We start from the raw sequence: 57,671 nt of genomic DNA, 5'->3' as shown, positions 1-57,671 counted from the left end.
GCCAAGCTTCAAATAAGAGACAGCCCCGATCATTAGCTTGATCGGGGCTTTTTCGTTTTTGGCGTTCGGGTCAGCAAATAACAACAGACAACAAGCAGGCACGGTGGGAGTCGCCTCTAACAGGAATAAGAGTTCCGTGATCAGCATTGGATTGGCGTTGGAGCACGGGTCGTCTGGGTTATCGCTCTGGTGCGGTTCGTTCCTCACATCACCCTACGGGACTCGAACCTCGGCTTTCTTGCTCCAGTCATATTTAAGTAACTCTATTGTCATTTATCAGCTATACCATCCTCGGGTCGTAAAATTAACCCCGGAGATCTGTTATGCCTGTCAGCCGCTTCAAAAAATCACTTTTGGTTCTGTCTATTGCAGCATCAGCTACTGTCGTTCAAGCAAATTCTTTTAACCGTATTGCCAGCTTTGGTGCGATTCATAACTTACCAGAAGGAACGCAGCTGACGCAGGAAACATCTCCTGAGATTATTGCTGCGAGTGAAGATGGTAATACCTTGGTTTATTCTGATAGCCCTTTTGGCGCTTTAGGGTTTGTTGATATCACTGATGCGAAGAAGCCCGTTGCTGGAGGGGTTGTTAAGCTAGATGGCGAACCGACCTCGGTTGCGATTGGCGGTAATACGGTATTTGCGGGTGTTAATACGTCTGAAAGTTACACTAAGCCTTCAGGCTACCTGATGGCGCTTGGGCTGCAAACACGTAATGAACTAGCGCGCTGCGATCTCGGTGGGCAACCGGATTCAGTAGCCGTCTCTAAAGATGGTCGCTATGTTGCCGTGGCGATTGAGAATGAGCGTGATGAAGACCTCAACGACGGTGAGTTACCTCAGTTTCCTGCTGGCTGGGTTACTATCGTACCGGTTAAAAATGGACAGCCTCAATGTGATCAGTTAATGAAAGTTGATATGACCGGGCTTGCTGAGATCGGTGCGATCGATCCAGAACCTGAGTTTGTCGATTTTAATAGTCGCAACGAGATTGTAGTGACACTACAGGAAAACAATCACCTAGCAATTATCGATGCGGCTAGTGGTAAGATTTTGAATCACTTCTCTGCCGGTAGTGTTGAGCTTGAAGGTATCGATGTAAAGAAAGATAAAAAACTGGATTTCAGTGGCAAGCAAACCCGCCTACGTGAACCTGATTCGGTTAAATGGATTGATGATAATCGTTTTGTTATTGCCAATGAGGGCGATATGAATGGTGGTGCCCGTGGGTTTACCATTTTCCATAAAGATGGACGGATGTTATTTGAGTCAGGCACATCGTTTGAACAGGAAGTTATCTTAGCGGGTCATTATCCTGAAAAGCGTTCGGGTAAAAAGGGTAGTGAGCCAGAAGGTGTTGTGGTTGGAGAGTTTGATGGGCAGACCTATATTTTTATCCTGTCTGAACGCGGTTCGGTGATTGGTGTTTATCGTGATACGGGTGGGGCGCCTGAGTTTATACAGCTGTTACCTTCAGGTATTGCTCCAGAATCGGGGTTAGTGATTCCACAGCGTAATCTTTTGGTCAGTGCGAATGAGAAAGATCTGATTGAAGATAAGGGGCCTCGTGCGCATGTCATGCTGTATCAGTTCTCAGGTGCACCAGCGGCTTATCCACAGATTATGTCAACGCGTACCTCGAATGGCACGCCGATTGGTTGGGGAGCGCTATCGGGCTTGACGGCTGATCCTACTAAACCAGGTATGTTGTATGCGGTGAATGATAGCTTCTATGCCAATCAGCCGACTATCTTTAGTATTGATGCAAACCAAACACCCGCGAAAATTACGGCGGCAATGCCGGTTTTACGTGATGGGAAAACGGCTAAGAAGCTCGATCTTGAAGGCATTACCGTCGATGGCAAAGGTGGCTTCTGGTTAGCATCTGAAGGAAATACCTCTAAAGATACGCCCCATGCGATTCATCATGTTAACAGCAAAGGTGAGATCGATCGTACCATCGATTTTCCAAAAGCTTTGCTAGCACATGAACTCAAATTTGGAGCGGAAGGTATTACGCTGATCGATGATACTCTGTGGATTGCTATCCAGCGGCCTTGGAAGGACGATCCTGCTGATCAGGTAAAACTGATAGCCTACAACCTGACAACTAGCAGCTGGGGTGCTGTACGCTACCCACTTGAGCAGGCAGCGTCTGGCTGGGTGGGATTATCAGAGATTGTTAGTCATGGTGATCAGGTTTACATCATCGAGCGTGATAATCAGTTAGGTGAGTCCGCGGTGGTGAAGCGTCTTTACCAGGTATCGAAAGATCAGCTGAAGCCTGCGGCGATTGGCTCATCCCTGCCACTGGTCAAGAAAGTGCTGGTACATGATTTCATGCCTGACCTAAAAGCACTGAACGGCTATGTGCAGGATAAAATTGAAGGCTTTACCGTTGATGCAGCGGGTAACGGCTATGCTGTTACCGATAATGATGGGGTTGATGACAGCTCTGGCGAAACATTGTTTTTCTCGACAGGCAAGATGTAATCAACCATATATAAGTATCTATTAGCTGAAAGGGCGATCAATGATCGCCCTTTTTTATTGTAAAAAATAATTACCCATATATGAAAAATGGTTTTGATTAATAAAAAAATAATAAGAGTGTAATATTTTTTAAATAAATATTTTCATTTTGTGATTTTTATTTTTTAAATTTAATACGTAATATTGTCGTAATAAAACCCTACTATTATCGCTGCCAGTTAATTCGAAACGTAATTAAATAAGGCAGCAGGCATGCGATTTAGTTCAACTGTTTTTTATATGTTTTCTTTGATTTTTTCTTCATCGCTGATGGCTGATGTTAAATTGTCAGTTGGTTCTGATATTTCTCTTATCGCTGTTAACGGCTATGAAGTGGAAAGTAAATCTTTTTTCGATAATAAAAAGACCGCCATACTGCCAAATGGTAAGAACCAAATTCTGGTTAAATATTCTACAGAAATTAAACAAGCCGGCGGTTTAGAGATTGAAAGTACTGATGCGCATGTTCTTGTTTTTACGGCGGTTGATCAGGATGTTCAGCTGTCGGCACCGACGATTAAAAAAGTATCAGAGCTTCGCCAGTTTAACCGCGGTGATACATGGATACTTAAAGATAGTGCGGGTAATTCGATAACGTATCTATCACAGGCTCTTGTAAAAGATGGTTTTCAGATCAACCGAAACTATGAACAAGAGTTAAGTAAGTTAAATCAATCAGGCGGTGCTATCGCAATTGGTAACAGTCTGAAGCTTACTGGATTTTCTTCTGAATCAGGTGAAATTAATAAGCCTTTTTCAAATGAAAAAAATAATAAGAGTGGTTCACTTAACCTTCCTGAGACCTTGCTTCGATATTGGTATCTACATGCTGATCTAGAAACACGTGAAAGATTTAAAACGTGGGTTAAGGGTAAATAGGCTGTTCTGTTAGTTTTATTTGTCTGATGAATTTATTCATTAAATAACTTTGTAGTACTTAATATTTTACCTTTTATTAATTGGAGATATAAATGAAAAAGCTGATCTTGGTTGCTGCAATTGCTGCGACATCTGCCACTGCTGTAAATGCTGCAACAATCTACGAAGGCAAAGGCCTGACTTACAAACTTAAAGGCGACCTTCAGGTTCAGCTACGCGATAACGCATCTAAAACAAAAGATGCTGAAATTGAGTTTGATGATCTGGAACTGAAAAACTCAGTCATATATGACCTGGGTGATGGCATGAAAGCCTTTGGTCAGTTGGACTTTGGCTTTAAGAATGCGGCCGAAGATAAGTCTGATTATAACGGTAGCCAGCTTGAAGAAGCCTACCTCGGTATTGATTTTGGTGGTTTTGCGGTTGCAGCAGGTAAGCAAAACTATGCGACCGATGAGTTTGGTGTAGAAGGTGCTTATGAGCATTATGAAGCAGAAGATGCTTTCGATGCGATCTCTACTGATGGCGATGATGTTATCCGTTTTGATGCATCATTTAATAATGTAACGCTGGTAGCTTCGACTGAACTTAAGGCTGAAGGCGAAGGCTCAGAAAATGGCTCTTCCTATGATCTGTTTGTTGCAACCGAGATCGGTGATGTTGAACTAGCCGCGGCGTATCAGACATATAAAAACACACCGTCTTCAGACTCTATTGATTCTTGGGGTTTAAGTGCAGCGGTCGATCTGGGTACTGTAGCATTAGCGGCCGATTACAGTACTAGTGATACCGGAACTGAAGATCTGGATATCTACAACCTCGTTGCTAAATTTGACGTAGCGGCAACCACTCGTGTTGGTGTTGGTATCACTAAGCAAGAGCTGGATGCTACCACGGATGTGACTCAGGTTTACGCAAACGTTACTTATAAGTTCCCTACACAGAAAAACGTAAGCCTGTTTGCTGAAGTTTCTGATGTTGATGAAGATGGCGAAGACCTTGATCTGGATATGTTGATGGGTATGCGTATCAAGTTCTAAACGCAACACAGCATTTGTCCTTAGTTCACCCCTTCGAGCTTTGGATCGATGATTTTGGGGCCGGTTTTCGAACCGGCCTTTTTTCGTTTTAAATGTTGAAGTCCGAAGTCCGAAGTCCGAAGTCCGAAGTCCGAAGTCCGAAGTCCGAAGTCCGAAGTCCGAAGTCCGTGGACTAGTGGCTGGAGCAATGCTCGGATAAATGAAATGATCGGCTAAGTGAAGCGTTTGAACATCGACACTTAAGCTGTGGACCTTTCTTGCAAGTAATCATGACATTCCTGCCAATTTCCTCGGTATACAATGCGGTCAGCTTTAAGGCTTAATTGATATTCATACATCGGATCGTAATACCACTCCAGCAGGGGTGTTAGCCAGTTCAGGTGCGCATCAAAGCCAGCACCAGCCTGATGTAGCTTAATCGCTTTTTGCATTGTTTGTCGTAGGACCTGCCAGCGCTCATTACCCAAGCGTTTACGAATTTTATCCAGCCCAGATAGTAGATATTCTTCGCAGAGGATATGGCCCTGTTCCTCGCCATGCACGCGGGTATAGTCGGCGACCATATTAATTACATATTCTTGTAGGAGTCGCTGCAATCGAATCTCAAAAGGGTCTTCAATGACCGCCACCGGTGATGTCAGCATTTTTTGATAGAGAGATTTGGGAAGATCAACGCTACCGATGTTCCGGCTTTCATCTTCAAACACCAAGTGTGAATAACCCGCGTGTTGGTTTTTTAGCATCTGAATCGCGGTGATATTCTCGAAGTTGATCTGGGTACTTTGGGCGTTAACGAAACTACCAAAGCTGGAACCGCGATGGTGAGCAGCACCTTCGAGATCTACCGCGTTTACGAGCGTGTTGACCATCAGCGTCTTGGCGGAACCGGTCTTCCCCCCGACGATATAGAACGGTAGTTGAGTGGTGACTTCACTGAGCACTTCTAACAGGGTATTTCGCAGGGCTTTGTAACCGCCTAACACCAGTGGATAGTTGACCCCAGCATCTTTTAGCCATTGCTGGGTGGTGCGCGAGCGCAGTCCGCCACGAAAGCAGTAGATATAACCCTCAGGATTGGCGTGACAAAAATCGAGCCAGCGGGCCATTCGAGCATCTTTTATTTCACCGCAAACCAGTTCGTGACCGAGTTTGATGGCCGCCTGTTGTCCTTTCTGTTTATAGCAGGTGCCGACTAAGGCGCGTTCATCATCGGTCATCAGTGGCAGACTGATCGAGTTTGGGAATGCTCCCTGTGTAAATTCAATCGGCGCCCGCAGGTCGATCATCGGCGTATCATTAAGAAACAACTGGCGGTAATTATCGGTATCTTGGCGCATTATCGTTATCTGATGTTATAGGGTTTGGATGTTCATCTGTTGCAGCTGTCGGTCATGCCAGCGGCTTAAGCATAGCAGTGCGGCACAGGCGCCTAGCAGGGCGAGAAACATATCGGATTGAGTGTCCCAAATATACCCCTGAGTACCGAGAAAGGCTTCGGCTGATTCATCGGTAAAGATGGCAACCCACCACTCGATTAATTCATATAGGGCACTGAAGGCGAGACAAAAACAGACCGTTAAAAAATTAAGCCAGTAACGGCCATTAATGGCCTGTGTACGCAACAATACTTCGCGGGCAATCATCGCAGGCACAAAGCCCTGCGCTAGGTGGCCTATTTTGTCATAGTTATTGCGTTGCCAGCCGAAAATATTGGATATTTGATCGAAGAGTGGCACTTCGGCATAGGTATAGTGACCACCCACCATCAAGATGATGCTGTGAATAAGAATCAACAGATAGAGCAAAGGCGTTAATGGGTGTTTTTTAAATGTTATCGCTAATACTGTGGCACCGATCAATGCGGGTGCCACTTCAAGAAACCAGGTGAACTGATCCTTTGGATGAATAGCTGACCACAGGAGCACGGTCATGAAAATGATAATCCAGAGTATTCGCATCTGCGCAGTATAAGCGATTTAAGGTACCTTAAATAGCATTGGCGTGTGTGTCGATATTTAGATCATATAAGGATGAATGGGTTAGTCGAGGGGAACAATGATCTCCGGTGGTGATAGCGTATGGCCAGTAAGTGCTTTCTCTTGCGTAGGTAAAACATCTAGGCTGGGCCATAACCCTGTTGATAGTGCTTGCTTATAACCGTTATTCAAACCGGATGTGGTCATCTGTTCTACCGTTGTTGAATAGTCATACGATAGCCGCTGCCAACGACATATCAACTGGTTATCCATTTGGCTGATTAGCATATACCAGGTCTGTGGCGTGCCGTCATTGGCGGGCATTCCGATAACACCGGCATTTAACCAGTATCCGTTATCGACTGTTTGACCAAAAGGAATACCGCTGTGTCCTGAAATGATTATTCGGCTATCCGATTGGGCTAGCTGCTGTTGCTTTTCATCTGCCGAATCTGAAGCGAAGAGAAACTGATTATTCGTTTCTAGGCCGCCATGAATCACGGTAAAACGCTGTTTGCCATAGGTGAAGTTAGTTTGGTCGGGCAGTTGGCGCATCCAGGCTTTATTGTTGTCACTTACCCGAGGTAGGGTAAAGTTATACCACTGGGCAGAGAGGAGATCACAGGAGCTCCCTTCGGTAAAACCACAGCCGCAATCCTGCGCGCCTTGACCGACCGATTCCTCACAGTTGCCAGCGATGATATGAATCCCCCAATCTCGGAGAAGATTCACCGTCTCATCGGGTTGGGCACAATAGGCGACTAGATCACCAGTACAGATAACATTACTCGGCGGAATGCCTTGTTGTTCGGCGACCTGCTGGATAGCTTGGGTGGCCTGTAGATTGCTGTAGGGCCCACCAAATATCAACAAAGGTGTGGTTTGATCCGGCTTAAAAGTATTCATATCGCGGTTTCCCGTAGAGCAGGCTGATGTTTCTGGCTTAGCATGCCTGCCCAGAATAATAGGCAGCCGGTAATCAGTACCGACATCGAAATGCCTAGCAGTTTAGTATATTTGTGGCTGTCACCGAGTAGCTGAGTATGTCCGGCGGACTCGGTAAAATAGAGTGCAGCACCCGCCAGCGAGAGGAAAAAGCAACTGAGATAACTCCACAGAGGAATATCTGTACGTCCCCCCCACAGTGAGAAGAAAATAACGGGAGCAAGATACATGGATGCCGTACCACTGACTGCTACCGCACTGAAGAGATCTTTATTGCCGGAAAAGACTAACAGCAAACCGAGTAAGACAAACACCGCCATAGTAATGCGGCCATTAACCACTGAGGGTTCTATCCAACGCATATCAACGGCGACCAGTTTAGATGCACTAGAAAGGGTGCTATCCAGTGTCGACATCGCTGAGATAACGAGGGTGATGTTAAATAACAGCATGGGCGTTTCGCCGAGAATTCGCATCAGGGCGGTATTCATCGCTTCGCCGTTAAGAGCGTTAGCGCCGGCTATGATGCCGAAGCTACCAAAGAGCATAATGCAGATAAAACTAATCCAAGCGGCATGATAAAAGCTTTTGCGGGTGGTTTCACGATCGGCGATAAACCCTCGATCCATCATCACTGGATCGTGCATTGGGTAGCTCCAGATCTGTAACAGCGCCACGAGTATCAGAATGGGGCCGGGATCATTGATGGCGAAGCTTTTAAACAGCAGAGTGGCACTGGTTAACTGGCCGGTTGCCAATACTAAAATGGTCAGTACTGCCAGTAAAAACAGAAATAGAACCATCTGAAATAGATCGGTGCGCAGCGAAGCATGAAGGCCGCCGAGCATTGAATAAAGCAGGGTGACCACGGCAAATAGGGCTACTGCGGTGGTATAGGCGGTGCCGCCTGCTACGCCGAATAAAATACCGATCACTAAAATATTGGCAAACACTTCACTGACTAAGCGAACACCGATAACAAAGTTATAACAGCGGGTACCCCAGTGGCCGAAACGGTCGGTTAGAAAGGCTTGAATGCTGTCAAAGCCGTGTTGAAAGCGCACCGAGTCAATGATCTTCGCTCCCGTGAGGAATGAGAGGTAGTAGGCGGCATAGGCTAATGTACCCCAAATGCCATAGTAAAAGCCTAAAATTGCAGCGTTGAGGAGCGAGCGCGCAAAGATCCAAGTCGTCACTTGAGAGAACGTCAGCAGTAATAGACCCGGTGGCTTCCCTTCAGGAGACAGTCCTTTAAAAAACGCGCCACTATCGTGGGCTTTGGGGCTGATAAACACTGAGAATATAGCGACGGTCGCGACCGCGATAATAAGTGTTATTTCCATGGACTATCCTGATTGAATGCAAAAACTGATTCGACATTATTACTGGCTAAACTGAAATAATGATGAAAATTGTGGGTTTATGGCGCTCTGAATAGAAAAAAGTCTGCCAATGGGCAGACTTTTAAGAGCGATTCTGACTAAGCGTATCTAGATGTTTAGATTAACGCTGATATAAATCTTCAATGAGCGTGTTAGATATATTTTTTGCCAGTAGGGACAGCAACGACAGGCACTTTAGCGCCTTTAATCACCTGACGAGTTATCTGACTGTGATGACCAAAGGTGTTTTCAGACCCCATGATGATCATGTCAGCTTTACAACTGGCAGCGGCTTTTAGGATTGAGTCGGTGTAGTTGCCTTCAACAATCATATGTTCAATGTCGAGATCAACGACTTTATCGAGCGACCCGAGCTCCTCTTCACAGAATTTTTCAATCCGTGTTTTCATCTGTTTCATAACCTGATCGATACCTTCATCATGCATTTTTTTAACGGTATCTTCTGGCAGGTAATTTTGAATCAGTGCGTGGCCCAGTTCACCGATGGGTTCAATGACGTGCAACATGATAATGCGTGCATTCAGATTCTGAGCAAGGTTGAGCGCTTGTCTGAAGACAGGGCGAGTGTGTTTGCCCAGTGATGTTGTGTACAAAATGGTTTTAATTTCAGGAAGTGCCATGCTCGATATCCTCGTTAGTTACTGATTCGCTGTGTGATGCTGAATCAGTCTGTTTTCTGGAGTTGTGTTCTGTACGCTCAGTTTTGGCTGGCTAACACGATCCAGAAGATAAATGATTGATTTGTAATCTATACCGCTATGGTGCGACAGTCCAATTTCACAGGTACGACTGGTCGAATAGCCTGCTGAGCATCCCTCGACATCTGTTTTGAGTGTGCGCAGTGCCGACTCATTCAGTTCGGGAGTGGAGAAACCTTTATCACCCGCAAAACCGCAGCAGGTAATCTGTTCTGGCATCACCACGTCAGTAACGCATTTCTCGACAATCGCTTGTAATTTATCGGTTACACCCATTCGGGTGCTACTACAGGTAATATGCAGCGCCACGGTTTCTTCGGCTGGGGTAATAACCAGTCGATCCAGTAAAAACTCATGAATAAACTCTACACTGTCATAGAGTTTAATACGTTGATCTATGTTGGCCTTTAGTCTAAGACTGCAGGGGCTAGTATCAGACAGTACCGGATATTCGCCATTATTACTCGCTTGCAACAACATATTGCTGGTTTCTGTTGCTTTATAATCAGCGGCATCGAACATCCCTTTCGATTGGAAAGGCATACCGCAGCATAGCTGATCGAGCTTATCAGGGTAGATAATCTCAAAGCCCGCTTTACGTAACAGATGTTCGGTTTTTTCGGCCAACGGCGTTTGCTCATCATCCCGTGCCGGTCCCATTGATCGGCTAGCACAGCTGGGCAGATAGACCACTTTTGGTGCATCAGGATTCGTCACCGAGGCTGTAGTATCGATCTTCGGTGCGGCTTTGGGCATTGACGGCGTCCACTGCTGCACCCGTCCCCCCGAGAGCTTGCGGGCGGTATTTGTGAGTGCGCTCATCGCCTTAGTCCCGAAAACCGCGTGTGCGAGGTCGGCACCTTTAAAGGCAATTCTGCTGACGTTCATCACGCCACCGTAATGTTCCGCCAACCACTGCGCTTGTTTTGTATAGCGCTGATTATTGCGGCTGCGAAGCAATCGAGTCAGATCACCCGTATTAATTTCCACCGGACAGGTTGTGGAGCATAACCCGCAGGCGGCACAGGTATCTATCCCCTGATAAAGGTACTCTTTACGTAGCTCTTTAAGCCGCTCGGGATCTTCTTGGCTGGCTTCCAGTCGAGCGATCTCCCGCCAGATAACAATCCGTTGCCGAGGGCTTAGAGTAAGATCCCGAGAAGGGCAGGTCGATTCACAAAAACCACACTCGATACACTTATCGACCAGTGCTTCGGCTGCGGGCAGTGGTTTTAAGTTTTCCAGATGCACTTGTGGGTTTCGGTTCAGGAGCACGCCGGGGTTAAGGATATTGTTGGGATCAAACAGTTCTTTAATCTCCCACATCAGTGTGTAGGCTTCCGACCCCCACTCTTTTTCCACATAAGGGGCCATATTCCGACCGGTGCCGTGTTCCGCCTTGAGAGAACCGTCATACTTATCGACTACCAGCGTGGCGACATCTTCCATTAAGCCTTCATAACGCTTGAGTTCGGTTGGGTCATCAAACGACTGGGTAAAGACAAAATGTAGATTGCCCTCCAGAGCATGACCGAAAATCAGTGCTTCGTTATAGCTCCATTTAGCAAAGACCTCATGCAGATCATGCACGGCTTCCGCTAACTGAGGTACAGGAAACGCCACGTCCTCAATAATCACCGTGGTGCCGGTTTTACGAATAGCGCCAACGGCTGGGAACAAACCTTTTCGGATCGCCCAGTACTGTGAATATTCAGCGGGATCGGTGGTGAATATTACCGGCTGAACGGTTTCAAGGGCTTTGATAGAGGTCTTTATCGTTTCTACCTGTTGCTGTAGATGTTCTTTACAGCCTGAGCGGGTTTCGACCAGCAGGGCCGCTGCATCATTAGGTAGGGTTTTAATAAGCTCGGGCATCCCCGGCTTGTTTTCAATCGAACGTAAGCCTGCACGGTCGATCATCTCAACCGCCGACACCGGTGTTTGTTTCAGCAGTGCTACCGCCTCGCAGGTGGTGCGGACCGTGGGGAAAAAAATCAGTGCTGAGGCCTTGTTTGGGTGTTCATCAACGGTGTTGTAGGTTATCTCGCTGATGAAGCCCAAAGTGCCTTCAGACCCGATCATGAGATGCTGCATGATATCGATAGGGTCTTGATAGTCGACAAGGGCATTAAGGGCATAGCCGGTGGTGTTTTTCAGTCGGTATTTATGTTCAATGCGTTGTCGCAGTGGCTCGTTGCTCTGAGTTTGCAGCGCCAAAGAGGCCAGTGCGTTAAGTAGGCCTTTGTGGGATTGTCGAAAATGGTGGATAGACTCGGCGTTACCGGTGTCCAGCGTGGTGCCATCGGCCAGTACCAGTTTCATCCGGTTAAGCGTGCGATAACTATTTTGAGCGGTGCCACAGCACATGCCACTGGCATTATTCGCGGCGATACCGCCAATCATGGCGCTATTAATCGAGGCGGGGTCTGGCCCTATCTTTTTGTTGAACGGGGCGAGATGTTTATTGGCATGGCCGCCAATAACACCCGGCTGAAGGGAGATCTGACTAGCATCTTCATTGATAGAGATCGCTTTCCAACCATCTCTTAGTTGAATCAATACCGAGTCAGTAATCGCTTGTCCCGATAAGCTGGTGCCGGCGGCACGAAAGGTCACGGGAATTTTATGCAGGTTGGCTAGTTTAACAATACGGGCAACATCGGCTTCCGATTCTGGCCGCACTACCAGTTGTGGAATCAGACGGTAAAAACTAGCGTCCGTGCCATAAGCCAGTGTGCGTAATGGATCCGAGATAATTTGACTGTCCGCTAGAAACGCCAACAGCTGTTGCTTGAATTGTTGATATGCCTGTTTCATCGAAATGCCTCGCCTCAGGCAGTCGCTGGTTCAGGATCTGCCCGGTTATCGTTTGGCCAAGGAATTGGCCGGGGTCAATAAAAAGCAGAAGGAGCAAGGCTCCTTCTGTGTATAGGGTTAGCCGTAGGCCATCGCGGGTAACCAGAGTACCAGTTGTGGCCAGAACACCAGAATCAGCAAACCGATCAACTGAAGCATGATAAAGGGAATAACGCCCTTATAAATATCACTCAGTTTAACGCTCGGTGGACACACGCCCTTGAGGTAAAACAGCGCGAAGCCGACCGGAGGGGTGAGGAAGGAGGTCTGTAAGGCCATCGCCACCAACATGACAAACCAAACCAACTCTGGATTATCCACCACGCCGTAGCCATCAATATCCAGTCCGAGTGCCGATATAACCGGAGCCAGTAGCGGCAGAATAATCAGGGTAATCTCGATCCAATCGAGGAAGAAGCCGAGTAGGAAGATCACCCCAAGAATAAAGAAGATGATGCCGTAAGGGCCGAAAGGTAGCCCGGTTAAGAACGACTCAATCAACTCGTCGCCGCCCAGTTCACGCAATACCAAGGCAAAACAAGTTGCGCCAATAAAGATCGCGAAAATATAGGCGGTGGTGTTGTAGGTGCCCTGCATCACCTCTTTTAGCACCTTAAAGTTGAATTTGCGGTTATAGATCGCTAACAGGGTTGCACCAAAGGCGCCAACACCAGAGGCTTCAGTCGGCGTTGCGAAACCGCCGAAGATTGAGCCTAGCACCACAAAAATCAACAAGAGGGTTGGCAGCACGGCTTTTAATACGGAGATCCAGGTGGCAAAGGTGACCGGTTTGGTATCTTTTGGAATCGGCGCTGCGTCAGGTTTGAGCTTACCCACGATAAGGATATAAAGAATATACATGCCGCCGAGCATCAACCCGGGGAAGACCGCCCCCATAAACAGGTCGCCAACCGAAAGGCCCAGTTGATCGGCCATAATCACCAGCATAATGCTGGGGGGAATGAGTATCCCTAGAGTCCCTGCACTGGCAATGGTACCCAGCGCCAATGGCATGGAATAGCCTTGCTTGGTCATGGAGGGTAATGACATTACCGCCAGCAATACCACGGACGCACCAATAATACCGGTCGAGGCTGCCAGAATAATACCGATAGCGGTCACGGTAATCGCCAATCCACCACGTACCTGCCCAAATAGCTCCTGCATTGATTTCATCAAACGTTCGGCGACGCCCGATTTATCCAGCATGATGCCCATGAAGATAAACATCGGTAGGGCAACCAGTATCCAGTTGTCCATGATCTTCCACAGCCGGTTAACGACGAGGCCGAGGGTGAGGAAATCTAGCCCAGTAATGGTGTCTAAGTAGATATCGGAGAGGTAACCAATCAAGGCAAATGCAACACCAACGCCGCCCAACACCCATGCGACCGGAATACCGGTAAACAGCAGGAGGATGAACGACAGGAACATGGCGATAACTAGGATCTCATTAATTTCCATTACGCGTTATCCCCTTTAAACAGTAAAACCGTGTCGCGGTAGAGACGAGAGAGTACCGCCAGGCCCAATAGCAACATGCTGGCCGGTATGACGCTTTTAATCAGCCAGCGATAGGGCAGGCCGGAAGGGGATTCGGAGTGTTCATTAATACGAAAAGAGTCGGCGACAAAATCGAGGCTGTGGATAAAAATAACCGAGATAAAGGGGAGTACCAACAAGAGAATGCCTAAGATTTCGATCACATGCTTGGTGCTTGAACGAAAGGATGAATAAAACAGATCGACACGAATATGGGCATTCGTTGTTTGCGCATATGAGAGGCCGAACATCACGCCTACGGCATAGAGGTGCCATTCGAGCTCTTCAAACATAATCAGTCCGCTAGAAAAGCCTTTTCGCAGCACAACCTGCGCAATGATAATAAAAACGAGTGCGACATAGGCCCAGGCGAACAGATGTCCGATCTTTTGGATACCTCGGTCAATACTGTCCGCCAGAGGCACTGGCGGCAGGCTATTAGGTTGGTTCACGATAATGTACCTTTAGCAGCGTTTATTGTATTAATGGTCAATAAGAGCAAGGTGAAAATAGTCACACATATTTAAAAAAACTCTGCAAAATAGCCGCTTAGAGCCTCTTTTTGACAGAGTTTTCTCGAGTTTAGCCTGTTGTAAAATAAGCGTTAGCTAAATGGGTTAATCCGTTTGTTATGCCATTAAGCTTAAACCGGCTGGATGATTTACAACCTGTCGAAGTAGGCTAAATGACAGAAACGAAGGGACCAGAGTCCCCCCGTTGTTCAAATTAGACTTAGTTATTTTTAGCACGTGGTAGGAAGGCGTTAGATTCCCAAAGATCATAACCTTTACGGAACGTACTCAGATCATCCCAAACCTTCTTGAAGAATGGGTCTTCAACGGTTTTCTCTGCAACCACTTCATTCCATTTATCTTCAAAGGCGGTCAGCATGGTGTCGTTCCAATAACGGATATGAACACCATGTTCTTTGGCATTGGCCATGACATCAAACTGCATCGCTTCACCTTCAGCAATCGCATTGGTAACAGAAGCTTTACAGGTGTTATCCAAAATAGCCTGCTGCGATTTGCTCATGTCGTTCCAAGTATCTTTGTTGATTAGCAGTTCAAAAATAGTAGCCTGTTGATGCCAGCCAGGGAAGTAGTTGTATTTAGCAATTTTGTACAGGCCAAGACGTTGATCGATAGCTGGCTGAGAAAACTCAGTCGCATCAATCGCGCCTTTCTCCAGAGCGCCGAAGATTTCACCACCGGGCAACTGAGAGGTTGAAACGCCCATTTTTTCCATCACCGAAGCACCCAGACCGAAGAAGCGCATATTCAGGCCTTTCAGATCTTCAGGGGTGTTGATCTCTTTCTTAAACCAACCGGAGGTTTCAGGAGAGATAATCGCACAAGGGAATACTTTAACGTTATAGCCGTTAGTATCGTACATCTCTTGATATAACTTCAGGCCATTACCGTAATACAGCCACGCCATATATTCACCGGCTTCTGGGCCGAAGGGCACCGCTGAAAATAGCGCAGCGGCTGGGATTTTACCCTGCCAATAACCAGCTGTCGCATACCCAGAGTTAACCTTACCGGAAGATACAGCACCGAGAATCTCTTTCGCGCCGACCAGTTTGCCGGGCTCGTAGATTTTCATCTTAAGCGAACCTTCACTCATGATCGGTAACTGTTCTGATACCCATTTGATCGGTGTGCCGAGTGCAGGTAGGTGGGAGCCAAAGGCGATGGGGGTTTTTAGAAGTACTCGATCAGCGGCTTGAACGGTAACGGTTGTGGCTGTCATGGCTGTGGTCATCACAGCGGCAGAGACTAGGGTCTTTGCGAATGTATTCATGCTCTTCCCTCAGGATATTTGTTGTTTTTATGAGTCGTTTTAATCAGTCGTTGCAAGGTGCAGAACAGGCCATTCGGAGCCTTTGAAAATGTCCTTGTATAATTGGTCATACCAAATTACCATGCAATGAGTCGCTACCTTAGAATTTTGACCACACTCTTGTCAATGTTTTTATCGATATTAGGGAGAGTCCGTTTTCGACAATTTTCTAAGGCGTCGGCGCGATTTTTGATTCAAATCAATAAGAAACGATAAGCTTGAAGATAGACATACGACAAATGTCGTACAGCTGGTAATAAAGGTTGTCGTAAAATGGTACCGGTGTCTCTGTAGCCCGCTTGATAGTAACGGTGTGCAGCAATAGAGCGGGCATAATGATGAATAGCCGGCATGGAATAAGATCAGTGATGGGTGGCGTGGATGGTGTATCAGCGAGTAAAGCAGCCTAAAATTTCCGATGTAATAATGGGGCAGCTTGAAGAGATGGTGTTGGAAGGGAGTCTTAAGCCGGGTCAAAAGTTACCGGCAGAGCGTGAATTGGCTAAACAGTTTGAGGTCTCTCGGCCGTCATTAAGAGAAGCCATACAGAAACTGGCAGCGAAAGGTGTGTTAGTGAGCCGCCAAGGCGGGGGCACCTATGTATCTGAAGAGTTAGGGCGAGCCTTTTCTGATCCATTATTAGAACTCTTTCAAACCCACCCCGAGGCGCAGTATGATCTATTAGAATTTCGTCATGCACTCGAAGGGGTGTCTGCTTATTACGCTGCGTTACGCAGTACCCCCGCCGATAAGGCGCATATTCGTGCGCGCTATGATGCCTTGCAGATTTTTCATGATCGTAAAGAGTTTGATAAAGAGGTTTATGCGGATGTCGATTTTCATCTAGCCATCGCCGAATCAACTCATAATATGGTGTTACTACATATGATGCGTGCTCTGTTTAGTTTGCTACGACAGCATATATGGGAAAACCTCAAAGACGTCTATCCTAAAAGCGAGATTAGAGGCAAGATACATGAGCAACATACGTTACTGCTGGATGCGATTGTTGCCGGCGAACCGGAAAAAGCGCGTAAGGCGGCACACGATCATTTAGCTTATGTGGAAGAGGCCCTTTTGGAACAGGGTAAAGAGAAGACTCGGGTCAAGCGAGCACTGCGTCGAGCGGATGTCACGACGTTGTAATTGGGCTTCTGTATAAAAACTACAATGCTTGCTGGTTGTGCTGCAGAAGTAGACTTTAAATCTGTAATTTTGTAGTATTACTACAAAATTATAATGACAATGAAAAAGTGGCAGGCTTGCTGCGGTGCAGCATGACGCCTGTTTTGGCTCTATTAAGGCATTCACAGAAGTGTTGGTTAAAGGACGGATGAGCAGGGCAAAGCGCTAAAAATCCATGAAATCACTGGGTTCAGCATAATTCGGTTGTTTTTTGCCTGCTTTTTTACTGATTACTTCTATTCTTAACAGAGTTTATTGACCTCCAGGGTGATTGAAACGCCTGGTTTAGAGTGCAAGTCAAGAATAGTGGAGAAAGGCAAAGTGCAAGAATATATCGACGATATTGATCCAATTGAAACGAGTGAATGGGTAGAAGCCCTAGAATCTGTTGCTAAGAATGAAGGCAGCGAACGTGCCCACTACATCCTGCAAAAACTGGGTGAAAAAGCGTCTGACCTAGGCGTAAACTCAAATGCATCTCTGACGACCCCCTATCGCAACACGATTGCATCAAAAGATGAAGTCCGCATGCCGGGCGATCTGTTTATGGAACGACGTATTCGTTCCTTTATCCGCTGGAATGCGATGGCGATGGTGATGCGCGCCAATGACAATGCCGATGGTTTAGGCGGTCATATCTCAAGTTTCTCCTCTTCTGCGACACTGTACGATATCGGTTTTAACTACTTTTTCCATGGCTCTGAAGGTGATCGTGAAGGCGATCTGGTTTTCTTCCAGGGTCATATCTCTCCGGGCATCTATTCTCGCGCCTACCTTGAAGGTCGTTTGACTGAAGAGCAGATGGATAGCTTCCGTCGTGAAGTCGACGGTGGTGGTCTGCCCTCTTATCCACACCCTTGGTTGATGCCTGATTTTTGGCAGTTCCCAACGGTTTCGATGGGTCTTGGCCCTCTGCAGGCGATCTATCAAGCGCACGTTATGCGCTACCTGTCATCACGTTCTATGATCGATCGTGGTGAGCGTAAAGTTTGGGCGTTCCTAGGTGATGGCGAGTGTGACGAGCCAGAATCTTTAGGCGCTATCTCGCTGGCCGGCCGTGAACACCTAGAAAACCTCGTATTCGTGGTTAACTGTAACCTGCAGCGTCTGGATGGACCTGTTCGTGGTAACGGTAAAATTGTTCAGGAACTCGAAGGTGTTTTCCGCGGCGCAGGCTGGAATGTTATCAAGTGTCTGTGGGGCCGTCATTGGGATCCACTGTTTGAAAACGACACTAAAGGTTTGCTGCAAAAACGTATGGACGAAGTCTGTGACGGTGAGCTGCAAAACTATAAAGCCAATGGTGGCGCGTACACCCGTGAGCATTTCTTTGGTAAGTATCCAGAACTGCTGGAGATGGTTAAGGATCTGTCCGACGACGATATCATGAACCTCAACCGCGGTGGTCACGACCCTTATAAAGTTTATGCGGCTTACCATGAGGCGATGAATCATAAAGGTCAGCCGACCGTTATTCTGGCGCAAACCGTTAAAGGTTATGGTACCGGTAAGTCAGGTACGGCTAAAAATGATACTCACTCACTGAAAAAAGTGGCGATGGAAGATCTAAAAGATTTCCGTAATCACCACAACATTCCGCTGACCGATGATCAGCTGAAAGAAGTGCCTTACTACCGCCCATCCCCTGATTCTGCTGAGATGAAGTACATGATGGATCGACGTAATCGCTTAGGCGGTGTCTATCCAACTCGGCGCAGTGACTTCGATGCCCTAGAAATTCCACCACTGGAAACCTTTGCGGCTCAGTTGAAAGACAGCGGCAAGCGCGAGATGTCCACCCAGATGGTACTTAACCGCGTCATGAGCACGCTGGTTAAAGATAAAAACATTGGCGATCGTGTTGTGCCAATCGTACCGGATGAAGCCCGTACCTTTGGTATGGAGGGTATGTTCCGTCAGCTAGGTATCTATACCTCGGCTGGTCAGAACTACGTACCACACGATTCCGATCAGATCATGTTCTACAAAGAATCTAAAACCGGTCAGATTCTCGAAGAGGGTATTAACGAAGCGGGTGCGATGTCTGCGTGGATGGCCTGTGCCACCTCTTACAGCAACAACAACTGCACCTTAGTACCTTTCTATATCTATTACTCAATGTTTGGTTTCCAACGGGTGATGGATTTGGCTTGGGCGGCCGGTGATATGCAGGCTCGTGGCTTCCTGATTGGTGCTACATCCGGTCGAACTACGCTTAACGGTGAAGGTTTACAGCATCAGGATGGTCATTCTCACCTGATGGCGCAGATGATTCCTAACTGTGTTTCTTACGACCCAACCTTCGGTTATGAACTGACCGTGATTGTTCAGGATGGCCTGAAACGGATGTTCCAGGACAAAGAGAACAAGTTCTACTACATCACCACCATGAACGAAAACTATGCTCACAAAGCGATGCCAGTTGGCGCTGAGGAAGGCATTGTTAAAGGGATGTATCTTCTGCAGGAAGGTAAAGATTCCGACAAGAAAGTACAGTTGATGGGTTGCGGTACCATTTTACGTGAAGTGATTGCGGCGGCGGATATTCTGCACGAAGAGTTTGGTGTTGAAGCCGATATCTGGAGCACCACCTCTATCAACGAACTGCGCCGTGATGCGCAAGGCGTTGCGCGCTGGAATATGCTGCATCCTGAAGAGGAGCTACGCACCTCTTATATACAAGACTGTCTGAAAGATCGTCAGGGACCGGTTATCGCCTCTACTGACTACATGCGTAACTATGCTGATCAGCTGCGTGAATATATCCCAGGTACATTTAAAGTGCTGGGTACAGACGGTTTCGGTCGCTCTGATACACGCGCTAAGCTACGTGATTTCTTTGAAGTTAGCCGTTACTACGTAACAGTGGCTGCCCTATCTGCTTTGGCAGAAGAGGGACAAGTTGAGCGTTCTGTGGTCGCTAAGGCAATGAAGAAGTTTGGTATTAATCCGGAAAAACCAGCTCCTTGGACTGTGTAACCCGACGCTAAACTTTTAAGAGAGGATGATAACGTGAGTACTGTAAATATTACGGTTCCTGATATTGGTGGCGCAACAGACGTCGATATTGTTGAAGTATGTGTCGCCGTGGGTGACACCGTGGTTGAAGGCGATTCTCTGATCGTGCTGGAAACTGATAAGGCCTCTATGGAGGTCCCCTCTACCCATGCGGGTACAGTGAAAGAGATTCTGGTAGAAGTTGATAGTACCTGTAACGAAGGCCAGCCGATTGTCGTGCTAGATACTGGGCTGGTGGTTGAAGAGGTTGCGCCGGTGACAGCTGCCGCTCCGGCAGTTGCTGAAGCGACTCCTGAGACAGCGGCGGCCCCTGAAGCAGCGCCAGTCGCGGCCAGTGCGGTCGAAAAAATACTAGTGCCTGATCTCAGCGGCGCAACCGATGTTGACGTGGTTGAGGTGTTGGTTAAAGCGGGTGATACCGTTGCAGAGGGCGATTCCCTTATTGCGCTGGAAACCGATAAAGCTTCCATGGAAGTGCCGGCCGATAAAGCGGGTGTTATCGTTTCGATCAATATTAAAGAGGGTGATACCGTCAACGAAGGCGATCACCTCGGTGATATTCAGGTTGCGGGTGCTGTGAGATCTGCACCTGCAGCAGCGCCAGTCGCCGATGCCCCCGTGGCGGAAGCTGCACCCGTTGCAGCAGCTCCGGCGCCGGTTGCCGGTGGTGTTGAAGATATTCTGATTCCAGATCTAAGCGGCGCAACCGATGTCGATGTGGTTGAAGTGTTGGTGAAAGATGGCGATACCGTAGCGGAAGGTGATTCGTTGCTGGTGCTGGAAACCGATAAGGCCTCGATGGAAGTACCTGCACCGAAAGCCGGTGTGGTTAAATCCATGAAGATCAAAGATGGCGATCAGGTCAACGAAGGTCAGCTGCTGATGCAACTGGAAGTGACTGGGTCTGCACCTGCGGCTCCGGTTGCCTCTGCGCCCGTTGCTGCAGCATCTGCTCCTGCAGCGGCTCCGGCAAAAGCAGCTACTGCACCAGCGGCACCTGCTGCCGGTAAAGTTGATCGCGAAGCCCTAGAACAGAAAAACAAACAAGTTCATGCTGGCCCGGCCGTACGCGCTATTGCCCGTGAGTTTGGCGTTGATCTATCTCTGGTAAGCGGTACAGGTCCGCGGACACGTATCCTTAAAGAAGATGTTCAGGCTTATGTTAAAGGTGCACTGAAGCAACTGGCTGAGAAGCCTGCGGCGGCAGTAACCGGTTCAGGTATTCCAGCGATTCCAGAAGTCGATTTCAGCCAGTTTGGTGAGATCGAGATGGTGAAAATGTCCAAGATCCACAAGCTGACCGCTGCCAACATGTCACGCTGCTGGTTGAACATTCCCCATGTCACTCAGTTTGATAAAGCCGATATCACCGACCTTGAAGCGTTCCGCGCTGAGATGAAAGAGGAAGCGGCACGTAACGGCGTTAAGCTAACACCACTGCCATTTATGCTGAAAGCGATTGCGATTGCACTCAAAGCACATCCGAAATTCAATGCTTCCTTGCATGCCGATGGTGAACACATCGTCTACAAGAAGTATGTCAATATCGGTATGGCGGTTGATACGCCAAATGGCCTGATGGTACCAGTGATCAAAGATGCGGATAAGATGAGCATCTATGAGCTGTCTCTTGCTGCGGTTGAGTTGGCGGGTAAAGCGAAAGATCGTAAGCTGAAACCGGCCGAGATGCAGGGCGCTTGTTTTACCATCTCAAGCTTGGGTGGCATTGGCGGTACTGGCTTTACGCCAGTGGTTAATGCTCCTGAAGTGGCTATTTTGGGTGTTTCCAAAGCAGATATTGAACCGCGTTGGAACGGTAAAGAGTTTGAGCCACGTAAGATGTTGCCACTGTGCCTGTCTTACGATCACCGTGCCATTAACGGCAGTGATGCGGGTCGATTCTTAACTTACCTGAACCAACTGCTAAGCGATGTACGTCGCATGGTGATGTAATTAATATCCTTTAATTGCATTAGGCTGGTGGCCTTAGCCGTATAAGCTAGGCTACCGGCAGCCCCGTTAATAGCGGGCTTGATGTGGCAATGAATAGGTTGCAGTATTAATATTGACGAAATTTCCCATGGTTATTCTTGTAACCATGACTCAAGCCTCTTTTCATTATTGAAAAGAGGCTTTTTTTGTTTAGATGACGGCTTATCGATAAAGAGAATGTAGGAGCCGCCTCCGGCAGCGATAGGTGTGGGTATTTTGCCCACTCGTAGCGTGCTGGTGAGCTTCGCGAACCGCACCGATGATGGGTGATGATTATTGAGATAAGGTTGTTTCCACTGGTGCGGTTCATCCCTCACCGCCACCCTACGGGAAACGGTGGCGTAAGGTGCTGGTGAGCTTCGCGAACCGCACTGATGATAGACGATGATTATTGATGTAAGGTTGTTTCTACTGGTGCGGTTCGTGCCTCACCGTCACCCTACGGGAAAACGGTGGCGTAAGGTGCTGGTGAGCTTCGCGAACCGCACCGATGATAGGTGATGATTATTGATGTAAGATTGTTTTCACTGGTGCGGTTCGTACCTCACCGCCACCCTACGGGAAAACGGTGGCGTAAGGTGCTGCTGAGCTTTGCGAACCGCACCGGTAATGGGTGATGATTATTGATGTATGATTGTTTTCACTGGTGCAGTTCGTGCCTCACCGCCACCCTACGGGAAAACGGTGGCGTAAGGTGCTGGTGAGCTTTGCAAACCCGCACCGAAGATGAGTGATGATTATTGAGATAAGATTGTTTCCGCTGGTGCGGTTCATCCCTCATCGCCACCCTAGGGAGAACGGTGGCGTAAGGTGCTGGTGAGCTTTGCGAACTGCACCGATGATGGGTGATGGTTATTGAGATAAGATTGTTTCCGTTGGTGCGATTCGTACCTCACCGACACCCTACGGGAAAACGGTGGCGTAAGATGCTGGTGAGCTTTGCGAACCGCACCGAAGACAGGTGATGGGTTTGATCTAAGGTTGTTTTCACTGGTGCGGTTCATCCCTCACCGCCACGGAAAAACGGTGGCTTTTAAGCGTTGTAATACTCTTTGTACCAATCAACAAACTTTTGCATACCATCTTCTATCGTGGTGCTGGGCTTGAAACCGGTTGCTTGCTGCAGGCTATCGATATCAGCATAGGTTGCCGGAACATCTCCTGGTTGCATAGGCAGGTATTCTTTGATAGCTTTTTTGCCTGCGGCTGATTCAATCGCCTCGATAAAGCGACTAAGTTCAATCGGTTCATTATTACCGATATTGTATAGTCGATAAGGTGCACTACTGCTGTCTGGGCTTGTTCTTAGATTGCTTTCATCTACTTGCGGGATAACATCCTGAATACGGATAACACCCTCAACAATATCGTCAATATAAGTGAAATCACGCAGCATCTTACCGTGGTTAAATACCTTAATCGGGCGGTCTTCCAATATGGCACTGGTAAACAGGAACGGCGCCATATCCGGACGCCCCCAAGGGCCATAAACGGTAAAGAAGCGCAGACCGGTAGTGGGAATGCCGTACAGGTGAGAATAGCTGTGCGCCATCAGTTCATTGGATTTTTTGGTGGCGGCATAGAGTGAGACAGGATGGTTAACGCCATCTTTAACGGAGAATGGCATCTTGGTATTCATACCATATACCGATGAAGAGGAAGCATAAACCAGGTGTTTAACATTATTCTGGCGACAGCCTTCCAAAATAGTCATCATGCCTGTCAGATTTGAATCAACATAGGCAAAGGGGTTTTCCAACGAATAACGCACACCGGCCTGCGCTGCTAAATGTATCACGCGGTCAAACCCACTTTCGGCGAAGAGTTGAGCCACTCCTTCCCGGTCAGCTAGGTCCAGTTTTTTAAAGGTAAATTGAGGGTATTTCTCAAGCCGTGCCAAACGAGCGTCTTTTAATGTAGGGTCATAATAATCATTCAGGTTATCCAAGCCAATTACCGTATGACCCGCCTGACACAGACGTTCAGAAACAAAATTGCCGATAAAACCGGCTGCACCGGTGACCAGATAGGTTAACTGCATTGTATTTATCCTGAATAATATTTGAAAATTTTTTGATAACCCAAGGGTGCCGATGAAGAATGAATCGCACCAATGGAAACTGCCTTGTATCAAAACCATGACCCATCATTGGTGCGGTTCGCAAAGCCCACCGGCACCCTACGGGTGGTAACGAGGCGTATCAACAAATCAAACCTTTGCAGATATATGTAGGGTGCGATGAAGAATGAATCGCACCAATGAAAACAGCCTTGTATCAAAATAATGACCCATCACCGGTGCGGTTCGCAAAGCTCACCAGCATCCAGCGGGTGGTAACAAACGTACCAGCGAACCAAACATCTACAAACTTGTAGGGTGGCGGTGAGGAACGAACCGCACCAATGGAAACAGCTTTGTATCAAAACCATGACCCATCACCGGTGCGGTTCGCAAAGCTCATCAGCACCCTACGGGTGGTAATGAACGTACCAGCGAACCAGCGCACCAATGAAAACAGCTTTGTATCAAAACCATGACCTATCACCGGTGCGGTTCGCAAAGCTCACCAGCACCTTACGGGTGGTAATGAGCCGCACCAATGAAAACAGCCTTGTATCAAAAGAATGACACATCACCGGTGCGGTTCGCAAAGCTCACAGCACCCTACGTGTGGTAATGAACTACACAATTACAACTTAATCGATAAGCCTCGGCCAATACCATAATAACTAAAACCACGATCAGCCATGCGTTGTGGATCATAAAGGTTGCGGCCATCAAAGATAACTGGTTCCGCCAACTGCTGCTTGATCATATCGAAATCCGGCGCGCGAAAGCTCTGCCATTCGGTACAAATCACCAGCATGTCTGCGCCATTAAGGGCTGCTTCTTTGGTACCCATCAGGTTCAAGTCAGCGCGAGAGCCATAGATGCGTTGTGTCTCTTCCATCGCTTCTGGATCAAATGCCTGTACTTTTGCGCCTGCAGCCCATAACAGTTCCATAAGTACACGGCTGGATGATTCACGCATATCATCGGTTTTAGGCTTAAATGATAAGCCCCAAAGCGCGACAGTTTTACCGGCAATATCGCCATTAAAATGACGATTGATCAATTCAAATAACTTAGTTTTTTGCTTGGCATTAACCGCCTCAACCGCTTTCAGGATTTGAGAGTCATAACCAATCTGCTCTGACGTTTTTACCAGCGCTTGCACATCTTTCGGGAAACATGAGCCGCCGTAACCACAACCTGGATAGATAAAGTGATAACCGATACGTTCATCCGAACCAATACCGTTACGCACATTCTCGATATCTGCACCAACCATCTCAGCAATATTGGCCATCTCGTTCATAAAGCTGATTTTTGTGGCCAGCATGCAGTTAGCTGCATATTTTGTTAGCTCTGCACTACGTACATCCATAAAGATAATACGGTCGTGGTTACGGTTAAAGGGAGCATACAGCTCGGACATTACATCTTTAACATGATCACTTTCGGTACCGATAACAATCCGGTCTGGACGCATACAGTCACTGACTGCAGCCCCCTCTTTCAAGAACTCAGGGTTGGACACCACATGAAATTCAAGTGTTGATTCTCGACCGGCTAATACAGCCGCAATGGTCGCTTCAACCTTATCTCCCGTACCTACTGGAACTGTCGATTTGTCGATAACAATCTTCGGTTCTTGCATATAGGTAGCAATTGTATTGGCGACAGCCTGTACATACTGTAGATCGGCAGAACCATCTTCATCTGGGGGAGTGCCTACGGCAATAAACTGAATCTCACCAAACTCAACTGCAGCTTTTGCATCGGTGGTAAAGAGTAAACGGCCCGCTTCATAATTAGATTGCACCAGTGGCGTGAGGCCCGGTTCATAAATTGGAATAAGACCATTTTTAAGGTTTTCTACTTTCTGTGCATCAACATCAACACAGCAAACGTCGTGGCCAACTTCCGCCAATACCGCTGCCTGTACGAGCCCTACATAACCGATACCAAACACCGTTACTTTCATTCGTTGCTTACCTTACTGAAACACTTAGATTTGTCAGAATTATATCAGCCTGAATGAGGGATTTGCGAAATTAATATGAGCGAGGTAAATCATATTTAATATTAATGATAACCCGCAGGGTGACTGTGAGGAACGAACAGCACCAATGTATTCCAGCAGTCATCGACGCCGGAGGAAGCTCTCACACATTTCAGCCGATTTTTCGTAGGGTACCGGTGAGGAACGAACCGTACCAGTACGACCCAACATCTATCGCAGCCAGAGGCAGCTCCCACATATTGTAGGGTACCGGTGAGGAACGAACCGTACCAATAAGGCCCAACATTTATCGCAGCCAGAGGCAGCTCCCACATATTGTAGGGTACCGGTGATGAACGAACCGCACCATTGTGCCTATAATGTTCAGAAATCACTACGATGTTTGGTCTTCATAAAACCTTCCCATTGAATCACGGGTAACTGATCAAGCATCAACTTAAACATGGAGGTTTGGATGGTTGAGATAAAACACCACGGTGCAATCACCGGGGTTACTGGTTCATGCCATGAGTTGGTTTTAGATAAGAGATCAAGTGTGCTGATTGATTGCGGTATGTTTCAAGGGGCTGAAAATGGTGGCTCAGAATCAGACAATCTACAATTGGATTTTCCGATCGATAGTGTCAAAGCACTGTTTATCACCCATTGTCATATCGATCATGTTGGCCGGATTCCTTCCCTGATTGCGGCAGGATTTAGTGGGCCTATTTATGCATCAAAAGCTACCACCAAGTTGCTACCGTTGGTGCTGGAAGATGCACTAAAAATTGGCGTTACTCGCAATGAGGCGCTAATTGGTAAGTTTCTGCAGCTGTTGGAAAAGCAATTGCAACCGCTGGAGTATAAGCACTGGTACGTGATCGATGCGGTGAAAGGGCTTCGCTGTCGTTATAAACCGGCGGGTCATATTCTTGGGTCCGCTTATATCGAATTTGAATACAATAACGAGATAATTGTGTTTTCTGGTGACCTTGGCGCGCCCTATGCTCCTCTCTTACCAGCACCGAAATCCCCATGGCGAGCTGATCGGTTAATTATTGAAAGCACCTATGGGGATAAAGTGCATGAAAACCGCCGTGATCGTCGCCAACAACTGGAGGCGATAATCCGGCATTGTCTAAAAGACACCGGTACCGTGTTGATTCCCGCATTTAGTATCGGCAGAACTCAAGAGCTTCTATACGAACTAGAAGATATTATCCACAAGCAGAAAGGCACCGCTTGGGAGAATATCGATGTAATAGTTGACTCACCACTGGCCGCAAAATTTACGGAGCATTACCGTGAGTTGAATGATCTCTGGGATGCCGAAGCCAAAGCACGAAAAGGGAAGGGTAGATCCCCATTGGCTTTTGAGCAACTCATCACCATTGATTCACATGCTGATCATACTAAGCTGGTAAATTATCTGAAAAATAGCGGTAAGCCTGCCATTGTTATTGCCGCCAGCGGTATGTGTGCTGGTGGTCGTATCGTGAATTACCTCAAAGCGTTATTGGGTGATACCCGCACAGATGTATTGTTTGTCGGTTACCAAGCAAAAGGAACGCCAGGAAGTGATATTCAACGTTATGGCCCAAGGGGAGGGTATGTTTATCTGGATGATGAAAAAATTGATATTAAAGCGGGAGTGCATACCCTGAGTGGTTATTCCGCCCATGCCGATCAGAAAAATTTAATCAATTTTGTTAAACGGATGCGGCATAAGCCCAAAGAGATACGTATTGTGCATGGTGATCCAGAAGCAAAGCAGGCGTTGAAAGAGAAGTTAAGTGGGGGCTGCCCAGCGGCGAAGATTATTATTCCGTAAGAGCGGCAACGGTGCGGTCATGCTTCATTTATAACCTCAGGCGTAGAGTGCCGATGAGCTTGCGAATCGCACCGTAAAGCCCACCAATCGCCTTTCCGTAAATACATTGAAGCAGATGACTTTAATTGAATGTAAGAAATAACGCCGGCACCATCGGTGCGGTTCGTTCCTCACCAGCACCTTACAATGAACGTTTTCGGCTTTTGTGATGCTTCACGAATAACAATAATGCCTCAGGCGTAGGGTGCTGATTAGCTTGCGAATCGCACCGCAGATACCACGCATTACAGCCGATTTCCGGTAGGGTGAGGAACGAACCGCACCAGTTCTCCATCAGGATTCACCGCCTATAGAAGGTCCCCCTTAAGTGTGCGGCTTATTGTGTTTGTTGTAGGAGCGGCCTCTGGCAGCGACGGTCTTAAATCAGGATGAGGGTGCTGATGAGCTTGCGAATCGCACCGTAAAGCCCACCAATTGCCTTTCCGTAAATACATCAGAAAGCGCATAAACAGATGACTTTAATTGAATGTAAGAAATAACGCTGGCATCATCAGTGCGGTTCGTTCCTCTCCAGCACCCTACAATTAACGTTTTCGGCTTTTGTGATGCTTCACGAATAACAATAATGCCTCAGGCGTAGGGTGCTGGTGAGCTTGCGAACCGCACCGCAGATACCACACATTACAGCCGATTTCCGGTAGGGTGAGGTGAGGAACGAACCGCACCAGTTCTCCATCAGAATTCACCGCCTATAGAAGGGACTCACTCAAGTGTGCGGCTTGTTGAGTTTGTTGTAGGAGCTGCCTCTGGCAGTGAAGGTCTTCAATCAGGATGAGGGTGCTGATGAGCTTGCGAATCGCACGGTAAAGTCCAGCAATCGCCTTTCCGTAAACCATTGAAAAGCGCATAAACAGATGACTTTAATTGAATGTAAGAAATAACGCCGGCATCATCGGTTCGGATCATCCCTCACCAGCACCCCAAATTAACGTTTTCGGCTTTTGTGATGTTTTACGGATAACAGAAATGCCTCTGGGGTAGAGTGCTGATGAGCTTGCGAATCGCACCGTAAAGCCCAGCAATCGCCTTTCCGTAAATACATCGGAAACCGCATAAACAGATGACTTTAATTGAATGTAAGAAATAACGCTCGGTGCGGTCATGCTTCATTGATAACCTCAGGCGTAGGGTGCTGATGAGCTTGCGAATCGCACCGTAAAGCCCACCAATTGCCTTTCCGTAAATACATCGGAAACTGTATAAGTAGATGACTTTAATTGAATGTGAGAAATAACGCCGGCATCATCGGTGCGGTTCATTCCTCACCAGCACCCCAAATTAACGTTCTCTGCTTTTATGATGCAGGGATATCTGCCCTAGCGCGAGTATCACCATAAAGGTGGCGGCGTTTGAGGGGATCTGTAGATTGAAATCAACCGTCGAATGAATGGCCAATGCAATAATCGCCATGGTTGCACTAAAAGCGATGCCGCGCATTAGCGGTTTTTTACGTTTACGTAGGGCTTTTAAGGTAGAGAGTAATACAAGTAACACTGCCAGCAGAAGGCAGGCTGTTACGACAACACCATATTCACTGGCAAACTCAAAATAATCGTTATGGGCATGATCATAAAACCGCTTTCCCACATCGTATTGGCGATATTTAGGGAAGTTTGTGTAGTAAGTGCCAGCACCGCTGCCGGTTAACAGGTTATCTTGAATTGCATCAAGGGTATAACGGTTAACCTCATCACGGGTTTCATGTTCTTCAGATGTATTTTGTAGTCGGTCAGCGACCTTCTCAACACCAAAAAAGGTCCCCATCACAAAGATATCGATAACGATAAGGCTGCTGATTAAGATCATCGTGGATCTTGTTGAGTGCTTACTCAGTATGAGTGCAATGATGCCGGTAATAGCAAGGCTGATAAAAAATGAGCTGTTACCCATGCGGGAGTGAGTCATCACTAGGCCGGCGACCATGATAATTAACATAATGCGTAATCGAGCTTTAGGGCCGAGCAGTGTTGTGATAATGAGCCGAAACCGTTCTCGCCAGCTTTGAGTTGATTGAGTTGTTAATGTAGACACCATAATACCTATACCAACGCTTAACGTTAGTACTAGGTAGCCTGCTAAATGGTTGCGGTTGATGAATGTACCTGTAGCAAGGTTCTTATAATACTCTTTTGGAATAAAGAAGCTGTATTCCGTACCCGTGAGTGTCATCATGCTGCCATAAACGGCTTGGAAAAGACCACTTAAAATGAGTGTATAAGCCAATATTTTGATGCGTTTAGTCGAGTTAGCAAGTAGGAGTGTGAGACAAAAGATCAATATAAAAGAGAAGCCTAGAAGTCCTTCTTGCAGCGTTTTATCTGCATCTATTGAGCTAATAGAGAGATCAGTAGGTGAGATGCCTTGAATCAATGCCATTAACGGAGCGGTGAAGAGTAGGCCAATAATATATACGCTTTGCTTGATACTATTATTGATAAACACTTTATTTAAACTGTATAGACTAAGCCAGATGGCCCCTAATGACAAAGCCCAGCAGCACAGTATTGAGATAGCCCAGGGCTTATTGCTACCTAGAGGTAGAGGGATCCATATTAACAGCAACAGAAAAGCGATAAACAGCCAGTTGTCATACTTAAATTTATTATCTGAAATAGTGTCGGTAAAATTCATTATTTAACAAATAAGTATGTAGGAGAACAAAAAAAGCGCAGTAATGCGCTTTTTTAAGAATGCGGATTGTTAGCTGCTAGGACTAGCACTGCCGCCGCCGCCGCCGCCAGTGGCGGTACCAAGGGTAGTGGGTAATAGAGTTCCTGCACCCGCCGTTTCTGGGCCTGCAGCTGGTCCAGCAGCGGTTGCTGGTAGTAACGCAGTAGGATCTAGCCCATTATTGAGGGCAATTGCAATCAACTGATCTTCTGTCAGGCCTTTATCTATACCTGCCTGCCCAATCAATTTAAGTGCATCAGGATCTTCAGAGAAGGAGCTGGCTGCAGCACTGACGATGGATTCAGCAGTACCAAATCCGCATCCAATGGTTTCTTCTTCAGAATCATCTGCGGGGATAGGCTTACAGTCTATTAGTAGCTGAGCCATAATATTTTCGACAGAGACTGCTTCGGCGATCGCATGCTGAATCACCTCAGTTAAAGGTAAGCCAGTTTCAAGATCTGTTTGTATGTTTGCCTGCGCAGGGTACAACGGCAACAACATCCCTGCTACAACACCAATGAGTAGTTGGCGCATTGTAACATCTCCTTGTTATACGCACATCACTTAAAGATATGCATTCATAACTAAATAAAATAAAGTCTATTGTAGCAATGCTATCTACTGTATGTAAACAATATTTGCTGAAACAGATAAAAGAAGGGTATTATTTAATTCGTCTGTATGATGGTTATGTGGTTAGTAGTATAACGAAGTTGTAACAGCAATAGAGTATAAGGTTGAAGCTTATCAACACTGTTTATGGGTAAGTTAATGATGTTTGTAGGGGCGAAGGAGTGGACCATTCTGTGACACCAGTAGTTAGCTTGTACATGAAAGGCAGCGGTTAAGAAACCGCGAATCACTTGTATTTTGAGTTGAGTCTTTATCTGATATAGTAATTTAGTGTAGCACGTTATTTTTTAAGGATGGAAACGTTAACAAAGGCAACAAATTCTCACTCTTAGAAGATCGTAAGTATGAGAGTAGGTGTATCGTATTTTAATAGATAAATTGGTAAAGAATATTGATTTCTTTCTAGGAATAATATCTATTATAGAGTTTCGCTCTGAAGTAGCTGAACATAATCATTATAAATTAGATAGGAAATGCTACCTAGCTGGACTTACCTAAATTAGTAGTTTTTGAAGTGGGGCCGAAGCCTTAGATAGGAAGAGATATAAATAGGATTCTATTTGGCTTATATTTATAATTAGTTTTTTGGAATATATGCGGATCCTTTTAAAACTTTTCTATCTTAATTATCAAAAATATATTTATCAAATGGTTGGTTTTATGAATAATGTTTTTTTAGTGGGTGCAGCAAAAGCAGGTACGACGACAGTAGAAAGTGTATTGTCATCCAATCCAGATGTATCTATATCACTAGTTAAAGAACCTAATTTTTACTGTAATGATTTACATAAACAATTTGATGAATCAGTATTTAATAATTTAAAAAATCTGAGTTCTTTAGAAGATTATTCAAATATTCATAGTCATGCCGCTATAGTTAGAAATAAAGATGTATATGAGCAGTTGTATAAAAAAAATGAAATAAGGCTAGATGCATCCACAAACTACTTATATTCAGCAGTAGCTGCTAAAAATATTTATGATGATGATCAAAATGCTAAAATAATAATTATACTTAGGGATCCTTTAAAAAGATCATACTCACACTGGTTAATGGATCGTAGAATTGGTTTTCCGGTAGGCAGTTATTATGAGGAGCTGGAAAAAGAGTATTCAAATATTACTGATGCAAAGTTTTCAAACAGCCCATTGTATATAAGTCGTTCATTGTATTACGAGCAAGTTAAAAGGTATTTCGATTTGTTTCCGCGAAAAAATATTAAAGTGATTTATTTTGAAGAGTTATTTAGCGATAAGTACGAATATATTATGAAAGATTTGCATTGGTTTTTAGGTTTAGAGTGTGATGAAGTGATCGTAGATGAAAAAAACAAAGCAATGGTTCCTCGTTTCGAAAAAATAAATAATATTATGCAAGTGAGTGGTATAAAAGTTTTTGTCAGGAGTATTCTGGGAGAGAAGGCTAAGCAGTTACTAAAAGGACTAGTCTATAAAAAAAATGATATAAAACTGGATGCTAGCTTAGTTCCAGTGGAGATATTGAATAAGTTTGAGGAAGACTATAAAAAAACAAAATTACTTGTGAATAGTGGAAGTTAAAAGTAAATCATGAATAGAACTCTTTCTCGCTTATCTGTTGTGTTAGTTATTTTTTGTCCTTTTATTGGGTTGGAGTTGTCAAGGTTATATTTTGAAATATTAAAAGGTGAATGGTGGTATTTTATAAGTTCAGAACGAAGCCTTATGTTAAGTTTCGGGATTTTATTATCAATCTTGTATTTTTTAAAGTTTGAAAATATAAAAAAAATATACTTAAATTATTATGATTTATTGATTATATTCTATGCTTGGCTGTTTTTTGTTTCGATAATAATTTCGATATTTAATGAAGGTGTAGATGTAATTTTAATAAAGCAAGTATTTATTTTTTTTGTAATGTTTTTTTCGTATAGAATTGGTCGATCTTCTAATTTATTTTTAGATAAAGAAATACTAATGTATGGTGCGTTATTTATAGTTACCATAAATGTTGCACTTTCTGTCCTTGGCGCATATCCGGGTTCCTCTTCAATTTTAATGTCTCTTTTGATTCTTTTATGTGTTATATGCTATGAGAAAAGTTTATGTTACTTTGTTTTTTTAAGCTTGTTTTTAATAATGTTTGTGATGGGTTTGGAAGATATAAACAGGACTTTTATGGCATGGTTTTTTGTTTATTTATTGGTTAATTTATATTTTTATTATAAGAAAGCTTTTTTGTTTATATTGTGCCCTTTAGTTATATTTTTAGTGATTGTTTTTGGTGCTTTATTCGATTTCTCTAAAGGGATTTCTGTAGATGATGAGTCATCAAAAACATTAGGTCGAATAAGTTCAATAGTATTTATTATTGGAGGTGGAGATCTTGAAGAGAAGGTTTCATTAAATGATAGAGAATACGAAAATAATAGTGTAAAACAAAAATTCGATGATGAAGCTGGTTTTTTAAATTATGTATTTGGTTTTGGGGCTACGGCTAGATATGATGTTGCATTATCACGAAAGGTCATATATGAAAATCATAACGTGCATGTTGGTTTTTATTCAGAGCTTTTGAAAAGAGGAGTTGTTGGCGTTTTTGTATTAATAATGATTAATCTATTTGTAATATATAGAGGGGTTTTAGATAAAGATTATTTATACAGGAAAGATCGAGTTGAATATTATTTGTTTTTTTGGTTTTATGTTTTATCTTTGATTTATTGGTTTACTTGGTCGGCAATGTTTTTTACATATATGTTGAATTGGATATATATTGGGATGAAATTGAGTAATTATTCTAAAGCATCTGGTAAACGTATATATAAATTTAAATGGAGGTGAATATGATTTTAGTTACTGGTTGTCCTAGAAGTGGAACAACACCTCTGGGTTATATGTTTGAAAAATTTATGGATTATTCTGTTTTGCATGAACCATTCAATTATCATACAGGTCTTGAACAGGTAGGTAGCTATTTTCAATATAGAGATATAGATCAAACGGTGAATGGGGAGTTAAAAAGTTTATTAATTCGAATAGCTAATAATGATGTGATAATGAAAGACGGCATCTTTCCGGGAGAGAATATTTATCGGAGGTTTGCGAAGCGTGCCTTAGGGGGTAGGACGAAAAGAAGTTATAAAAACTTTACTGGAAATAAAAGAGTAATAAAAGATCCATTTTTAGCTCTTTCGTTAAAATCTTCTTCAGAAGTTTTCGATCATATGTTCATAACAATTCGCCCACCGGTAGGTATTATTAATAGTTTTAGAAAGTATAAATGGGTTTTTCCAGAGGTTTTTCCTTATGAAGGCTTTGAGTATTTTGAAGGATATAAATCGTCAGAATTTTTAAATCAGCCTGAGTTTTATGCCTTATATATACAGTATTTGATTTATATCTCTATTGAGAAGCTAGAAACTAACAGTTTTACTGTTATCGACACCTCAAAGCTAGCAGATAAAAGTAGTATTCAACTTGCAGAATTATTTGGTTTTTTGAAATTGGAATCATATGAAAAACTTTATCAGAATTTAAAGAATATGTATGAATCAAACTCGAAAGGTCTGTTCTCTGGTATACATAATCATCAAAGAGGAAAAAATGCATTAAAAGCATCATATGATAATGTAAATATTCCAGAAAATTGTATGGCACTGTATATGGAGGTTTGTCGATTATATGAATGTCAAGCCAACTGAATATAGTTATATTATTATTACTGATCACGGTGATATCAATGGTGGGCTAGCCAAAGTTGTTGTCTCTCAAGTTGAAGAACTAGCAACTAACCAAGACAAAAGAGTCTTAATTCTTACTGGGAGTAGCAAGCTTTCGGTTAGCCTTAAAAATAATGAAAACATAGATCATGTTGTAATAGGAAAAGGTGAATATTTACTAAGACCTAATCGTATTAAAGGAGCCATTGATGGTTTGTTTGATTTTTATGTTTTGAAACAATTAAAAAGAAATTTAGGAAAAGGAGTTTCTTTAAATACCAGAATATTAGTTCATGGTTGGAGTAAATCTTTATCACCATCTATTTTTTGGGTTTTGAGAAAATATGGAAAAATAACGTATTGTTGGAATCATGACTATTTTTTGCATTGCCCAAATGGTGGCTATTTTGACTATAATAAAAAAGTCTCATGTAGAGAAAAACCATTATCTTTGAGTTGTATTAAGCGTGATTGTGATTCTCGAAGTTATTATTTCAAAGTATGGCGTGTGTTGAGATTTTTCATTCTAAAAGCAGTCCGTGGTTTCTTTAAAGAAATTGCAGTTACAGATGCTAGTGCTAATGTTATTTCAGAATATTCAAGTGATTATAAAGGAAGAGTAATTCCTAATCCAATCGATATTTATAAAAAACCGAGAATTCAAGCTGAGTTAAATGATTATGTAGTTATAGTTGGTAGACCATCTCCTGAAAAGGGAATAGATAAACTTTTTGAAACGCTTAAAGATGTTAATTATTATCGCAAAGTTTTTATTATTGGCGGTTTGGAAAGTGATTACGAAGGAGTTGATTCGGGTCATCTTTCGATTGAATATTGTGGTTGGCTAGATAAAACTGAAGTAGAAAAGGTAATGTGTAAAGCTCGTTATCTTATTTTCCCAAGTTTATGGCATGAAGCACAAGGTTTAGTCGTTACTGAAGCTATTGCTATGGGAGTACCCGTTATTTGTGCTGAGGTTAATTGTGGAGTTGAAGCAGTTGAAAAATTTAAGGCTGGCAGGCTATACGACCCTTATAATAGCTCGACCTTGGTATCAGCATTAGAGCACTTTGAACTAGATGCGAATGTAGAAATTTATAGCGAAAATGGCTATCAATCATATTGGCTTAAGCCGGAAGATATAAAAAATCATATTACACAGGTTATTAAAATATGCCGTTAAATAATTCTACAAAAATAGCATTAGTCCACGATTGGTTTGTGGATAGTGGTGGAGCCGAAAAGGTTGTAGCAGAAATTTTAAATATTTTTCCTGATGCGGATGTCTTTTCTACAGTCGATTATCTTAGTGATAAACAGCGGAAAGAAATTGTTAAAGGTAAGTCTATTTCGACCACTTTTATCCAAAAACTTCCATACTCAAAGTCTTATAAGAAGTATTTTACTCTAATGCCGGTTGCATTGGCATCATTAGACTTATCTGAATACGACTTGGTGATTTCAAGTAGCTCCTCAGTTGCGAAAGGAGTGATTACAGGGCCAGATCAACTTCATATATGTTATTGCCATTCACCCATGAGATATGCCTGGGATTTACAAGAAGAATATCTTAAGTCAATAGGTAAAAGTAAAGGTTTAGTCTCTTTTGTTTATCGAAGTTTACTGCATAGAATGCGTATTTGGGATGTGACGAGCTCTTTTAATGTGGATTTTTATATTGCGAATTCATCTTATATTAAGCGTCGTATACATAAGGTTTATAAACGAGAGGCTAAAGTAGTTTATCCTAATGTTAATGTAGATGATTTTGAAGTCCATGAAAGTAAAGATGAATATTACTTTACATGCTCTAGGCTTGTCCCTTATAAACGTATAGACCTTATTGTAGAAGCATTTAGCTTGATGCCAGATAAAGAGTTGTTTGTCGTTGGTGATGGGCCAGAGATGGAGCGGATAAAAAAGCTGGCTTCTAGTAATGTTCATTTATTGGGTTATCAAGAGTTTGATACTTTACGTGATTTAATGGCTAAGGCTAAAGCATTTGTATTTGCAGCAGAAGAAGATTTTGGAATTGTTCCTGTTGAAGCACAAGCTTGCGGTACACCAGTAATTGCCTATGGAAAAGGAGGCGCTTTAGAAACGGTTGTCGATGGTGTTACGGGCGTGTTCTTTTATGAACAAAATGTTTCATCTTTATGTGACGCAATTGAAAAATTTGAAAATAACTTAAAGCAGTTTGATCCAAAAGTTATTAGAACTAACGCTGAGCGCTTTAGCTCTAGCCGGTTTAGAGAAAAGATGAAAGAGTTTATTAGTCAGAAAATGGATGGAATGTAGGCTTTAAGTACACAATATTATTTTATAGTGTATTTTGAATTTTTTGAAATTGATACTGATAAAAAATCCGTAGTGTTTATTTAAAATTATTGTATATGTAGGTGTGATGGTCGTGAGAAATGATAACTAAAACTGTTGAAACTATAAAGTTTAAATTCGCTCATCAACGTGAGTTGATTTTTCAGACAATGATTAGCTTTATTTGTCGAGTGTTAGCTGCAGTTGCAGCTTTCTTCGCAAGTTTAGTTATCGGCAGGCAACTAGGTGCAGAAGGTGCGGGCCTATACTTTCTTGCGTTTAGTGTTGTTTCTTTTCTTTCAGCCTTTGCCCGATTAGGGCTAGAAAATACAATTGTTCGTTTTGTCGGTGCAGCATTCCCGGATAATGATTGGCTTGCTATTAAATCAATTTTTTATAAATCAGCTTTTCTTGTTTTACTATGCAGTACGCCCATTGCTTTGTGCTTGTATTATTTTTCTGACTATCTAGCTAACGAAGTATTCGATAAAAAAGAGGTATCGACAGTTCTTAAAATGATGGCACCAGGCATTGTTGGGTTGGCTCTCTTGACTATAATCTCTATGGCTTTACAGGGTGTACGTAGAGTCATACCTTCAGTTATTATTTTGACGATACTTGTTAATTTACTATTGATGGGAGGTTTACTGTTATTCCCCATTGAGAGTAGTCAGGTAACAGCATTAATTTACAGCATGAGTACATTCATTACGGTTATTGTCGGTTTATATCTATTACTTAGTAAAGTTGGTCATGGTAGCGACGCTGGTCAGGCTGGTCAGGTAGTTGGTTGGGCTGACATCTTCAAGAGCTGTATGCCATTGTGGATAGTCGTTATTATGCAGCAAACTATCCAGTGGTCTGGGCAGTTTATAGCGGGGGCCTATGTTGATGCAGAACACATAGCTCAGTTGGCAGTCGCTCAACGAACAGCGCTTCTCGTAAGCTTTATTTTAACTGCGGTGAATATTGTAGTTTCACCTAGGTTTGCTGCTATGTATAAACGTTCTGAAATGCAGGCCTTAGAAAAGTTATCAGTTACATCAACAAAGATGATGATTGGTTTTTCTTTACCTATTGTTGGCATAATGATTATTTTTCCAGAATATGTTATGTCATTGTTCGGTGATGGTTTTTCTGGTGGAGCTCACTTGTTACAAATATTAGCGGTTGGTCAGTTTGTTAATGTAATGACAGGATCAGTATCTTTTCTTTTAATGATGTCTGGCCATGAGAAGGAGTTACGCAACACTACTCTTATATCTGGACCCGTCGCGTTAGGTCTTTGCTTTTTGTTAATACCACTTTATGGTGCGACTGGCGCAGCGATCGCGACAGCAATTGCAATAGCATCTCAAAACTTGATTGCCGTCTGGTGGGTAAGGCGTAGGCTTGGATTCAATACATTGGCTATTTGGAGATAATGGGACTGTGTTATAAAAAGGTAGTTGTCAATATAGTGACTATGAATATTAATGAAGGAGTGTTATGTGGAATTTACGCTGAGGTATAGCTTTGCGATAAATCGTATGTTTATTTTTATTCTAGTATTATGTCCTAGTTATGTAGAAGCTACCAGTATTGAAAGTAAACCAGAGGTTTGTACGCACTTAAACTTACGTACAAATTTACTGGGAGAGCCTCATAGTTGTGGATTAAGTAATGATTATGAAAACACAAAATTTGAAAAACGAGTCTCCCTGCTACCCGATTGTCTTCAGTCACCACCAATGCCGACTTCATACAGAAAATCATTAACTAAGTCTGATCGTAAAAAATTTGCAAAATCACGCAAGCAATGCCAAAGGCAACTGAAATATTGGTACGCGGATTATCTTATGAAAAGTAATTATGGTTTACAAAATGCAATGGTTTTGTTTTGGCATAATCACTTTACGACGTCTTTAAAAAAAGTTAAAGAACCCCAACTTATTTACAAACAACATCTTCTTATAGAGCACTTTGCTCTTGGGAGATTTGATATTTTTTTGCAGGAAATGTTAATGGATCCTGCTATGTTAATTTATTTGGACAATACTTCTAATATTAAAAACAAGCCTAATGAAAATTTGGCCAGAGAGATGTTAGAGCTTTTTACTATGGGAGAGGGTAATTACTCAGAAAAAGATATTAAAGAGCTCGCACGAGCCCTAACAGGATTAACCGTCAATAAAGAGACTTTTGAAACTCAGGTAGTGCGTGGAAAGCATGATAACAACTCTAAAGTTCTTTTCAATCATAGTGCAAACTATGATGTTAAGTCTGCTGTTGATCAAATACTTAAACAACCTAAAACAGCGGAATATATTACTCGAAAAATTTGGTCACATTTTGTTAGTAAAACTGATGAAGCGGAAATTTCACGTCTTAGCTTAATGTTTTTTGATGATTGGGATATTGGTAAGCTTGTTGATAATATACTTGCGACTGACCAGTTTTATGCTGATAAAGGGAAAATGATTAAATCTCCACTAGAGCTAATCATCGGTACTGCCCGTATGGTGGGTAATAAAATGATTTCATCAAAAGATATCGTTTCGTATTCTATGTTAATGGGGCAAGATATCTTCAATCCTCCTAACGTAAAAGGTTGGCCTGTTGGTAATGAGTGGGTTACGGCAGATAGAATGCTAACAAGGGTTAGTTTTTCTGAACGAATAATGCGGGGTGTAAATGAAAAGAATAGTGATCTTTCGCATTATGTATGCAAGGGGGGGAAGCTAAATTTTTCTGCTGCACTACCTCCGATAAGTGATCTTGATGCATCCGATTGTTTAGGTAAACTTAAACAGTTGTTAGATGATGCTGTCTGGCAGCTAAAATAATAGGTTGAGTTTATGAAAAGACGGTCTTTACTAAAGCTTGCAGCTTTATCTCCTCTTGCTTCCTCTTTAAATTTAGTTGCAAATGTTAACAATGCTGTGCCAATTCTTGTGTTGGTTGAATTGAATGGAGGAAATGATAGTCTTAATAGCTTTATACCCACTCGACAATTAGATAGATACAAGGAATTAAGGCCAAAACTAAGAGTTTCTCCTGATAAACTAATCGCTCTTGATGATGAATTTTCGTTACATCCATCACTTAAAGCTCTTTATACTAGTTGGGAATCTAAGGATCTAGCATTAATACATGGTTTAGGTTATGAACACCCTAATCGATCTCATTTTCGTTCAATTGACATTTGGGATACCGGCTCCACTTCTAACGAAACTCTCAAAAGAGGTTGGCTTTCTGATGTTGTAAGTGGTATGGGAGCGAATAAGCTCGATTGTATTGTTTTTGGTCGTAATGCTCGCTGTGTTTCAGGAGGAAAGAGCCGTTTTCTTCAGTTGAAAAGTATATCAAAATTTCTCAATGATGCTGAAAATATATCGGCTAGTCTTTATCATAGTGATAATAATGCATTAATGAGTATTATAAATGCTCAAAATTTTGTTAGTAATGGTAACGAGTTATTACGGAATGATTTTTCTGCCGAAAATGATCTAAAAGATATTTTTCCTAAAACTCCTTTCGGAAAAAATTTAGCCGATATTTGTAAATTAATTCAACTTAACGTTGGCGTCCCTGTTTTCAAAGTCGCCTTGACTGGTTTTGATACACATAGCAATCAGGGATTGAAGCATAGTCAATTATTAAAACAGTTGGCTACTGGTTTAAATAGCTTAAAGGTTCAGCTTCAATCTTCTGGTCACTGGCCCAATGTATTGGTAATGACATATTCGGAATTTGGCAGGCGAATAGCCGAAAATGGTTCTGGAGGAACTGATCATGGAACAGCGGCTACCCATATTGTTATGGGTGGTCGAGTAAAAGGAGGCCATTACGGTAAGGTTCCTGATCTATTGGATCTTGATAATGACGATTGGAAATATACTACTGATTTTCGCCGTTTATATCAGACGATCATTACTGATTGGTGGCAAAGAGATTATCAAATTGCTGATGGAATTCAAGGGTTGGGCTTTGTTTACCCTGGTAATATTAATTAAAAAGAGACAATATTTTTCATTGATTAGCGGCCAGTTATCAAAGAGAGAGATTAGTTACTGATCGCTTTCCTTCAATGAGCGGTCGAAGCCTTTAAGGATTGGAGTTAATAGGTAATCCATTATGGTTCGTTTTTCTTTGAGAATCATAACTTCAGCTTGCATACCTGGGTATAGTTTTATATTTGTAGGCGGATCATTTAAGTGTACTCTTATAGAATATGCTGAGACGCCAGTTGTTGGATCGGAAACTCTGTCAGCAGAGACTATGGTTATATTGCCTGACAGCGGTTCTACAGATCTATAATTGTAAGCACTAAGCCTTATGCTGACTTCATCCCCAGGGTTAATAATATCAATATCTTTAGGGTCAACAAGCGCTTCAACAATATACTTACGATTTTTGGGCACTATCTGCAGTAGGGTTGAATGTGCGGAGATTACACCACCTTTGGTATAAATTGATAAGCCAACGACTGTTCCGTCTACAGGGCTAAATATTTTTGTTCTTTCTAAATCAACCTTCACTTGAAAAAGTTTTTCCTTCAGTTGAAATAGTTTATTTTCAGTTAATGTTAACTCTTGACTGATTTGACTATAAAAATCAATATCTGTATTTTTTAACTCTTGTTCAAGTTGTTTTATTGAGATTAATGCATTGTGAATATCTGACTGATTGCTTCCAATATTTGCTTCTATTTCGGCTTGATCAATCATGTATTGAAGTATTTTTTCTTTTGATGCAAGCCCTTTTTTTACTAGTGGTTTTTGCATGGAAATTTGTTCCATGATGGTTCGCAGTATTCGTTTGTTTGAGCTTAATTGATTTTTTAAAGATGTGATCTGTTCTTCATTTTGTTTTATTTTTTCTTGTATAACTGCTTTTTGACCTTCTATTTTTTCTTTTCTTTGAAAAAATATTCTATTTTGTTGTTCTAAATGTTTTTTCAAAAGATCAACTGAATCGAAACTTTCAGAGATGTCTATTTTTGTTTTTTGATCCAACTCTGATATAAGTCTAGAGTATAATGCGTAATATGATAAAAACTCATCCCTGGTTTGTTCATATTTTGATTTTTCTATTGTGTCATCAACCTGAATTAATAATTGCCCTTTGGTAACTTCATCGCCTTCTTTTATTTTTATATCTTTAACCAAACTGTTTCGATAGTAGGCAATAGTCTTTCTTTGACTCTCTATAATTAAGATCCCAGGGGCCATTGCTGCACTTTGTATTTTAAGGAAAAACAAAACAGGAATTAGTAATAAAAATGCACCAGTTACAATTAAAAAACCTTTTTTTGACCAAGTTTGGCTACTTTGTTTCATTGCTAATCTCTAGTTTGTTTTTTCCTATTTGTGCAAGTTGTTCTGGAGAAAGAATTTTTTCTATGGTTCCTTTTCCTAAAATGATAACTCTATTGCAAAGATTTATTAATGAAGGCTTTTTCGAGGAGATAATAGTTGTTTTACCAGATTCTTTTCTTTTTAGTATTATTTTTTTGAGATACATTTCACCATCAGGGCCTTGGAAGGAGTCAGCATCATCGAGAATTAAAACTTGAGGATCTAAAATAATAGCCCGAGCAATAAGTAATCGTTGATACTCTGAGCTACTTAACTGCGATTTTAAGTCATCAGTATTTGTATCATAACCATTAGGTAAGCTAATGATACTTTGATGAACTCCAATCACCTTGCAGGCTGAAACAACGCTATCATCACTTTCTTTATATCTTGAAATGTTTTGTTTAATAGTACCAGGTATAAAAGTTTGATCGGGAGAATAGTAGCCAAGATAGTTATAGAGATTGTTTCCCCACTGTTCGAGCATAGCCCCGTCAATTGTGATATTTCCTATTTCCACTTCCTGTAATCCGGCAATGGTTCTCAGTAGTGTCGACTTACCAGAGCCGGACCCACCAAGGGTGGCGATTGTTTCACCAGCATCTATGGATAAACTAAGTTTTTTGAAAAATATATTTTTGGTATGACGATGGAAAATTAAAGCATTATGAATCCGTATCTGACCGCTCATGTTAGATAATGTAGTTCTCGGAAAATCTCTATATGTGTGCTGAAGTCTTGATTGTAGCTCTTTTAATGATTTATAAAAAATTATCCAAGATCGTCCATTGAGTACCATACTTTCAAATGGCTGTAATGACCGACTAAAGATGAGTGTGCCGGCAATCATTGTGCCAATAGATATTTGATTTTCTATATATAAAAAGGCACCAACACCAATAATTGAAATTTGGCCTATTAAACGTATTGTTTTAGAAAGGGTTGATACTAATATTATAAAATCAACTTGTGACGCTCTCTCTGTTTGATACTTTTCTTCTATTCGAATTGACTCTTCGGCTAGAAAACTACTTGTATTTGTACATTTGATCGAATCTTCTAAGCCATTAAATATCATTTTTTTTGGCTGATCTTTATCGTCTTTGTTTTTGTAATGATTAATAAGTGATAAGGAGACGAAAATTATTATCATTGATAATGCTATAAGAGCATATGTAGGGTGTAACAACCAAAGGAATATTAAAAAAATAGGGCTCCAAAGTAGTTCTGCAATATGGAGTGCGCTGGGATAGATACCCTTATAGATGGTTGTTACAAGTGATTCTAGTTTACTACTGTTTTTAGTTGCAAAACTCTCACTTAACTTTTCATTACTAATCGCGTCGGATAATGTCGAGGAGATGTCATTGATTATATAGTTAGCTATTTTATGACGACAGAATTCTATTAAGCCATAAATTATTAATAATGAGAATGCAATTATGGAAAGGGATATTAATGTTTCTTCACTTTTAGAGGTGAGTACTCGATTAAAAACTTGAAACGAATAAATAGGAAATATAAGCAGTATTAAATTGCTAATAAGTGTGAAAAATAGAATATTTTTCATGCCCGTTTTAATGCAAGCAGACATGTTAATAAGGTTTTTTTTATAAGATACTGATTGCACCTAGACTCCTGACATAAAAGTCATAATAAATTAGAAAACGGCAAGGAGTATTTCTCCTTGCCGTTTGTTTTACATCGTACACTTCTTAGGCTATATCGTGAAATGAATCTTCACTTGCATCCATTATCATATCCGTAACAATTGTGACTGTGTCGCCACCAATGTTTGTAAAGGAGTAAGAGAATAGGTCAACACTATCAGTCAGTCCGAGTAGGGCTAAGTACTCGCTTTCTTGGCTGCTATCTAGGTCGGTAACTGAACTGAAATCCCAGTCAGTGTCGCTAATCAATAATTCATCAATACCGACTGCAAGGAATGTGTCTGCGAATTGACCACTGTCAGTCATATTGGCATCATCATTTGAGATCCGAGAAAGACTAATCTCAACAGATGTGTCAACTACATCGTCAAAATCACCGAGTACTGCTTCGATACCTTTATTCAGGTTAGTGCTTAAATCAATTGATACAAGGTTATCGCCGTCAGAGTCAGCTACCTGAAGAGTATCAAAGCCATCACCACCTTTGTAAGAGACATCGTCTTCATCGGCTAATAGTAGGTCATCGCCTGAACCGCCTGCCAGTTTATCTGCACCGGCACCGCCTTCAACGATGTCATTGCCAAATCCGCCTTTTAGATCGTCATCGCCTCCACCGCCGAGCAAGATGTCATCTCCATGACCGCCTTTAATTGTATCATTACCGCCGTCGCCGCTTAGAATGTCTTCACTTGCGCCGCCGTGAATGTTATCATCGCCTTCACCGCCGGTTATGATATCAGATCCTAGGCCACCAGTGATTGTGTCATTACCGTCACCGCCTCGGAGCATATCATCACCACTATCACCTATGATGGTATCATCTCCCAGTGAGCCTTCGATGTAGTCGTTACCACTGCCACCATTAAGATAGTCGTCGCTGCCGCCACCATCAATTATGTCATCGCCTTCACCGCCGTAGATGGTGTCATTGTTACCTTCACCATAGAGTGTGTCTGCTCCAGTGCCGCCTTCAATGTAATCATCACCGTTGCCGCCATGAATTAAATCATCACCAGCATCACCTGATAGCTCATCATTACCAGCTGCACCATATATTTCGTCGTTACCTTCGCCGCCTGAAACAATATCATCACCTTTTAAGGCATTAATGATGTCTCCATCTGTTGTTCCAGTAAGTGTGTCAGCTGCGTTCGTACCTGTGATTGTACTCATTTTTCCATTCCTTTAACTAATGAATATGCAATCCAGCGGCCTTCGCAAAACTGCCTTTATATAGGCAAAGACTGTTGGCTTGCAGTGTCTATTATTTGGCAGTTTTGAGTCTTAAGCATAATCTCAAGTTATAACTTATTGAAATGTATGCTTTTGTTTGACATTCGACATCAAGGTATACAGAATATCAACACTGCAAGTGCTAATATACCATTTTGGGAGGTAAAATAAACTGTTTTTTTTGTGAATAATTTTTTCGGTAAACGATAGTGTTTTTTTTATTAAGTTGTTGTTTTTTAAGATTAATGTTGGCTTTTGGCTTTTTCTGTTTATTGGTTTTATATCGTTTAGCAATTGATCATAGCAGTTTTGCAAGGAGTTTGTGCCTATTTTGGGAGGTGGGTTGAAGTTTTTTTTGTATGTGAACGTTTGTTTGAATTGTTTGGTTAAAGCGCATTGATTTCCTGTCTTTCAAGGTCTTATTCTGACTGGTTGTATAATATGGGTGACTGGAATGACTAGGTTGGGTTTTCCGTTCGTAAGTGTCCTAATAAGTTAGGCTGGTGTCGCTACTGGGTGCGGTTATCAGTGTGGCTATGAGATAGGTCTTGTGTGTTTTTAAAATTAAGAAACTGTAACAGAGGCTTTCGGTGATGGGCTTGGCCCTTTACTGTTGCGATTGCTCTGTGCCACATGTGTTGTATGATGATATATTTATAAAATATTTGCGGTTGCTTATATAAAAAGAGTAGTGTTGCTATCTTTGTGTTGCAGTGCAATATAGAGCGTTAGCTTAATCATTCTGTAGCTTTAATGAAGCAGTAACGCGCGCAGTGTAAAAAAGAGTTCACAGGGAGAGGGGTTAAAGGAAATGTCGATCATGATTCCGAGGGGAGACGTTACTCATGAATATTAAAGTGACGCCATATGGTACTGTTGCGCGTAAACGCCGGCTTTTAAATAATCATGAATCACTAGGGTTCTGGGTTCAACACTTCGTAGACTTGGTGATTGTGTGCGGCACTCTGTTTTTTTTCACTTTTATTAAAGTAGGGGCTATACCTACCAATTATCGACTTTTGGCTGTGGTCGCCCTTTTTTGTGTCTGGATTATTTACCGTCGTCGTGGCGTGTATCGCCAGTCTCTTGGCTTTTACAAAAGTGCATTCCGTTTACTATCTGCGTGGGTGCATGTGCTATTACTATTGGCGCTAGTGGGTTTTGTCACTAAAAGTGGTGATAGTTTTTCTCGTGAGGTGTTGATTGAGTGGGCTGTGGTTGGGTATGTGCTGCAGTTGATAAGCATGAATCTGCTTGGTACGCTGCACAAGCGTTATAACGAAATGTTCTCTCGTGAAATTCCAACGCTGGTTCTAGGTACTGGGGATTTGGCCAATAAGTTGGTTCAAAACCTTAATAGTAACGATTGGCTGCCTGATCGTGTTCTGGGCTTTGTTCAGTCTGATGATATATCGCTATCAGAGCATGATTCTACGAGTCTTCCGTTGCCTTTGCTGGGAAGTATTAGTGGTTTACGGCAACTTATTATTGAGAATCATATAAGACGTATCTATGTTGCGTTACCGATTGCTGAATCTAAAACCATAGAAGCTTTGCATATCAATCTATTGGATATGAATGTCGATGTTATCTGGGTGCCTGACATTTTTAGCTTGAGTTTGTTAAACCACTCCATCCGCGAGGTGGCTGGGATGCCGTTGATCTCTCTTAACGAAAGTCCGATGACTTCCAGGCGCAGCCAAATTGTAATCAAAAATATTTTAGACAAAGTGTTGGCTGCTTTAGCGCTTATTGCCTTTAGTCCTTTGATGCTTGTTATTGCTGTCTTGATTAAGCGAGAGTCCGAGGGACCGGTGTTTTTTAAACAGGAGCGGCATGGCTTTGATGGAAAAATCATAAAGGTTTGGAAATTTCGTAGTATGCGTTTGCATGACGATACTGAAGTTAAGCAGGCAACAAAAGGTGACTCTCGAGTGACTAAAGTTGGTGCGTTCATCCGTCGTACTTCTATTGATGAACTGCCTCAGTTTATTAATGTTCTGCAAGGTACTATGTCTTTGGTTGGGCCGCGCCCCCATGCTGTTGCTCATAACAACTATTATTCTGATAAGGTAAACGCTTACTTGGCTAGGCACCGTATTAAACCAGGTATTACGGGGTTGGCGCAGATTAGTGGCTTTCGGGGTGAAACTGATACGCTAGATAAAATGGAAAAGCGGGTTGAGTTTGATTTGGCTTATATCAATAATTGGTCGTTAAGCTTGGATTTAAAAATCTTGATTAAGACGCCTATTAGTCTGATTTCTAAAGATATTTATTGATCTTGTCTAGGTGTTTGGTTCCTGAGTGCTGACCGGGTTGGCTTTTTTCTTGCCCAGTAGGGCTGTGTTGTCTAGGTCTTCTGGTGGTCTTTTCGTTATTTCTAATGCGTTAGCATGGTCTGTAATAATAGCTGTATTTTGGTCAGGTTGGGTGTTCGACCATTGTCTTGTTGATGTGTATTTAATGCTGTATTTCAGCTTAAATCATAAATTTTTAAATCTATGAACTAAAAGGATGTTTTGTATGATTCCTGTCATTATGGCTGGCGGTTCCGGTACTCGGCTTTGGCCTCTTTCTCGTACACAGTATCCTAAGCAGTTTCTGCCTCTTCATAGTGACTTCTCTATGTTGCAAGAGACGGTCAGTCGCTTAGGCGATGTTAACCAGGTTAACTTGATCTGTAATGAGGAACATCGGTTTCTCGCCGCAGAGCAGATGCGCGTTATGAATCAGAGCTGTTCTATTTTTTTAGAACCTGTTGGACGTAACACCGCTCCAGCGATTGCGTTGGCGGCGTTGCAAGCGGTTAGCAAAGGGCAGGGGGATGAGTGTCTGTTAGTGTTAGCTGCGGATCATGTTATTGAAGATGAGGCCGCTTTTAGAGGGGTTGTTGCCCAAGCTGAACCCTTAGCGACAGATGGCTATCTGGTGACCTTTGGTATCGTGCCCAACCAACCAGAAACGGGTTATGGGTATATAAAAGCCGATATGTCTGGTGCGCTTGAAGATCAAGCGTCTAAAGCGTATTCCGTTGCGGCATTTGTGGAGAAACCTGACCTGGCAACGGCCGAATCTTATTTGGCTGAAGGTGGTTATTATTGGAACAGTGGTATGTTCATGTTTCGTGCCGACCGCTATCTTGAGGAGTTGGGTAAATATCGTCCAGATATCTTAGCGGCCTGTGAAAAAGCAATGCAGGCGACGATTGCGGATATGGATTTTGTTCGTGTTGATGCCGCAGCTTTTGAGGCCTGCCCAGATGAATCAGTTGATTATGCGGTGATGGAAAAGACGGATCGTGCCGTTGTTCTCCCACTTGATGCCGGATGGAGTGATGTAGGTAGCTGGGCTGCATTGTGGGAAATTAAAGATAAAGACAGTAGCGGCAATGTGCTGGATGGTGATGTGATTGCGCATAACACACGTGATTCATTTGTGATGTCATCCAATCGTTTGGTTACGACACTGGGTGTGGATAATTTGATCATTGTCGATACGCCGGATGCTTTGTTGGTGGCGGACAAAGACAAAATCCAAGATGTTAAAGCGATTGTCGCCGAGATTAAAAATGCTGACCGTAACGAGACCTTCCAGCATCGTGAAGTTTATCGCCCTTGGGGTAAGTATGATTCGATCGATCTAGGGGATCGTTATCAGGTTAAGCGCATTACCGTTAAACCGGGCGCACGGTTGTCTGTGCAGAAACATCATCACCGTGCTGAACATTGGATTGTGGTTAGTGGCACAGCCAATGTTACCAAGGGTAATGAGACCTTTTTAGTGACTGAAAACCAGTCGACCTATATTCCGTTAGGTGAGATTCATTGTTTGGAAAATCCAGGCAAAGTTGAGCTTGAGTTAATTGAAATTCAGTCTGGTTCTTATTTAGGTGAGGATGATATTGTGCGGCTGGAAGATCAGTACGGCAGGGCTTAAGAGCCGAAGTTCGAGGTTCGAACGCTGCGCTTGTCTGAGGTCCGAAAGAGCGTAATCGGCTTTACTCGGGCCAGCGAAGCGTTCGGACGAAGTTATCGGGCCCACTCGGGCTAGCGTAGCGTTCGGACAAGCGAAGTGGTCGGGTTTACTCAGACTAGCGAAGCGTTCGGGCAAGCGAAGTGATCGGGCCCTCTCGGGCTAGTTAAGCGTTCGAACAAACGAAGTGATCGGGCCCACTCGGGCTAGTGAAGCGTTTGGACAAACGAAGTGATCGGGTTTATTCGGACAAGCGAAGCGCTCGGACGAACGAAGTGATCGGGCCCACTCGGGCTAGCGAAGCGTTCGGACAAACGAAGTGATCGGCTCTTCAATATGGAGGTTGTGATGGGCTTTGAAAATTTAGATGTATGGAAACGTTCTTGTCGCTTAAGTTGTGATGTTTATAAGGCGATGGAAAATTGTCGTGATTATGGCTTTAAAGATCAGATCACGCGAAGTGGTTTATCGATTCCTAGTAATATTGCTGAAGGTTTTGAACGAGGCTCTGTTAAGGAGAAACAGCAATTTTATTACTATGCGAGAGGCTCTGCCGGTGAGCTAAAAACGCAGGTCTATATTGGTCAAAAAATAGGTTATATCTCCCCTGAAGATGGCTATCATTGGCGCGATGAGCTTAGTGATATTCAAAAAATGCTCACAGGATTGATTAGAAAAACAGGGTAAAAAGGCTGAAGTCCGAGGTCCGAGGTCCGAGGTCCGAAAGAGCGTAATCGGCTTTACTCGGACTAGCACAGCGTTCGGGCAAACGAAGTGATCGGACCTCGGACCTCTTTTTTTAAATCATCTGTTTCTGTTTTAGCAACTCAATGACTTTATCGGCTGCTTCTTCTGGCGTCATTTCTAACGTTTTCAGATTAAGGTCTGGCTGCTCTGGGGCTTCATAAGGAGAGTCGATACCGGTGAAGTTTTTCAGTTCTCCGCGGCGGGCTTTCTTATAAAGGCCTTTAACATCACGGTCTTCAGCAACTTCTAACGGAGTGTTGACGTAGATCTCTATAAACTCACCCTCTGCCAGCATATCTCTAGCCATCTGTCTTTCCGCTTGGAAAGGCGAGATAAATGAAGTCAGTACAATAAGGCCAGCATCGACCATTAGTTTAGCGACTTCGGCAATTCGGCGGATATTTTCAACTCGATCTTGATCGGTAAAGCCAAGATCATTATTTAGGCCATGACGAACATTATCACCATCCAATAGATAGGTATGGTGACCAGAAGCGAGTAGCTTCTGCTCGACGAGATCGGCGATGGTTGATTTGCCAGAACCCGATAGACCGGTCATCCAGATAACGCAGGGTTTCTGAGACTTCAGTGTTGAGCGAACCTCTTTATTCACTTCGGTGTGCTGCACGGTGATATTGGTGCTGCGACGCAGAGCAAAGTTGATCAACCCCGCACCAACGGTGTTGTTGGTCATCCGGTCGATCAGAATAAAGCTGCCGGTATCGCGGTTGGCTTTGTAGGAGTCAAAAGCGATATCCTGATCGATGCTGATGTTACATTCACCGATGCCGTTCAGCTCAAGCTTTTTAGCGGCTAAGTGTTCCATCGTATTGACGTTGACCTGATGCTTAATATCAGTGATGGAGGCGGTCACGGTTTTTGTGCCAATCTGCATCAGATAAGTTCGGCCCGGCATTAGAGGCTCTTCGTGCATCCAAATGACCGTGGTTTCGAACTGTTTACCAATGGAGGCAGGTTCTGACGCTGAGGTGATCATGTCTCCACGGGAGATATCGATCTCATCGTTCAGTGTCAGTGTGACCGATTGCCCAGCTACCGCCTGTGGTAGGTCGCCATCATAGGTTGAGATAGTGGCGATGGTACTCTCTTTGCCTGAGGGTAATGCGCGAATCCGGTCGCCAGGTTTGACCACACCACTCGCGAGTTGACCGGCGAAACCTCGGAAATCAAGGTTTGGTCGGTTAACCCATTGCACGGCCATACGAAATGGCTCTTTCTGCATTAGCTCATCGTCAACCTGTACGGTTTCCAAGTAACCCATCAATGTGGTGCCGTGATACCAGGTCATATTGTTGCTAGGTTCGGTGATGTTGTCACCGGCCAATGCTGACATAGGTATGAAGGTAATCTGCTGAATGCCGATCTGTTCAGCAAATTCGAGATAGTCTTCTCTAATCTGGTTGTAGGTTTTTTCTGAATAATCCACCAGATCCATCTTGTTGATAGCAACGACAATATGTGGGATGCCGATCAGAGATGTTAGGTAGCTGTGACGACGTGTCTGGGTCAAGATGCCGCGACGAGCATCAACCATCAGAATAGCAACATCGGCGGTGGATGCACCTGTAACCATGTTGCGGGTGTATTGCTCATGCCCCGGTGTATCGGCCACGATAAACTTACGTTTATCAGTAGAGAAGAAGCGGTAAGCGACATCGATGGTGATGCCTTGTTCACGCTCAGCGGCTAAGCCATCCACAAGTAACGCAAAGTCGATATTATCGCCTTGGGTACCGAATTTTTTCGATTCTGCCTCAACCGCTGCCAGTTGATCTTCAAATAACAGTTTTGATTCGAATAGCAGCCGGCCAATGAGGGTGCTTTTGCCATCGTCAACGCTACCGCAAGTAATAAAGCGTAGCAGGCTTTTCTGTTCGTGATCTTTCAGGTATTGAACGATATCGTCGGATATCATGTCTGATGAGTGTGCCATTAGAAGTAACCCTCCTGTTTTTTCTTCTCCATGGATGCGGCGCTATCGTGGTCGATCATACGCCCCTGACGTTCAGATGTTTTGGTCAGCAGCATCTCTTGGATGATCGCTGGCAGGGTGTCTGCTTCAGATTCTACTGCGCCGGTGAGTGGGTAGCAGCCGAGGGTTCTGAAACGCACGCTTTTCATCATCGGTACTTCGTTTGGTTGTAATGGCATACGCTCATCGTCAACCATAATCAACGTGCCATCCCGTTCGACAACAGGGCGTTCAGCCGATAGATAGAGCGGCACAATGGGGATTTGCTCTAGGTAGATATATTGCCAGATATCCAATTCTGTCCAGTTGGATAGAGGGAATACCCGAATCGATTCGCCGGGACGTTTGTTGGCGTTGTAGTTTTTCCATAGTTCGGGACGTTGGTTTTTCGGGTCCCAGCGGTGGTCAGCAGTACGGAAAGAGAAGATCCGCTCTTTAGCGCGGGATTTCTCTTCGTCACGACGTGCACCACCGAAGGCAACATCAAATTTGTATTTATTGAGAGCCTGCTTTAGGCCCTCTGTTTTCATGATGTCGGTATGCAGCGCTGATCCATGGGTGAATGGGTTGATACCCTTTTCCACACCTTCAGGGTTCATATAGGTGATCAGATCGACGCCAAGGGTCTTTATCAATTCGTCACGAAAAGTATACATTTCGCGGAATTTCCAACCGGTATCTACATGCAGTAGCGGAAATGGAGGCTTGGATGGGTGAAACGCTTTCATCGCTAAGTGAAGCATCACGGCACTGTCTTTACCGATGGAGTAAAGCATGACCGGATTGTCGGCTTTGGAAACGACTTCGCGCATTATTTGAATGCTTTCCGCTTCCAGTCTCTGTAGGTGTGTTAATGCCATCGTGTTCCTCACATATGACTGAGTAGTTTCATTTTCAGCAACTGAAGACTTAGAGCCTGACAGCGTGCTGCGCTTTTTTGATGTTGTGTAGGTTAATAGTGTGATTTGTGACTGACTGCTTAGCCACTGTTGGATATCAGTAAAGTTGTCTAGTGAAACGCTATGGAACGACAGTATGAGATCGGAGGTGATCTGGCTACTGAGGCGCTTTAGAAAACAAAGAATACTTAAACTGTCTGGCTTGGCTTCGGTTGTTAGCCAGTATAGTTTGCCTCTGAAATCTTGCGCGTAAATAAAATAGCCGCTCAATCCCGCTTGTTTTTGTTCCGCAGAAAGAGATAGCGTACCAATACCGCCCTTTAATATTTTAGGGCTTCCTACTTTGGTCTTTTTGGTTTTACTGTGAATGGTTTGTTGAGTAGCTGTATCTGCGTGGTGGTCAGTGTTCGAACCGCTAGCATCACTGTTTGGCTGAAGCTCACCGCTATTGAATTCAGGATGGTATAAGCTGAGCCAAGCTTGCGCTGAATCGACTTTATCGGTCGGCGGTGCGGATATTCCCCATGCTTTTAGGTGACGGCTGACCGTTTTGGCTGAAATCGATTGCTGCTGATGACTGAACCACGCTTGAACGGCCTGACTATCCCAAAGGTGATTATTCTCTGGTGAGTTGGTTAGCATGAATTTCAGACATTCATCGGGAGAGCCCGGTCCCGACGGTAAAGCTATCTTGCGCCGTCCTCGCTTACCGGTATTCACCGCTTCCCAGCCACCTTCTGTAAAACGTTTATAGGCAGATATAATGGTGGGATTTGAAAGGCCCGTTTTCTGTTTAATAGAGGCAAGGGTTTCTCCGCTAAGACGCAGCTGTACCGCTTCTTTTCTAAGCTTATTTAGCGCTATTGGAGAAAGTTTCTTGCCATTCATAATGAATATTCCTGAGTTAGAATTGAGATCATACAAAATTGACGGTATGCTGACAATCATTCTTTGTTAAACATAATGTGTCTTAGTCTGGTTATTGGTCCGTATGCATGACTTTAGTCAGCCAAATACGTTGAATAACCAGCAAGACACCAACTTAAAAGTCGGAATATGGATTTTTCAGCCGTATTAACACTGGTTCTTCTTGGATCGGTGCTTTTGTTATTGGTATTTAGCCGTATAGCGGCGGATATGATTTTAATGGCCGCTATGGGGACTTTGATTATCGCCAAGGTGCTGACGCCTGCTGAGGCGTTAGCGGGTTTCTCTAATCCTGGCGTGATTACCATTGCGGCTTTCTATGTGATTGCGGCAGGGCTTAAAGAGACGGGGGCTGTTCGTTGGATCGGTCAGCTGTTGCTTGGTACACCGGAAAACGAGAAGCAATCGTTGCTGCGAGTGATATTACCGTCCTCTCTTTTAAGTGCCTTCATGAACAATACCGCCGTGGTTGCGATGTTTATCCCCGCGGTGCAGGAGTGGGCGCGCCGAATCAAAATCCCGGTGTCTAAACTTTTGTTACCGCTTAGTTATGCTGCCATCTTGGGAGGCACCTGTACACTCGTTGGAACCAGCACTAACCTTGTTGTTGATGGGTTACTGCAGGCTGAAACTGGGGTAGCACTTGGCATGTTTGACCTCGCTTGGGTGGGCGTACCGGTGCTTATTATAGCTGGCGGATTGATTGTCTTGTTAGCTCCTCTGTTACTGCCGGACCGTAAAGGTGTGGTTGAACAGCTTGAAACCGCCCGAGAGTATGTTGTCGAACTGGTTGTTACCCCTGGCGGACCTATCGTTGGCAAAACAGTTGCTCAAGCGGGTTTAAGGCAGTTGACCTATGGCTATCTTGTTGATATCAAACGGGGAGGGCTCTTATTAACCGCGGTTTCCCCTGATATTGTGCTGGAAGCAGATGATGTGTTGGTTTTTATCGGTGCCCCGGAAAGTGCTCATGAGTTACGCGGGGTTAGGGGGCTTGCACCACGACATGATGATTTTGAAAAATTGGACATTGCGATTCAAGAACGTTGCCTAGTCGAGGCGGTGATCGGTCCTGAATTTTTTGGCTTAGGTCAGACAATTAGAGCGTCCCGTTTTCGTGGTCGTTACCGCGCTGCAATTTTATCGGTTTGTCGTCAAGGGCAGCGTTTGGATGGAAAAATAGGCGATGTTCGTTTACAGGTGGGTGATACCCTCTTAATGGAAGCCAGTGATGATTTTGTCAGTCAGTATCGCTCGCGCAGAGATTTTCTGTTAGTCAGTGCCTTGAATGAATCGACCCCTCCTGATTTTGCCAAAGCCCCATTCGCGATCGGCACGCTATTGATGATGGTGCTGGTCAGTGCGCTGGGTATACTCTCTATTTTGGAAGCGTCAATTTTAGCTGCGGGTGTTATGTTAGCGAGTCGATGTGTGTCGGTATCCAGAGCACGGCGGAACGTTGACCTTTCAGTATTGATTGTTATTGCTTCATCCTTTGCCCTCGGGGCGGCCATGGTAAAAACCGGCAATGCCCGTATGATTGCAGAGGGGTTGTTGTTTTATGATGGGATAACGCCTTGGCAAGCATTGATATTGATGTATTTGATAACCGTTTTGTTTACTGAGTTGATTACGAATAACGCTGCTGCGGTATTAATGTTTCCGGTGGCGATGGCATTAGCGAATCAACTTGGGGTGAGTTATATGCCGTTTGTGATTGCTGTGATGTTTGCCGCCTCTGCTAGTTTTATAACGCCATTGGGCTATCAGACAAATTTGATGGTGTATGGCCCAGGGGGTTATCGATTTACCGATTATGCTCGCTTAGGTATACCGTTGAGTGTTACTGCGGCGGTGGTGTCATTAACATTGATACCACAGGTTTGGCCGTTTTAATTCACGGCTTAGCTTCAACTGATTATTTCAAAGTTTAATAATTTTAAAGAGAGATGGACGCCATGTTTAACAATCAGGATATTATCGCTCTGGCTAAACAAGCCGGTGCTGCGATTATGGAAATCTACCAGCGGGGTTTTGAAATCTCTGAAAAAAGTGATGCGAGCCCACTGACCGAAGCTGACCTTGCTTCTCATCATTGTATCGTCGATGGTTTAAAACAGCTAACACCTGAGATTCCGGTATTGTCTGAAGAGTCCAGCGCCGATGAACATCAGGGCAGAATGTCTTGGAATACCTACTGGTTGATTGATCCGCTAGATGGCACCAAAGAGTTTATTAAAAAAAATGGTGAGTTTACCGTTAATATTGCGTTGATTGATCAGGGCAAGGCTGTTTTTGGTGTGGTTTATGCGCCTGCACTGGGTGTTACCTATTGGGGCGATGCGGAAGGTGCATTTAAAGAGGAAGAGGGGCTAGTAGAGCCTATTCATGTGTCTGAAATTCCCGGTGATGCAGATGTTTGGCGTGTTGTTGGCAGCCGCTCCCATCAATCGGATGAGTTTAAGGCGTTTGTGCAAGGCTTACCTCAAACCGAAGTCGTATCGATGGGCAGTTCACTTAAGCTTTGCCTGGTAGCAGAAGGTGCTGCGGATCTGTATCCGCGTTTGGGTTTAACCAGTGAGTGGGATACTGCTGCAGCTCATGCAGTTGTAACTGCAGCGGGTGGACAAGTGTTGCAATATCCAGAACTGACACCGCTGTTATACAATACTCGCCCTGACACCCTGCTGAATCCGTTTTTCATTGTTTGTGCGAATAAAGACGATAGCTGGGCTTGATGGTTTAAATTCACATCATTGATGCGGCTTATTCTTTATCGGAATCACTGGTGCGGTTCATTCTTCACCGCACCCTACAAGACATCGGTTTGTGTGGTTTGTTCATGCGCCCGTATTAACACTCGTAGGGTGCAGATGAGCTTTGCGAATCGCACCGGCGGTGGTTGTTTGATTGATCGGTGCGATTCCTTCTCGCCGAAATCATTGGTGCGGTTCATGCTTCACCGCACCCTACAGGATATCGGTTGATGTGGTTTGTTCATGCGCCCGTATTCACACCCTACGGGAAATTAGATTCATTGTTTGTCAGCTTGGATGTATCTATATGAACATCACAATATATTGGTCTTAAACCATCCCCAGATGCCGAGTGAGAAGTTCGGGAACAGGTCTATCCCTGCTGCGGATTTGGCGAGGTATAAGACAAGTAGCCCTAACAGCGTCGATAGGGTTAGAAAGATCAATAAAAACAGTGCCTGAACAAAGGCGGCTGTTTTCTGTTCGGCGCGGCTAAGTTCCCTTTTGTTGCGGCCCATCAGTATGACGAAGTAGTAGCGCCAGCTCCACACTTTGAGCGTACCACGCACATCTATGGGGTGTTGCCCCCATTTGCGTGCACCAAAAGCTATTTTAAGCGCAGATAATTGCTCTGGCGTAAAACTATCACGCAGATCGTGGGGGATGCGTTTGAGAAGGCCTTGTTCAAACCAGTCGTCAGTCTGGGGTTGTTTCATTGTTTATATTCCAACAATCGCTATTGAGCGTGGACTGATATAAAGACAGTGCAGCAGTCAATAGCGATTTTATTATTGACTGATTATCCCCTTAATAAGGTGAGTAACTCATCCGTTTTGGACTGCATTAGGGCTTGATCACCACGGGTTTCAACGTTAAGACGGACGACCGGTTCGGTATTGGATGAACGAAGGTTGAAGCGCCACTCGCCCATATCGAGGCTGATACCATCGGTATAATCG

General features: G+C 43.7%; 39 protein-coding genes and 1 pseudogene. 20 read left to right on the top strand and 20 right to left on the bottom strand.

From position 1 onward, the window contains the following. The first annotated feature begins 323 nt into the window (after nucleotides 1-323). The 3 genes from KO512_RS02805 to KO512_RS02795 all read left to right on the top strand — a co-directional run bounded on the left by KO512_RS02805 (nucleotide 324) and on the right by KO512_RS02795 (nucleotide 4,453). Nucleotides 324-2,495, top strand: coding sequence for an esterase-like activity of phytase family protein (locus KO512_RS02805; protein ID WP_215950824.1), 2,172 nt, complete (start codon nucleotides 324-326; stop codon nucleotides 2,493-2,495). A 252-nt stretch (nucleotides 2,496-2,747) separates the two neighbouring features. After that, nucleotides 2,748-3,413 carry a YccT family protein gene (locus KO512_RS02800; protein ID WP_215950823.1) on the top strand — a complete coding sequence of 222 codons (666 nt, stop codon included), beginning with the start codon at nucleotides 2,748-2,750 and terminating at the stop codon, nucleotides 3,411-3,413. Nucleotides 3,414-3,505: 92 nt separating this feature from the next. Beyond that, nucleotides 3,506-4,453, top strand: coding sequence for a porin (locus KO512_RS02795; protein ID WP_215950822.1), 948 nt, complete (start codon nucleotides 3,506-3,508; stop codon nucleotides 4,451-4,453). Between the two features lie 239 nt (nucleotides 4,454-4,692). On the opposite strand, the gene mnmH is transcribed toward KO512_RS02795, so the two are convergent. The 9 genes from mnmH to KO512_RS02750 form a co-directional block, all read right to left on the bottom strand. Next, nucleotides 4,693-5,790: a tRNA 2-selenouridine(34) synthase MnmH gene (gene mnmH / locus KO512_RS02790; protein ID WP_215950821.1), complete on the bottom strand. Its 1,098-nt coding sequence runs from the start codon at nucleotides 5,788-5,790 to the stop codon at nucleotides 4,693-4,695. Between the two features lie 15 nt (nucleotides 5,791-5,805). Next, nucleotides 5,806-6,384: a DUF2238 domain-containing protein gene (locus KO512_RS02785; RefSeq protein ID WP_252734771.1), complete on the bottom strand. Its 579-nt coding sequence runs from the start codon at nucleotides 6,382-6,384 to the stop codon at nucleotides 5,806-5,808. Nucleotides 6,385-6,492: 108 nt separating this feature from the next. Continuing rightward, nucleotides 6,493-7,335: a metallophosphoesterase family protein gene (locus tag KO512_RS02780; protein WP_215950819.1), complete on the bottom strand. Its 843-nt coding sequence runs from the start codon at nucleotides 7,333-7,335 to the stop codon at nucleotides 6,493-6,495. After that, nucleotides 7,332-8,717 carry a sodium:proline symporter gene (locus tag KO512_RS02775; RefSeq protein WP_215950818.1) on the bottom strand — a complete coding sequence of 462 codons (1,386 nt, stop codon included), beginning with the start codon at nucleotides 8,715-8,717 and terminating at the stop codon, nucleotides 7,332-7,334. The genes KO512_RS02780 and KO512_RS02775 overlap by 4 nt, the downstream gene beginning before the upstream one ends. Nucleotides 8,718-8,908: 191 nt before the next feature. Continuing rightward, the gene (locus tag KO512_RS02770; RefSeq protein ID WP_215950817.1) at nucleotides 8,909-9,397 is read right to left on the bottom strand and encodes a universal stress protein; all 489 of its coding nucleotides are present in this window, start codon (nucleotides 9,395-9,397) and stop codon (nucleotides 8,909-8,911) included. Between the two features lie 18 nt (nucleotides 9,398-9,415). Next, nucleotides 9,416-12,292 (bottom strand): FAD-binding and (Fe-S)-binding domain-containing protein, encoded by a 2,877-nt coding sequence (locus KO512_RS02765; RefSeq protein ID WP_215950816.1) that lies wholly within the window; start codon nucleotides 12,290-12,292, stop codon nucleotides 9,416-9,418. A gap of 117 nt (nucleotides 12,293-12,409) precedes the next feature. Then, the gene (locus tag KO512_RS02760) at nucleotides 12,410-13,795 is read right to left on the bottom strand and encodes a TRAP transporter large permease (RefSeq protein WP_215950815.1); all 1,386 of its coding nucleotides are present in this window, start codon (nucleotides 13,793-13,795) and stop codon (nucleotides 12,410-12,412) included. After that, nucleotides 13,795-14,325, bottom strand: coding sequence for a TRAP transporter small permease subunit (locus KO512_RS02755; protein ID WP_215950814.1), 531 nt, complete (start codon nucleotides 14,323-14,325; stop codon nucleotides 13,795-13,797). Before KO512_RS02755 ends, KO512_RS02760 begins: the two co-directional genes overlap by 1 nt. Nucleotides 14,326-14,605: 280 nt before the next feature. Further along, nucleotides 14,606-15,679, bottom strand: a complete 1,074-nt coding sequence (locus tag KO512_RS02750; protein ID WP_215950813.1) for a TRAP transporter substrate-binding protein — start codon at nucleotides 15,677-15,679, stop codon at nucleotides 14,606-14,608. A gap of 420 nt (nucleotides 15,680-16,099) precedes the next feature. Here KO512_RS02750 and pdhR point away from each other — a divergent pair, with 420 nt between their 5' ends. The 3 genes from pdhR to aceF all read left to right on the top strand — a co-directional run bounded on the left by pdhR (nucleotide 16,100) and on the right by aceF (nucleotide 21,874). Next, nucleotides 16,100-16,864 carry a pyruvate dehydrogenase complex transcriptional repressor PdhR gene (gene pdhR / locus KO512_RS02745; protein WP_215950812.1) on the top strand — a complete coding sequence of 255 codons (765 nt, stop codon included), beginning with the start codon at nucleotides 16,100-16,102 and terminating at the stop codon, nucleotides 16,862-16,864. Nucleotides 16,865-17,224: 360 nt separating this feature from the next. After that, complete coding sequence (gene aceE / locus KO512_RS02740; RefSeq protein WP_303493143.1) at nucleotides 17,225-19,882, top strand: pyruvate dehydrogenase (acetyl-transferring), homodimeric type; 2,658 nt, start codon at nucleotides 17,225-17,227, stop codon at nucleotides 19,880-19,882. 33 nt (nucleotides 19,883-19,915) lie between these two features. Next, nucleotides 19,916-21,874 (top strand): dihydrolipoyllysine-residue acetyltransferase, encoded by a 1,959-nt coding sequence (gene aceF, locus KO512_RS02735; protein WP_215950810.1) that lies wholly within the window; start codon nucleotides 19,916-19,918, stop codon nucleotides 21,872-21,874. Nucleotides 21,875-22,946: 1,072 nt separating this feature from the next. Here aceF and KO512_RS02730 read toward each other — a convergent pair. Both KO512_RS02730 and KO512_RS02725 read right to left on the bottom strand, forming a co-directional pair. Beyond that, nucleotides 22,947-23,954 (bottom strand): NAD-dependent epimerase, encoded by a 1,008-nt coding sequence (locus KO512_RS02730; RefSeq protein ID WP_215950809.1) that lies wholly within the window; start codon nucleotides 23,952-23,954, stop codon nucleotides 22,947-22,949. Nucleotides 23,955-24,603: 649 nt separating this feature from the next. Further along, complete coding sequence (locus tag KO512_RS02725) at nucleotides 24,604-25,941, bottom strand: UDP-glucose dehydrogenase family protein (protein ID WP_215950808.1); 1,338 nt, start codon at nucleotides 25,939-25,941, stop codon at nucleotides 24,604-24,606. A gap of 493 nt (nucleotides 25,942-26,434) precedes the next feature. Here KO512_RS02725 and KO512_RS02720 point away from each other — a divergent pair, with 493 nt between their 5' ends. Next, nucleotides 26,435-27,790, top strand: coding sequence for an MBL fold metallo-hydrolase RNA specificity domain-containing protein (locus tag KO512_RS02720; RefSeq protein WP_215950807.1), 1,356 nt, complete (start codon nucleotides 26,435-26,437; stop codon nucleotides 27,788-27,790). A gap of 1,338 nt (nucleotides 27,791-29,128) precedes the next feature. On the opposite strand, the gene KO512_RS02715 is transcribed toward KO512_RS02720, so the two are convergent. Together KO512_RS02715 and KO512_RS02710 are read right to left on the bottom strand one after the other, a co-directional pair. Then, nucleotides 29,129-30,226 carry an O-antigen ligase family protein gene (locus tag KO512_RS02715; protein ID WP_252734767.1) on the bottom strand — a complete coding sequence of 366 codons (1,098 nt, stop codon included), beginning with the start codon at nucleotides 30,224-30,226 and terminating at the stop codon, nucleotides 29,129-29,131. A gap of 324 nt (nucleotides 30,227-30,550) precedes the next feature. Beyond that, on the bottom strand, nucleotides 30,551-31,057 hold the full coding sequence (locus KO512_RS02710) for a hypothetical protein (protein ID WP_215950805.1): 507 nt from the start codon (nucleotides 31,055-31,057) through the stop codon (nucleotides 30,551-30,553). A gap of 759 nt (nucleotides 31,058-31,816) precedes the next feature. On the opposite strand from KO512_RS02710, the gene KO512_RS02705 reads away from it, so the two are divergent. From KO512_RS02705 to KO512_RS02670, 8 genes are all read left to right on the top strand, one after another. Next, complete coding sequence (locus KO512_RS02705) at nucleotides 31,817-32,716, top strand: sulfotransferase domain-containing protein (RefSeq protein WP_215950804.1); 900 nt, start codon at nucleotides 31,817-31,819, stop codon at nucleotides 32,714-32,716. A gap of 9 nt (nucleotides 32,717-32,725) precedes the next feature. Then, complete coding sequence (locus tag KO512_RS02700) at nucleotides 32,726-33,979, top strand: hypothetical protein (protein ID WP_215950803.1); 1,254 nt, start codon at nucleotides 32,726-32,728, stop codon at nucleotides 33,977-33,979. A gap of 2 nt (nucleotides 33,980-33,981) precedes the next feature. Further along, complete coding sequence (locus KO512_RS02695) at nucleotides 33,982-34,839, top strand: hypothetical protein (RefSeq protein ID WP_215950802.1); 858 nt, start codon at nucleotides 33,982-33,984, stop codon at nucleotides 34,837-34,839. Further along, nucleotides 34,820-36,040, top strand: coding sequence for a glycosyltransferase family 4 protein (locus tag KO512_RS02690; RefSeq protein WP_215950801.1), 1,221 nt, complete (start codon nucleotides 34,820-34,822; stop codon nucleotides 36,038-36,040). Before KO512_RS02695 ends, KO512_RS02690 begins: the two co-directional genes overlap by 20 nt. After that, nucleotides 36,031-37,155 carry a glycosyltransferase gene (locus tag KO512_RS02685; RefSeq protein ID WP_215950800.1) on the top strand — a complete coding sequence of 375 codons (1,125 nt, stop codon included), beginning with the start codon at nucleotides 36,031-36,033 and terminating at the stop codon, nucleotides 37,153-37,155. The genes KO512_RS02690 and KO512_RS02685 overlap by 10 nt, the downstream gene beginning before the upstream one ends. Before the next feature lie 119 nt (nucleotides 37,156-37,274). Next, nucleotides 37,275-38,597: an MATE family efflux transporter gene (locus KO512_RS02680; RefSeq protein WP_215950799.1), complete on the top strand. Its 1,323-nt coding sequence runs from the start codon at nucleotides 37,275-37,277 to the stop codon at nucleotides 38,595-38,597. A 66-nt stretch (nucleotides 38,598-38,663) separates the two neighbouring features. Next, entirely contained in the window at nucleotides 38,664-39,998 is a 1,335-nt protein-coding gene (locus tag KO512_RS02675; RefSeq protein WP_215950798.1) for a DUF1800 domain-containing protein, read from the top strand. 12 nt (nucleotides 39,999-40,010) lie between these two features. Beyond that, nucleotides 40,011-41,168 carry a DUF1501 domain-containing protein gene (locus tag KO512_RS02670; RefSeq protein ID WP_215950797.1) on the top strand — a complete coding sequence of 386 codons (1,158 nt, stop codon included), beginning with the start codon at nucleotides 40,011-40,013 and terminating at the stop codon, nucleotides 41,166-41,168. A gap of 54 nt (nucleotides 41,169-41,222) precedes the next feature. Here the strand turns inward: KO512_RS02670 and KO512_RS02665 are convergent, their stop codons facing one another. From KO512_RS02665 to KO512_RS02655, 3 genes are all read right to left on the bottom strand, one after another. Beyond that, nucleotides 41,223-42,494: an HlyD family type I secretion periplasmic adaptor subunit gene (locus KO512_RS02665; protein ID WP_215950796.1), complete on the bottom strand. Its 1,272-nt coding sequence runs from the start codon at nucleotides 42,492-42,494 to the stop codon at nucleotides 41,223-41,225. Next, nucleotides 42,481-44,142 carry an ATP-binding cassette domain-containing protein gene (locus KO512_RS20425; RefSeq protein WP_215950795.1) on the bottom strand — a complete coding sequence of 554 codons (1,662 nt, stop codon included), beginning with the start codon at nucleotides 44,140-44,142 and terminating at the stop codon, nucleotides 42,481-42,483. Before KO512_RS20425 ends, KO512_RS02665 begins: the two co-directional genes overlap by 14 nt. 85 nt (nucleotides 44,143-44,227) lie before the next feature. Then, nucleotides 44,228-45,355 (bottom strand): calcium-binding protein, encoded by a 1,128-nt coding sequence (locus tag KO512_RS02655; protein WP_215950794.1) that lies wholly within the window; start codon nucleotides 45,353-45,355, stop codon nucleotides 44,228-44,230. Between the two features lie 905 nt (nucleotides 45,356-46,260). On the opposite strand from KO512_RS02655, the gene KO512_RS02650 reads away from it, so the two are divergent. From KO512_RS02650 to KO512_RS02640, 3 genes are all read left to right on the top strand, one after another. Further along, nucleotides 46,261-47,697, top strand: coding sequence for an undecaprenyl-phosphate glucose phosphotransferase (locus tag KO512_RS02650; protein ID WP_215950793.1), 1,437 nt, complete (start codon nucleotides 46,261-46,263; stop codon nucleotides 47,695-47,697). A 244-nt stretch (nucleotides 47,698-47,941) separates the two neighbouring features. Further along, the gene (locus KO512_RS02645; RefSeq protein WP_215950792.1) at nucleotides 47,942-49,354 is read left to right on the top strand and encodes a mannose-1-phosphate guanylyltransferase/mannose-6-phosphate isomerase; all 1,413 of its coding nucleotides are present in this window, start codon (nucleotides 47,942-47,944) and stop codon (nucleotides 49,352-49,354) included. A gap of 384 nt (nucleotides 49,355-49,738) precedes the next feature. Further along, a complete protein-coding gene (locus KO512_RS02640; RefSeq protein WP_215950791.1) occupies nucleotides 49,739-50,077 on the top strand; it encodes a four helix bundle protein in 339 nt (112 codons plus the stop codon). A 112-nt stretch (nucleotides 50,078-50,189) separates the two neighbouring features. Here KO512_RS02640 and cysN read toward each other — a convergent pair whose 3' ends face one another. Together cysN and cysD are read right to left on the bottom strand one after the other, a co-directional pair. Continuing rightward, nucleotides 50,190-52,091, bottom strand: coding sequence for a sulfate adenylyltransferase subunit CysN (cysN, locus tag KO512_RS02635; RefSeq protein ID WP_215950790.1), 1,902 nt, complete (start codon nucleotides 52,089-52,091; stop codon nucleotides 50,190-50,192). Next, nucleotides 52,091-53,053, bottom strand: a complete 963-nt coding sequence (cysD, locus tag KO512_RS20110; protein ID WP_289847205.1) for a sulfate adenylyltransferase subunit CysD — start codon at nucleotides 53,051-53,053, stop codon at nucleotides 52,091-52,093. The genes cysN and cysD overlap by 1 nt, the downstream gene beginning before the upstream one ends. Nucleotides 53,054-54,085: 1,032 nt before the next feature. On the opposite strand from cysD, the gene KO512_RS02625 reads away from it, so the two are divergent. Both KO512_RS02625 and cysQ read left to right on the top strand, forming a co-directional pair. Then, complete coding sequence (locus KO512_RS02625; protein WP_215950788.1) at nucleotides 54,086-55,852, top strand: SLC13 family permease; 1,767 nt, start codon at nucleotides 54,086-54,088, stop codon at nucleotides 55,850-55,852. A gap of 62 nt (nucleotides 55,853-55,914) precedes the next feature. Beyond that, nucleotides 55,915-56,694 carry a 3'(2'),5'-bisphosphate nucleotidase CysQ gene (gene cysQ, locus KO512_RS02620; protein WP_215950787.1) on the top strand — a complete coding sequence of 260 codons (780 nt, stop codon included), beginning with the start codon at nucleotides 55,915-55,917 and terminating at the stop codon, nucleotides 56,692-56,694. A 332-nt stretch (nucleotides 56,695-57,026) separates the two neighbouring features. On the opposite strand, the gene KO512_RS02615 is transcribed toward cysQ, so the two are convergent. Further along, nucleotides 57,027-57,428 (bottom strand): 3-phosphoshikimate 1-carboxyvinyltransferase, encoded by a 402-nt coding sequence (locus KO512_RS02615; RefSeq protein WP_215950786.1) that lies wholly within the window; start codon nucleotides 57,426-57,428, stop codon nucleotides 57,027-57,029. A gap of 83 nt (nucleotides 57,429-57,511) precedes the next feature. Continuing rightward, a pseudogene (locus KO512_RS02610) lies at nucleotides 57,512-57,671 on the bottom strand (phosphomannomutase CpsG); the annotation flags it as partial.

The organism is Amphritea atlantica, assembly GCF_018860855.1.
GTDB lineage: Bacteria > Pseudomonadota > Gammaproteobacteria > Pseudomonadales > Balneatricaceae > Amphritea > Amphritea atlantica_A.
The sequence above is the reverse complement of the archived record's forward strand: the minus strand, read 5'-3'. Positions and strand labels throughout refer to the sequence as shown.

Coding starts and splice junctions, on each gene's coding strand:
- KO512_RS02695 (WP_215950802.1), top strand. CDS start 33,982: ATGATTTTAGTTACTGGTTGTCCTAGAAGTGGAACAACACCTCTGGGT.
- KO512_RS02775 (WP_215950818.1), bottom strand. CDS start 8,717: ATGGAAATAACACTTATTATCGCGGTCGCGACCGTCGCTATATTCTCA.
- KO512_RS02645 (WP_215950792.1), top strand. CDS start 47,942: ATGATTCCTGTCATTATGGCTGGCGGTTCCGGTACTCGGCTTTGGCCT.
- KO512_RS02720 (WP_215950807.1), top strand. CDS start 26,435: ATGGTTGAGATAAAACACCACGGTGCAATCACCGGGGTTACTGGTTCA.
- cysQ (WP_215950787.1), top strand. CDS start 55,915: ATGTTTAACAATCAGGATATTATCGCTCTGGCTAAACAAGCCGGTGCT.
- KO512_RS02805 (WP_215950824.1), top strand. CDS start 324: ATGCCTGTCAGCCGCTTCAAAAAATCACTTTTGGTTCTGTCTATTGCA.
- KO512_RS02780 (WP_215950819.1), bottom strand. CDS start 7,335: ATGAATACTTTTAAGCCGGATCAAACCACACCTTTGTTGATATTTGGT.
- KO512_RS02655 (WP_215950794.1), bottom strand. CDS start 45,355: ATGAGTACAATCACAGGTACGAACGCAGCTGACACACTTACTGGAACA.
- KO512_RS02670 (WP_215950797.1), top strand. CDS start 40,011: ATGAAAAGACGGTCTTTACTAAAGCTTGCAGCTTTATCTCCTCTTGCT.
- KO512_RS02765 (WP_215950816.1), bottom strand. CDS start 12,292: ATGAAACAGGCATATCAACAATTCAAGCAACAGCTGTTGGCGTTTCTA.
- KO512_RS02730 (WP_215950809.1), bottom strand. CDS start 23,954: ATGCAGTTAACCTATCTGGTCACCGGTGCAGCCGGTTTTATCGGCAAT.
- KO512_RS02800 (WP_215950823.1), top strand. CDS start 2,748: ATGCGATTTAGTTCAACTGTTTTTTATATGTTTTCTTTGATTTTTTCT.
- mnmH (WP_215950821.1), bottom strand. CDS start 5,790: ATGCGCCAAGATACCGATAATTACCGCCAGTTGTTTCTTAATGATACG.
- KO512_RS02640 (WP_215950791.1), top strand. CDS start 49,739: ATGGGCTTTGAAAATTTAGATGTATGGAAACGTTCTTGTCGCTTAAGT.
- cysN (WP_215950790.1), bottom strand. CDS start 52,091: ATGGCACACTCATCAGACATGATATCCGACGATATCGTTCAATACCTG.
- KO512_RS02750 (WP_215950813.1), bottom strand. CDS start 15,679: ATGAATACATTCGCAAAGACCCTAGTCTCTGCCGCTGTGATGACCACA.
- KO512_RS02700 (WP_215950803.1), top strand. CDS start 32,726: ATGAATAGAACTCTTTCTCGCTTATCTGTTGTGTTAGTTATTTTTTGT.
- pdhR (WP_215950812.1), top strand. CDS start 16,100: ATGGTGTATCAGCGAGTAAAGCAGCCTAAAATTTCCGATGTAATAATG.
- KO512_RS02710 (WP_215950805.1), bottom strand. CDS start 31,057: ATGCGCCAACTACTCATTGGTGTTGTAGCAGGGATGTTGTTGCCGTTG.
- KO512_RS02690 (WP_215950801.1), top strand. CDS start 34,820: ATGAATGTCAAGCCAACTGAATATAGTTATATTATTATTACTGATCAC.
- KO512_RS02715 (WP_252734767.1), bottom strand. CDS start 30,226: ATGGCATTGATTCAAGGCATCTCACCTACTGATCTCTCTATTAGCTCA.
- KO512_RS02795 (WP_215950822.1), top strand. CDS start 3,506: ATGAAAAAGCTGATCTTGGTTGCTGCAATTGCTGCGACATCTGCCACT.
- KO512_RS02680 (WP_215950799.1), top strand. CDS start 37,275: ATGATAACTAAAACTGTTGAAACTATAAAGTTTAAATTCGCTCATCAA.
- KO512_RS02625 (WP_215950788.1), top strand. CDS start 54,086: ATGGATTTTTCAGCCGTATTAACACTGGTTCTTCTTGGATCGGTGCTT.
- KO512_RS02760 (WP_215950815.1), bottom strand. CDS start 13,795: ATGGAAATTAATGAGATCCTAGTTATCGCCATGTTCCTGTCGTTCATC.
- KO512_RS02785 (WP_252734771.1), bottom strand. CDS start 6,384: ATGACCGTGCTCCTGTGGTCAGCTATTCATCCAAAGGATCAGTTCACC.
- KO512_RS02615 (WP_215950786.1), bottom strand. CDS start 57,428: ATGAAACAACCCCAGACTGACGACTGGTTTGAACAAGGCCTTCTCAAA.
- KO512_RS02725 (WP_215950808.1), bottom strand. CDS start 25,941: ATGAAAGTAACGGTGTTTGGTATCGGTTATGTAGGGCTCGTACAGGCA.
- KO512_RS02770 (WP_215950817.1), bottom strand. CDS start 9,397: ATGGCACTTCCTGAAATTAAAACCATTTTGTACACAACATCACTGGGC.
- KO512_RS02685 (WP_215950800.1), top strand. CDS start 36,031: ATGCCGTTAAATAATTCTACAAAAATAGCATTAGTCCACGATTGGTTT.
- KO512_RS02665 (WP_215950796.1), bottom strand. CDS start 42,494: ATGAAACAAAGTAGCCAAACTTGGTCAAAAAAAGGTTTTTTAATTGTA.
- KO512_RS02705 (WP_215950804.1), top strand. CDS start 31,817: ATGAATAATGTTTTTTTAGTGGGTGCAGCAAAAGCAGGTACGACGACA.
- KO512_RS02650 (WP_215950793.1), top strand. CDS start 46,261: ATGAATATTAAAGTGACGCCATATGGTACTGTTGCGCGTAAACGCCGG.